The following is a 57671-nucleotide window of genomic DNA, read 5'->3' on the forward strand; positions in this document are numbered from 1 at the left end:
GTTTGTTGGACGAAGTGTATACCAGGGCCCGGACATGAAACGCGCACGTGTTCGAACAGGGTGCACAAAAGAAGGCCCACCAGGCACGATACCTGGTGGGCCCAACCGGAGGAATCCGCTAGCGCGGGTCCGCGGCGGCGTCGACGTGCAGCACGGTCCGGCGCGAACCGGACACCCCGGCCGCCGGCCACTGGGCGGGATCCTCACCGGAGACGACCTCGCCGGCCGCCTCCCGCTTGGCCTCGCCGGTGACCAGCAGCCACACCTCGGAGGCGGTGGCGATGGCCTCACGGGTCAACGACACCCGCTCCGACGGCGGCTTCGGGCACTCACGCACCGCCACCACGGAGGTGCCCGCGGCGGGGGAGAGCTCGGCGGTGTGGGGGAACAGGGAGTTCACGTGCCCCTCCGGCCCCATGCCGAGCAGGTGCAGGTCGAAACCGTCCGGAGCGAAGGCGGCCACGGCCTCACCGTAGGCCTCCGCCGCAGCGTCCAACCCGGACCCGTCGACCGGCTCGTCGTCGCGGGGAACGCCCACGCGGTGGACGTTGGCCTCCGGGACGTCGACGTGGCAGAGCAGTTCGGCGTGCGCCAGGTCGTCGTTGCGCGCCGTGGCACCGGTGGTGCCGGTCGGCACGAAACGCTCGTCGCCGAAGAAGACGTGCACCTTCGCCCAGTCGATCGCGGTGACGGGGAAGGAGTCGGCGGACGCACGGGCGGCGTGGTCGAGGGCGGCGAGCTGGCGCAGCACCGCACCGCCGGCGCCACCGCCGGTCAGCACGATCCTGGCGAAACCGTCCTCGCTCACCCCACCGTCGCGCTGGACGCCGGCGACGAGATCCACGATGTCGCGGGCCACGCCGGCGGCCAGGGCGTCGCCGTCCTGCCAGCCGACGACCTCGAGGTTCCTGCCGCCGCTCACCGGGTGCTCTCCTGCGCGGAGAAGGGGATCGAGGCGGTCATGCCGTCACGCGGGGTCCGCACACGCGGCAGCCCGTGCAGGGCCTGGCCGAAGGCACGGTCGGGCTCCAGGTGACGCAGTTCCTCGGCGAGGCAGTCGCCGACCTGACGCCGCGCCAGGTTCACCAGGGTGTCCGTGCCCACGCCGGTGCTCACCCGCACCGAGCGGTGGTTGACGACGGCGAGCTCCACCGACCCGTTGGAGCAGGTGATCACCGTGCGCTGAATCGGGGACATCGGCTTGCCCTCGTCGTCGAGGGGGACCGCCGGCGAGCCGTCGGCGCACCGGGTCACCGGCACGTTGAGACGGTCGGCCAGCCACCCGGCGGCGATGTCCACCGCCGGGTCGTCCGCCGGTCCGGAGACCTCCGCGGACAGGAAGGTGTCGCCGACCCGCTGATCCAGCGCACTGGACAGCAGCCCGCGCCACGGGGTGATACGGCTCCACACCAGGTCGGAGTCACCGAGGGAGTAGCCGATGCGTCGGCGGAAGATCGCCTCGGCACCGCGTCCCGCCGCCGCGTCGGCGAAGCTGTCGGTGATCCGTCGGGTCGCCAGTGCGCCGAGGGAGTCGGCCGCCGGGTTGCGCGGAGAGGTGAACGGCCACCAGACGACCACCGGGGTGTCCGGCAGCAGCAGGGGCATCACCGCGTGGTCGGCGTGGTCGGCCAGTTCCCCGTGCAGGCGCATCAGGATCATCTCCGAGGCGCCCGCGGTACCGCCCAGGTGGATCGCCGCGTCCATGCTGACCTCGTCGGTCGAGCGGTCGTGCACGACGAAGATCACCCGGGCCGGGTGCTCACGTGAGGCGTCCACGGTGGCGTTGACCACCGTGTCCAGGTCCTCCTCGGAGCGCACCGACACGATCAGCGTGAGCACGCGGCCGGTGGCGATCTCGCCCCGGTCCTCACGCAGCTGGTGCAGCCGGTCGGTCAACTCGTGTGTGGTGGTGGTTCCCAGGTCGACGACCGCGGCGTGGTCGCCGGCGTCGGTGAACGTCTTCCATGGCATCAGGGACGCCTCCAATTCCTGCCGTGTCGGGACAGCATCCGGTCGGCCCCCGAAGGGCCCCAGGTGCCCGGGTCGTAGTCTTCGGGGCGTCCGGCGTCGGCCCAGTAGTTGAGCACCGGGTCCAGGATCCGCCAGGACTCCTCGACCTCCTCGTTGGTGGGGAAGAGGCTCGCCTCGTCCAGCAGGGCGTCGAGGATCAGCCGCTCGTAGGCCTCCGGCGACTGCTCGGTGAACGCCTCCGAGTAGGAGAAGTCCATGTTCACGTCGCGCACGTCCATCGCCGAGCCCGGCACCTTCGAGCCAAAGCGCAGCAGCACACCTTCGTCGGGCTGCACGCGGATCACGAGCACGTTGGACTGCTGTGCCTCGGTCTGCTCCGGGCTGAACGACTGGTGCGGGGCGTCCTTGAACACCAGGGCGATCTCGGTCACCCGACGGCCCAGACGCTTGCCGGTACGCAGGTAGAACGGCACACCGGCCCACCGCCGAGAGTTGATCTCGAAGGTCGCCGCCGCATAGGTCTCCGTCGTCGAGGACGGGTCGAAACCCTCCTCGTCGCGCAGTCCGGGGACGTGCTCGGAACCCTGCCACCCGGAGGTGTACTGGCCACGCGCGGTCGTCTGCGCGAAGGGCCCCACCGGGCGGGTGGCCTTGAGCACCTTGAGCTTCTCGGCCTTGAGCTCGTCGGGGGAGAAGGTCACCGGCTCGTCCATCGCCACCAGGGCCAGCAGCTGGAGCAGGTGGTTCTGCATCACGTCGCGGGCGGCACCGATGCCGTCGTAGTAGCCGGCACGCCCGCCCAGGCCGATGTCCTCGGCCATGGTGACCTGCACGTGATCGATGTAGCCGGAGCTGAACAGCGGCTCGAACATCTGGTTGGCGAAACGCAGCACCAGGATGTTCTGGACGGTCTCCTTGCCGAGGTAGTGGTCGATGCGGAACACCGAGGACTCCGGGAAGACGGAGTTCACGATCCGGTTGAGCTCGGTCGCGGACTCCTCGTCGTGGCCGAAGGGCTTTTCGATGACCACGCGCTTCCACCCGTCGGTCGAGTCGGCGAGACCCGAACGCTCCAGCTGGTTGCACACCTCGGAGAAGTACTGCGGCGGGACGGAGAGGTAGTAGGCCCAGTTTCCGCCGGTGCCACGCTCCTCGTCCATCTTCTTCGTCATCGCGGCGAGGTCGTCGAAGGCGGAGTCGGTGACGAAGTCGCCCTTGACGAACTGGATGCCTGCGGCGAGCTGCTCCCACACGGCCTGACGCCAGGGGGTACGCACCCGCTCGCGGACGGCGTCGAGCACCTCGGCCTCGAACTCCTCCTTCGTCCAGTCACGACGCCCGTAACCGATCAGGCTGAAGCCGGCCGGCAGCAGGCCCCGGTTGGCGAGGTCGTACACGGCGGGCAGGAGCTTACGGCGGGCCAGGTCGCCGGTGACCCCGAAGATCACCAGGCCGCTGGGCCCGGCGATCCGCGGGACGCGCCGGTCGGCGGCGTCGCGCAGCGGATTCTCCCACTGTGGTGACTCGGAGCTCACAGACGCTCCCCGATGGTGTCGAGAAGCTCCTGCCAGGAGCTGACGAACTTGTCGACGCCCTCGTGCTCCAGGACGAGGAAGACGTCCTTGAGGTCCACGCCGAGGTCCTCGAGGGCGGCGAAGATCTCGCGGGAGTCCTCGCCGGTGCCGCTGAGCGTGTCACCGGAGACCGTGGCGTGGTCCAGGGTGGCGTTGAGGGTGTCCTCCGGCATGGTGTTCACCGTGTCCGGTCCGACGAGGCCGGAGACGTACAGGGTGTCGGGGTAGTCGGGGTTCTTCACGCCGGTGGACGCCCACAGCGGACGCTGCGGGTGCGCGCCGGCGGCCTCGAGCTGCTGCCAGCGCGAGTCCTGGCGCAGCTCGGACTCGAAGGCCTCGTAGGCCAGGCGGGCGTTGGCGAGACCGGCCTTGCCGCGCACGGCCAGGGCCGCGGCGGTGCCGATCTCGTCGAGGCGACGGTCGATCTCGGTGTCCACGCGGGAGACGAAGAAGCTGGCCACCGAGTGGATCTTCGAGATGTCCTGGCCGTTGGCCTGGGCCTGGGCGATTCCCTCGACGAAGGCGGCGATGACCTGGCGGTAGCGCTCCACGCTGAAGATCAGGGTCACGTTCACGCTGATGCCGTCGGCGAGCACCTCGGTGATCGCCGGCAGGCACGCCTCGGTGGCGGGGATCTTGATCATCACGTTCTCGCGTGCGACGTCCATGTACAGCTGGCGTGCCTGCGCCACCGTGCCCTCGCGGTCGTCGGCGAGACCCGGGTCGACCTCGATGGAGACCCGGCCGTCGACGCCGTCGGAGGACTCGTAGACCTCGGAGAAGACGTCGCAGGCGTTGCGGACGTCCTGCACGGCCATGGAGAACACGGCGGCGGAGACGTCCGAGCCGGCGGCCTTGAGCTCGGCGACCTGGGCGTCGTAGGCGGTGCCGACGGACATGGCCTTGGCGAAGATCGCCGGGTTGGTGGTGACCCCGACGATGCCGGAGTCGGCGATGAGCTCGGCGAGGTTACCGGTGTCGAGACGGTCGCGGGACAGGTCGTCCAGCCACACGGAGGTTCCGGCGGCGGCGAGTTCGGTGACGTGGTTCACGGGTGATCAACCAACTTTCTACGAAATGGGTGCGTGGTTCTCTGGGGGTGTTAGAGGATGTCGCGGGCGGCGGTGGCGACCGCCTCAGCGGTGATGCCGAACTCGCGGTAGAGGGTCTTGTAGTCGGCGGAGGCGCCGAAGTGCTCCAGCGAGACGTTGCGTCCGGCGAAACCGGTGTAGCCCTTCCACGGCATCGCGATGCCCGCCTCGACGGACACGCGCGCCGTGACCCCGGACGGCAGGACGGACTCGCGGTACTCGGCGTCCTGCTGCTCGAACCACTCCATGCAGGGCACGGAGACGACGCGGGTGCCGATGCCCTCGGACTCCAGCGCGGCGGCCGCCTCGACGGCCAGCTGCACCTCGGAGCCCGAGCCCATCAGGATCACCTGCGGGGTCTCGGTGGACGACTCGACGAGCACGTAGGCACCGCGGGCGACACCCTCGGCGGCCTTCTCCTTCGAGCCCTCCAGCACCGGCACACCCTGACGGGTGAGGATCAGTGCCTTCGGAGCGGCCGGGGCCTTGAGTGCTGCGGACCACGCCTGGGCGGTCTCGTTGGCGTCCGCGGGACGGATCACCGAGAGGTTCGGGATGGCGCGCAGCGCGGCGAGGTGCTCGACGGGCTGGTGGGTCGGGCCGTCCTCGCCGAGGCCGATGGAGTCGTGCGTCCACACGTGGTAGACGTCGCTGCTCATCAGCGCGCCGAGGCGCACCGCGCCACGGGCGTAGTCGGAGAACTGCAGGAACGTCGCGCCGTAGGGACGCGTCGCGCCGTGCAGGGCGATGCCGTTGAGGATCGCGGCCATGCCGTGCTCGCGGATGCCGAAGTGCAGGTTACGGCCGTAGGGGGTCGCCGACCAGGCGTCGGTGGAGATGGACTCCGGGCCCACGCTCTTGTCGCCCTTGATGATGGTGTTGGTGGAGCCGGCGAGGTCGGCGGAGCCGCCCCACAGCTCCGGCAGCGTGGCGCCGAGGGCCTGCAGCGCGGCCTCGGAGGCCTTGCGGGTGGCCAGGTTGTCGCCGTCGTCCCAGGTGGGAAGCTCGGCGTCGAAACCCTCCGGGAGCTCGCGGGCGGCGATGCGCGCGTGCAGCGCGGCGGCCTCCGGGTTGCTCTGCGCCCAGGCGTCGAAGCCGTCCTGCCAGGAGGTGTGCGCCTCGCGGCCACGCTCCACGAGACCGCGGGCGTGCGCCAGGACCTCGTCCTCCACCGGGAAGTCGACGTCGGTGGGGAAGCCGAGGGCCTTCTTCACCCCGGCGATCTCCTCGCCGCCGAGGGCGGCGCCGTGGGCGGCACCGGTGTTCATCTTCGTCGGCGCCGGGTAGCCGATCACCGAACGCACGCGCACGAACGTCGGACGCACCGTGTCGGCCTTGGCCTCCTCGACGGCGACGAGGATGCCCGTCACGTCCTCCGCGTTGACCTCCAGGGTCTGCCAGCCGTAGGCCTCGTAGCGGGCCACGACGTCCTCGCCGAAGGCGATGTCGGTGTTGTCCTCGATGGAGATGCTGTTGTCGTCCCAGAAGACCACCAGGTTGCCCAGCTGCTGGGTGCCGGCGAAGGACGACGCCTCGGACGTCACGCCCTCCTGCAGGTCACCGTCGGAGGCGATGACGTAGATGTGGTGGTCGAACGGGGAGGTCCCCTCCGCCGCGGACGGGTCGAACAGACCGCGCTCACGGCGCGACGCCACGGCCATGCCCACGGCGGACGCCAGGCCCTGGCCGAGCGGGCCGGTGGTGATCTCCACACCGTCGGTGTGGCCGACCTCCGGGTGTCCCGGGGTCTTCGAGCCCCAGGTGCGCAGCGCCTTGAGGTCGTCGAGCTCCAGGCCGAAACCGCCGAGGTACAGCTGGATGTACTGCGTCAGCGAGCTGTGGCCGGCCGACAGGACGAAGCGGTCGCGCCCGGCCCAGTTGTGGTCGGACGGATCGTGGCGCAGGACGCGCTGGTACAGCGTGTACGCCAGGGGGGCGAGGGACATCGCGGTGCCCGGGTGGCCGGATCCGCAGTTCTCCACGGCGTCGGCCGCGAAGACGCGGACCGTGTCCACCGCACGGGTGTCCAACTCCGACCAGTCGTCCGGGTACTTCCGGACCGTACGGGCTTCGAGGTCCTTGGGGAGTGTCACGCTGGGTAGCCTTCCTGTCGTCGGGGGACATAAAGAGGACACGGGCGCGGTGACCACAGCTGGTCGCAGGACGCGGCCCGTGTAACCCCGACCAGTGTAGTGGGCGGAGGTCGACCGTGTCACTGGCGGATCACCGGCAGGCCCGGAGGCGACAGCGGTTTTCGGTCCCACCACCGGCTCGGGTAACCTGTCCGTTTGGCAGATCCGTGTGTCCCGACAACCAGGAACACACGGTGACGATGGCGTTTATGGAGGCGGACTGACCGGTGGACAAGATCAAGGCGTATATCTCGCTGACGAAACCCCGGGTCATCGAGCTGCTGCTTGTCGCCGCCATCCCGTCCATGCTCCAGGCGCAGCGCGGTGAGGTGAACCTCGGCCTGATCCTGCTGACACTGGTCGGCGGGTGGATGGGCGCCGCCGCGGCGAACACCTTCAACATGGTCGCCGACTACGACATCGACCAGAAGATGCGTCGCACGCACCGTAGGCCGCTGGCCAAGCACACGGTGAACAAGACCGAGGCCCGCATCTTCGCCTGGGCGCTGACCGTAGGCAGTGTGCTGTGGCTCGGCCTGCTGTGCCACTCGTGGCTGGCCGCCGGATTCATCCTGCTGACCATCTGGTTCTACATCTTCGTGTACACCAAGTGGCTCAAGCGTCGGACCTGGCAGAACGTGATCTGGGGCGGGGCGGCCGGCTGTATGCCGGTGATGGTCGGCTGGGCCACCGTGACCGAGGCCAACGGCGGTTCCTTCAACGCCGGCTGGGCGTCCTGGGGCCAGGCGCTGCTGCTGTTCCTGATCATCTTCTTCTGGACGCCGCCGCACACCTGGGCGCTGGGCATGCGCTACCGCGAGGACTACGAGGCCGCCGGCGTGCCGATGATGCCCGTCGTCAAGCCCCCGCTCGAGGTCACCCGCCAGATCCTCTGGTACACGTGGGCGACGGTGATCACATCGCTGCTGCTCGTCCCGGCGACCGGCTGGGTCTACGCCGTGGTGGCGCTGCTCAGCGGTGCGTGGTTCATCCTGCGCGCCCACGGGCTGCACAACGGGGTGAAGAAGGGCGTGAAGGTCAAGCCGATGAACCTCTTCTTCCTGTCGAACAACTATCTCTCGGTGCTCTTCGTGGGTCTGTCGGTGGACGCCGTCCTCGGCCTGGAGACCGTCAGCGAGATGCTCGGCCGCTAAGGGCCCCAACTCCAGCGTCCAACCCCACAGATCGGTCAGAGACCACCCTGTGGGGTTGTTCTCTGCCCGGCGCAATCACTGCATTCCGGTCCGGTCACTGGCAGTGACCGGACCGGAATGCAGTGATTGCGCCGTGGTGTGGGCACGAGCTACGTCGGGCTACTCGGAATCAGCGGACGCAGACCGGCCGTGGAGTACCGGTCACGGACACACATCTTGACCATCGACCGGGAGGGGACGGGGAGGGACACGAGAGAGGGCTGGAGGGCCCCGGCAACGAGCACCCCCCCCCCAGGTCGGTAGCACCGACCTGGGGGGATTGCCACGTGCCCGTGGGGAGTGTGGATGGGCGGGGACCACCGCCGGACGCTACGAGGCGTCCACTGTGTCCGCGGCGTCCTCGGTGTCGTAGTCGCGGTCCGCGGCGTCCTCGCCACGGCGGAAGCGCATCGCCCACAGCAGGCCCGTGGCGGCGGTCACGACCGCGGAGCCGAGGACGTGCGGCGGCACCGTCCAGCGCGGCACACCGAGGTTGTACTGCACCACGCCGACCACGCCCTGGATCACGATCCCCAGGATCAGCACCAGGGCGGCGGTCTTGATCCGACGGTCCACGTGCACGGCCAGCAGGCCGGCGAGCAGGCCGATGGTGATGCCCATGTACAGGTACATCGCGTGGGCGTGCATGTTGGCGATCTCGAACAGGGCGATCTGCAGTCGGTCGCCCTCCATGATCGCCTCGTCGCCGGCGTGCGGGCCGGAGCTGGTGGTCATCGTGCCGGTGACCAGTGTGATCGCCAGGCCGAGCGCCGAACCCCAGGTGGCCCACCGCAACGGCCGCGGCATGGTGGCGCGACGCGGGGCGTCGTCGTCCTCACCGATCTTGACGAGCATCACCGCAGCGAAGAAGACCAGCACCATCGAGGGCAGGAAGTGGGCCATCACGATCCACCACGCCAGGTCCAGGTGCACGGTGATGCCGCCGATGACCGCCTGGGCGATGATGCCGATGCCCTGCAGGAAGGCGATGTGCAGGATCGAGTTGCGACGGGCCGCCCGCAGGACCGTCAGGAAGGCCACCAGGGCGGCGACGATGAGAACGAAGGTCAGCATCCGGTTGCCGAACTCGATGGCCTGGTGGATCGCCGGGGTCGTCCCGGACTCCGGCACCAGCGAGCCGGGGTGGCACTGCGGCCAGGTGGGGCAGCCCAGACCCGAGCCGGTGACGCGCACCAGCGAACCGGTGAAGGTGATGCCGCCCTGGCAGACCATGAGGATGATCGCGTACAGGCGCTGGCGTTTCACCGTGGGCACCGGCGACCACGCGCACAGGGCGAGGATCGCGGCGTAGAAGCGCAGGAAGCCCCGGTTCACCGGGTTGGAGGTGTGTTGCACACGGTCGCGCATCGCCACCAGTGTGGTGTCCCTCACCCGGGGCACGACCCCGGGGTCCGTGCTGGTTGTCGGGCTGCCGTCCTGGGGTTTCTGCGAGACCTTCACGGTGTGCCAGTCTATCGCTACAGGGCGCGACGGCCGTAATCTGAACGGCTCAGTCGTCGGCTCAGTCGTCGTCCATGGTGAAGGAGAAGAACCGCACGGCCAGTGCGCCGCCCACCACACCCCAGGCGGCAAGGACGAGCAGGGCGGGCAGGTTCATCGTGCCGGCGGAGGCGTCCACCAGCCCGTCGGTCAGCGCCACGGACGGCAGGACGCGCAGTCCGGCGTGCACCGGGCCGGGCAGGTCGGTGTCCATCGCCGCGACGACGGCGGCCCCCATGAGCACGAACCAGATCGTGTTGCCGAGTGCGAGCACCAGTTCGGAGCTCAGCGTCCCGCCGAGCAGCAGTCCCAGGGCGGTGAAGGTGGCCACGCCCACGAGGATGAACAGGGCCGCGGGCAGGGCGCCGGCCGCGCTCGGCGACCAGCCCAGCAGCAGCGCCACGGCGGTGAGGACGACGAGCTGCACGAGCACCGCGGCGCCCACGGCCATGATCTTGCCCGCGATCAGGACGCGGCGCGGAACGCCGCACGCGCCGATGCGTTTCAGCGCCCCGTAGCGTCGGTCGAAGGCCACGGCGATGGCCTGTCCGGTGAACCCGGCGCTCATCAGCGCGATGCCCACGGTCATCGGGTACACGTTCTGCACCGCGTCGTCCAGCGGGACCACGGGGATCAGGCTCAGGGCCACGAGCAGGCCCAGCGGGATCACCAGCGACAGCAGCTGCTGTTCGCCGTGGCGCAGGAAGAGCAGCGTCTCGATGCGGGCCTGGGCCAGCAGCATCCGCCCGGTCGGCGCCTGGTGCGGGTCGGGCGTGAACTGGCCGGGGGCGAAACGCCCGGAGGTCTGACGGGACCGGATCATGCGCGGATCTCCCTTCCGGTGATGTCGAGGAACACGCTCTCCAGGCTGCGCTGGTCGACCTCCAGGGAGGTCACGAGCACGTCCTGGCGGGCTGCCTCGGCGGTGATCTCGGCGACGAGCGCGGGGGTCACCGTCGCGGACACGGAGATCCGCGCGGGCCGGGTCACCGAGACGGTGGCGCCGGACGGTGCGAGCCGTTCGGCCAGGGCCGCCACGTCCAGCTCGCGGTCGGTGCACACGGTGACGCGCGGGTCGGAGGTGCTGGTGAGCTCGCTGATCGTGCCCTGGGCCACCGCCTTGCCGTGGTCGATGATGACCACGTGGTCGGCGAGCGCCTCGGCCTCGTCCATGAGGTGGGTGGTGAGCACCACCGACACCCCGTCGCCGCGCAGCGCGGTGATCAGGTCCCACACCGCCAGGCGCGACTGGGCGTCCAGCCCCGCGGTCGGTTCGTCGAGGAAGACCAGCTCGGGACGTCCCACCAGGGCCAGCGCCAGCGAGAGGCGCTGCTGCTGGCCGCCGGACAGGCGGCGGTAGCTGGACTTCTCGTGGCCGGTCAGGCCCACGGTCTCGAGCAGCCAGGCCGGGTCGAGGGGGTCGGCGGAGTAGGACGCCGCGAGGTCGAGCATCTCGCCGACGCGGATGCCCGGGTACGCCCCGCCGCCCTGCAGCATCACGCCGATGCGTCCGCGCAGCCGGTCGGTGTCGCGCGAGGGGTCGGTGCCGAGCACCTCGACGGTGCCCTCGTCGGGGGCCAGGAAGCCCTCGCACATCTCCACCGTCGTCGTCTTGCCCGCCCCGTTGGGGCCCAGCAGGGCAAGGACCTCGGCCTGCCCGACGGTGAGGTCCAGGCCGTCCACCGCGGTGACGTCCCCGTACCTCTTGACGACCCCGCGTAAACGGAGTGCAGCCCGGCTGCCCGCGTCCTTCCCTGCGCTAACCACGGTGCCAGAGTCTATCCGTTGCGCTGACGGCGTTGGTAAAGCAGCCAGCCCACCACCATGAACACCACCGAGAACAGCGCCGACATCAGGTACATCACCGCCACCGTCGCCGGCGGCAGGTTCAGCCCGCGCGGCAGGATGAAGTAGCTCAGGATCGCCGAGTAGGCCACCACGGCCACCCGGAACGTGCCGCGGTTGGCCCACGCCGCCAGCGGCATCACCGCCCACAGCACGTACCAGGGGTGCACCACGGGGAAGAAGACGACGAGGAAGAAGGTCGCCACGCCCAGCCCGCCGACGGGGTGCACGCGTCCGCGGAAGGACGCCCACAGCATGCGCACCACCCAGAACCCGCCGATCATCAACCCGATCAGCCGGGCGGTGGACAGGGCGGCGTCGGTGTGGTCGCCCAGCCCCAGCCACATGCCGCTGTTCGCGGTGAGCAGGCCGATGTCGGTGGTCACCGACATCCAGCTGATCACCTCGGTCGCCCCGCCCTGCACGGTGATCCAGCCGAAGCCGAGCCCGGAGGCCAGCGACACGGCGACGACCACCACGCCCGTGCCGACGGCGTAGATCGCCGCGGCGGCGAAGAGGTCGCGGAAGCGTCCCCCGAGGTAGCGGGCCAGTGCCACGCCGACGAAGCCGAGGGCGAGGAAGGCGGTGACCTTGACCATGCCCGCCGCACTGATCAGCACGATGCCGGACGCACCCCACAGCCACCGGCGCACGGCCGGCACCGGGCCGGCGTCCACCGCGCGCAGGCCGCACTCCACGCCGGCGAGCAGCATGCCCATCATCACCGACTCGTTGTGCACCCCGGCGACCAGGTGCAGGTAGACCAGCGGGTTGAGGATGCCCAGCCACAACGCCGCCTGCGGGTGCACACCGCAGCGGCGCGCCAGACGCACCACCGCCCACGCCGCCACGAACACGCCGACCACGGAGATCAGCCGGTGGGCGATCACCCCGAGGGCGATGACGTCGCCGGTGAGCTTCGAGATCACCGCCGCCATTCCCACGGCGACCGGGCCGTAGGGGGCGGGGGAGTGCGACCACTCGAAGGGCACGGAGCGGGCCAGGTCGTTGTCCACGCCGAGCAGGTCCACCGGCCCGGCGGAGTAGGGGTCCATCCCCTGGGCTGCGATGGATCCCTGGGCCAGGTAGGAGTAGATGTCCTGGGTGAACATCGGTGCGGTGGCCAGCAACGGCAGCACCCACAGCACGCCGATGCGCACCAGCGACGCCGTCGGCAGCAACGGCACGTCGGCGTCCCGCCGTGGCACGCAGTAGCGCCAGAGCAGCAGCCACCCCACGATCAGCAGACTGATGCCCACGAAGACCGCAACGGTGGTGGTGTGCAGCATGCGGGAGAGGAATCCGCTGATCGGCAACGACCACAGGGTGTTGCCGACCACGGGCAGCGCCCCGGCACCCACGCCGCCGACGGCGATCAATACCGAGCCGATGATGCCGGTGAACACGCCGAGCCGCAGGCGCAGCAGTTCACCGCCGGTGAAACGGCGGACGGGGGCCGCCGGGCTGGTGGTGTGCAGGGTGGCACTGCGCGAGCCGGCGGTGCCGATGTTCGGCAGCAGGCCGAACATCCGGGTCAGGCCACGTCCCCCCGCCTGCCGCCGCTCCGGGGACTCCTGTGCCGGGTCGTCGGTCACAGGGCTCTCGGAGGGGGGTGGCTGAGTCACACCGGCATTCTACGGGTCGGGCCGCGTGGACCGTGGCAGACACCCTGCCGTTGCGAAAATAGGACTGTCGGTAGAGCAGAGAAACAACAGGTCAGCCTGCCCTTATTAGACAACGGGAATGATTTACGCGACACTCGTGTTGTCTAATCATGACCCGCTGCCACAACTGTCGTCGAGGAGGGAACAGCTCATGAGCGAACGGGACACCCGTCGTGAAGTTCTGGCGCAGATCCTCCGGAACGGTCCGGTCAGCGCCACCGACATCAGCGACGCGCTCGGACTGAGCGCCGCCGGTGTGCGACGGCACCTGGACAACATCGTCTCGGACGGTCTCGCGGAGACCGTGGAGGCCCCGCGGTCGGCCAACGGCCGCACGCGCGGCCGCCCGGCCAGGCAGTACCGCCTGACCGACGCGGGACGCGGACGTTTCGGCCATGATTACGACACACTCGCGCTCCTGGCCCTGCGGGCCCTCCGGGAGACCGGAGGGGACGACGCGGTCGCGGCGTTCGCCGACCAGCGCATGCAGGAACTGTTCGGGTCGGTGGAGGACGACGAGTCCGGGGACGCCCCCGGGGCCGTGGTGGACCGCGCCGGACGCATCGCCGAGGCGTTGACGGACCGCGGTTACGCCGCGACGGTCAACGAGGCCGCGACCGGCGTGCAGATCTGCCGCCACCACTGTCCGATCCAGGACGTCGCCCACGAGTTCCCCGAACTCTGCGCGGCGGAGCACCGGGTGGTCACCGAACTCCTCGGCCACCACACCCAACCACTGGCGACCATCGCCGACGGCAACGGAATATGCACGACCCACATCCCGCTGACCACAATCCACCCTTCATCCACGAAGGAGAGCTGACATGACTCAAGCTGCACAACTACCTGACAACAAGCCCCAGAATGCGCCCCAGAACGCACCGCAGACCGATGACGAGATCATCGACTCGATCGGTGCCTACGGCTACGGCTGGCACGACTCGGACGCCGCGGGTGCCGCGGCCGAGCGTGGCCTGTCCGAGGCCGTGGTGAGGGACATCTCCGCCAAGAAGAACGAGCCCGAGTGGATGCTCGAACGTCGTCTCAAGGCGCTGAGCACCTTCGACCGCAAGCCGATGCCGACCTGGGGTGCCGACCTCGGCGGGATCGACTTCGACAACATCAAGTACTTCGTGCGTTCCACGGAGAAGCAGGCCCAGACCTGGGAGGACCTGCCGGACGACATCAAGGAGACCTACGACAAGCTGGGTATCCCCGAGGCGGAGAAGCAGCGTCTGGTCGCCGGTGTGGCCGCGCAGTACGAGTCGGAGGTCGTCTACCACCAGATCCGAGAGGACCTGGAGAGCCAGGGCGTGATCTTCCTGGACACCGACTCCGCCCTCAAGGAGTACCCGGAGCTGTTCAAGGAGCACTTCGGCACCGTCATCCCCGCCGGTGACAACAAGTTCTCCGCCCTGAACACCGCCGTGTGGTCCGGTGGCTCGTTCATCTACGTGCCCAAGGGCGTGCACGTCGACATCCCGCTGCAGGCCTACTTCCGGATCAACACCGAGAACATGGGCCAGTTCGAGCGCACGCTGATCATCGTCGACGAGGACGCCTACGTCCACTACGTCGAGGGTTGCACCGCGCCGATCTACAAGTCGGACTCCCTGCACTCCGCGGTCGTGGAGATCGTGGTGAAGAAGGGCGGTCGTTGCCGCTACACGACCATCCAGAACTGGTCGAACAACGTCTACAACCTGGTCACCAAGCGCACCCGTGCCGAGGAGGGCGCCACCATGGAGTGGGTCGACGGCAACATCGGCTCCAAGGTGACCATGAAGTACCCCGCGGTGTGGATGACCGGTCCGCACGCCAAGGGTGAGGTGCTCTCCGTGGCCTTCGCCGGCGAGAACCAGGTGCAGGACACGGGCGCGAAGATGGTGCACATGGCGCCGTACACCTCCAGCAACATCGTCTCGAAGTCGGTGGCGCGTTCCGGTGGCCGTGCCGCCTACCGCGGTCTGGTGCAGATCAACAAGGAGGCGCACCACTCCAAGGCGAACGTGGAGTGCGACGCCCTGCTGGTCGACTCGATCTCGCGGTCGGACACATACCCCTACAACGACATCCGCAACGACCACGTGACCCTCGGCCACGAGGCGACGGTCTCGCAGGTGTCCGAGGACCAGCTGTTCTACCTCATGAGCCGCGGGCTCGAGGAGGACGAGGCGATGGCGATGATCGTGCGCGGCTTCGTCGAGCCGATCGCCAAGGAACTCCCGATGGAGTACGCCCTGGAGCTCAACCGACTGATCGAACTGCAGATGGAAGGATCCGTGGGTTAACCGATGACCACACCTGTCACCACCCCTGAAGACAACGCCGTCACCCCGGCGAACAGCATGCCGACGAAGGGCGACCGCTACCAGTCGGCCGACCCGGCGTCGTTCCCCGTGCCGCACGGCAAGGACGAGGACTGGCGGTTCACGCCGCTGCGTCGTCTGCGTGGCCTGGAGGACACCTCGGCGGGCAAGGCCGCACCGGCGGCCCGCACGAAGATCTCCGTGGACACCGGCGACCAGGACGGCGTGAGCTACTCCGAGCTCGCCATGGACGACGAGCGCACCGGACGCGCCGGCCTGCCGGTCGACCGTCCCGCGGCGGAGGCCTGGGTCAACAGCCCGGTCGCCGACCACGTGCTGGTCGCCAAGGACACCGTCCTGGCCGAGCCGGTCACCGTGACCGTCACCGGTTCCGGTGACGAGGTGACCACCTACGGCACCACCGTCATCGAGCTGGAGCCCCACGCCGAGGCGATCGTGGTGCTGCGGTACCAGGGCGAGGGTGCGCACTCCGACAACCTGGAGTTCGTCGTCGGCGACGGCGCCCGCCTGACCACCGTGGTGTGGGAGGACTGGGGCCGCACCGCGGTGCACCTGTCCAACTCGCACATCCTCGTCGGACGCGACGCGACGGTGCGCCACACCGTGGCGACCTTCGGCGGCGACGTCGTCCGCTCCGTGCCGCACGTGCGGTTCACCGGCCCCGGCGGCGACGCCGAGCTGCTGGGCGTGTCCTTCGCCGACGCCGGCCAGTACTTCGAGCAGCGCCTGCTGGTCGACCATAGCGAGCCGAACTGCCGCTCCAACGTGCTCTACAAGTCCGCGCTGCAGGGCGAGACCGGGCGCCACGGGTCCGAGGCCCGCACCGTGTGGATCGGTGACGTGCTGATCCGTCCGGAGGCGACCGGCACGGACACCTACGAGACGAACAAGAACCTGGTGCTCACCGAGGGTGCGCGTGCCGACGCGGTGCCGAACCTGGAGATCCAGACGGGCGAGATCGTCGGTGCCGGCCACGCCGCCACCGTCGGACGCTTCGACGACGAGCACATGTTCTACCTGATGTCGCGCGGCATCCCGGACGACGAGGCCCGCCGTCTGATCATCCGCGGCTTCTTCACCGACGTCATCCGTCGCGTCCCCGTCGACGGCGTCCGCGAGAACCTCGAGGACGTCGTCGAGCAGGAACTCGCCAACACGGTCCTCTGATCCACCCCACACCCCGGTAAGGAACTAGAAAGAACAATGAGCACTCTCGAGATCAAGAACCTGCACGCACAGGTCGTCCCCCAGGACGAGAACGAGGATCCCAAGCCGATCCTCCACGGTGTGAACCTCACCGTGAACTCCGGCGAGACCCACGCCATCATGGGCCCGAACGGCTCCGGCAAGTCCACGCTGTCCTACGCCATCGCCGGTCACCCGCGTTACGAGATCACCGAGGGCGAGGTGCTGCTCGACGGGGAGAACCTGCTGGACATGGACGTCTCCGAGCGCGCCCGCGCCGGCCTGTTCCTCGCCATGCAGTACCCGGTCGAGGTCCCCGGTGTGTCGATGGCCAACTTCCTGCGCTCCTCGGCCACCGCTGTGCGCGGCGAGGCCCCGAAGCTGCGCCAGTGGGTCAAGGAGGCGCGCACCGCCATGGACGAGCTGGAGATCGACCCGGCGTTCTCCGAGCGTTCGGTCAACGAGGGTTTCTCCGGCGGCGAGAAGAAGCGCCACGAGATCCTGCAGCTCTCCCTGCTCAAGCCGAAGTTCGCCATCCTCGACGAGACCGACTCCGGCCTCGACGTGGACGCGCTGCGCACCGTCTCCGAGGGCATCAACCGGTACAAGGAGCGTGAGGACGGTGGCCTGATCATGATCACCCACTACCAGCGCATCCTGAACTACGTGAAGCCCGACTTCGTGCACGTCTTCGCCAAGGGACGCGTCGTGGAGTCCGGCGGCCCCGAGCTCGCCCAGGAGCTCGAGGAGCACGGCTACGAGCGATTCACCGCAAAGGCCTGATATCGAATGACCCCACTGGACACCGCCGCCATCAGGGCGGACTTCCCGATCCTGTCGCGCACGGTGCGGGACGGTCGTCCACTCGTGTACCTGGACTCCGGTGCGACTGCGCAGCGGCCGCTGCAGGTCCTCGACGCCGAGCGGACCTTCCTCACCGAGCACAACGCACCGGTGCACCGTGGCGCCTACGAGATCGCCGAGGAGGCGACGGACTCCTACGAGTCCGCGCGCGACGCCGTGGCGTCCTTCGTCGGTGCCGCAGGCCACGAGATCGCGTTCACCAAGAACGCCACCGAGGCGCTCAACGAGGTCGCCTACGTCCTGGGCGACCCGCGTGCCGGTGACCTGTGCGTGGGCGCGGACGACGAGATCGTGATCTCCGAGCTCGAGCACCACGCGAACCTGGTGCCGTGGCAGGAGCTCGCCCAGCGCACGGGCGCCACGTTGCGCTGGTACACCGCGACCGCCGACGGGCGCATCGACCTCGACAGCCTCGAGCTCTCGGAGCGCACGAAGGTCGTCGCCCTGTCCCACCAGTCGAACGTGACCGGTGCGCAGCTCGACGTCGACGAGGTCGTGCGGCGTGCCCGCGCCGTCGGCGCACTGGTGGTGCTGGACGCCTGCCAGTCGGTGCCGCACATGCCGGTGGACTTCCACGCGTTGGACGTGGACTTCGCCGCGTTCTCCGGGCACAAGATGCTCGGACCCAACGGTGTGGGCGTGCTCTACGGCAAGGCGGAGCTGCTGGAGGCGCTGCCGCCCTTCCTCACCGGCGGCTCGATGATCGAGATCGTCACGATGGAGAAGACCACCTTCGCCGAGGTCCCGCAGCGTTTCGAGGCCGGAACCCAGATGACCTCCCAGGTCGTGGGCCTGGGTGCGGCGGTGCGGTACCTGGAGCAGGTGGGCATGGACAACGTCGCCGCCCACGAGCACGCGATCACCGGCTACGCGCTGGAGCGTCTGTCCTCGGTGGAGGGTCTGCGGATCGTGGGCCCGGCGGAGAACGTGGACCGTGGTTCGGCGGTGAGTTTCGTCGTCGACGGGATCCACCCGCACGACCTGGGCCAGGTGCTCGACGACAACGGCGTGTGCATCCGGGTCGGCCACCACTGCGCGTGGCCGGCGCACCGCGCGCTCGGCGTGCAGGCCACCGCGCGGGCGAGCTTCTACCTGTACAACACCACCGGGGAGGTCGACGCCCTGGTCGACGCCATCGGTACCGCCCAGCGGTTCTTCGGCACGCTCGAGGACCGGGGCAGTGAAGAGAACGTGGACGAGAACGTGAGGCAGCCGCAGTGAAACTGGAGCAGATGTACCAGGAGGTCATCCTGGACCACTACAAGCACCCGCAGCACGCGGGGCTGCGCGCCCCCTTCAACGCCGAGGTCCACCACGTGAACACCTCGTGCGGCGACGAGGTGACCCTTCGGGTCACCCTGTCGGAGGACCTGGGCACCGTCGCCGACATCTCCTACGACGCGACCGGCTGCTCGATCAGCCAGGCGGCGACCTCGGTGATGGCCGAGGAGCTCACCGGGCTGAGCGTGCCGGACGCGATGGCGAAGCTGGCGGAGTTCGAGCACATGGTCACCTCGCGTGGCACGGTCGAGGGCGACGAGGACGTGATCGGCGACGGCGTGGCCTTCGCCGGGGTGTCCAAGTACCCCGCCCGTGTGAAATGTGCACTGCTCGGCTGGAAGGCCTTCGAGGCCGCCACGAGCGAGTCAACCAACAAGCAGTACGAGTAGTAAGGACGCACCATGAGTGACGACACCACCACCGAACCCACCTCCCCGCAGATGGACCCGAACCCGCTGGACGCCGTCCCGGAGCCTCCGAAGGACATCCCGCAGGAGGACGTGATGCTCTCCGACCAGATCGAGGAGGCGATGCTCGACGTGATCGACCCCGAGCTGGGCATCAACGTCGTGGACCTCGGGCTGGTCTACCAGGTGTGGGTCGAGCACACCGACGTCGGCACCGAGGCGGTCATCAACATGACCCTGACCTCGCCGGCGTGTCCGCTGACCGACATGCTGGAGGACCAGGCGAACACCGCCGTGGTCGACGGGATCGAGAAGGTCTCCGCCCTGCGCATCAACTGGGTCTGGTCGCCGCCGTGGGGCCCGCACATGATCAACGCCGACGGCCGCGAGCAGCTGCGCTACCTCGGCTTCAGCGTCTAACTTCAGCGTCTGGCAACCCGCCGCAACGCGGCGGGGGTGTTGCGCAGGAACGGCAGGACGCGGCGGGGGTGGCGTGCCAGGGCGAGCATCGCCAGCGCGACGCGTCCCGCGTCCTGCCCGGCGAGGTAGGACGCCTGCCGGTGGGTGGGGAGCCCGAAGAAAGCGTCGAAGAAGCTGCGTAGCGTGGGGGCGTCGGCGAGCACGAGGAGTTCGGCGCCGAAGCCACGCAGCCGGTGGGCCCATGCGGCCGACAGGCGTTCCCGCCGGGGAAGTGCACCGTGGCTGAGCAGGTGCAGCATGCGGTCGGCAGTGGCCGCCGAGGCCGCCACGGAGTAGCCGGTGGCGGGGTGGGTCAGCCCACCGGACGCCCCGAACACGGCCACCCCGTCACGCACCCCGGAGTACCAGCCGCGGACACGCCGGTCGGTGGGGAAGTGCACGGTCTCCGTGAGCGTGTGGCCCCCCGGCAAGCCACCCAGGCGCTGCTCCAGGCGCCGTTGCAGCACCTCCAGCGTCTCCCGCGTCGCCGCCCTGGTCACCAGGACGGTCTCCTCGTACAGGGTGCCGCCGGCGACGGGCTGGACGTAGAGGAAGCTCGGCGGCCCGGCGTCCTGCGGCCCCGGGACGGCCGCCGGACGCCAGTCCATGAACACCGACGGGGCGTCCTGCAGCTCAGGGACCACCACCCCGTAGGCGACCTGGCGGATGGCCCCGGGACGGTCGACCACACCACGGCAGTCGACGACCACGTCGACGCCCAGCTCCCGGGGATCCGGAGCATCGACCTTGCGTCGGTGCAGGCGGATGCCGGGGTGGTGCAGGCGCCGCGTCGTGGCGCCGCAGTCGACGATGGCGTAGGTGCGCCCGTGCAGGCGACGGGAGTGGGCGGTGTGCACCTGCGGCTCCGGCACGACCGCCGAGAAGACCAGGGCCTCGCGGGCCCACGACGGCAGGTCCTCCAGGAACATTCCGTAGGTGTTGCGCCAGCGTGGCAGCGTCTCCCCGGCGTCCGGCCCCGTCCCGCACGCCGGGTCGTAGCCGTCGACGGTCCAGCCCAGACATGCCGCGCGGTGGGCGAGCAGGGCACCGGCAGGACCGAGGCCGACGACGGCGATGTGCACGGGGACTCCTGTACTGGATCGGTTCACTGGGCTGGGGGAGATATGCGGGGACCACCCGGGACCACCCCCGTCGACATGGGCTTTGCACAGCCTCGCCTCACATCAACAATAGTTATGCTCACTAGGCGGGATGCAGGTCGACGAATGTGCGGTGCGCCGGACGGGACGTCCGGCATTCTACCCCCGGCTATAAGCCGAGGGGTAAGTATCATTCACGAAACACTATTCAAACAGGATCGAAAAGTTTATATTGATATCTGTCCAACAGGCCCCGGCCGAGCGGACCGGACGTCTGGGGTCATCCCGTTCGCCGGAAGATTCAGCGGAAGTGGCGGGTGGGACGCCCTCGGACCTCGAACCTGAGGACCGACGCGGCTCTCTCCTCTCGGGGGGAGAAGGAGAGCGCGGCGCCCACCTCCACGACTGCTGACAGGCGGTGTTAGGATGTACCGTTGTGATTGTTACTCAGGACCTCGAGGTGCGCGTGGGGGCACGCACCCTCCTCAATGCCCCCGGCCAACAGCTTCGCGTGCAGCCGGGCGACCGTATCGGCCTCGTCGGCCGCAACGGTGCCGGCAAGACCACGTCGATGCGCATCCTCGCCGGCGAGGGCGAGCCCTACGGCGGCACGGTGACCCGCGCCGGCGAGATCGGATACCTCCCGCAGGACTCCAAGGAGGGCGACATCAACCAGTCCGCCCGCGACCGGGTGCTCTCCGCGCGTGGACTCGACGAGCTGCGTTCCTCGATGGACCGTCAGCAGGAGCTCATGGAGACCGGGACCGACTCCCAGCGCGACGCCGCCATCCTCAAGTACAGCCGGCTGGAGGAGCGCTACTCCGCGCTCGGCGGCTACGAGGCCGACTCCGAGGCCGCCCGGATCTGTGACGGCCTCGGGCTGCCGCAGCGCGTGCTCGACCAGCAGCTCAAGACCCTGTCCGGCGGACAGCGTCGCCGTGTGGAGCTCGCGCAGATCCTCTTCGCCGCCACCTCCGGCTCCGGCCGATCGGCGACCACCCTGCTGCTCGACGAGCCCACCAACCACCTCGACGCCGACTCCATCACCTGGCTGCGCGACTTCCTGCAGCGCCACGAGGGTGGACTGGTCATGATCTCCCACGACGTGGACCTGCTGGCCGCGGTGGTCAACAAGGTCTGGTTCCTCGACGCCGTGCGTGGCGAGGCCGACGTCTACAACATGACGTGGAAGAAGTACCTCGACGCCCGCGCCACCGACGAGGCCCGTCGTCGTCGCGAGAAGGCCAACGCCGAGAAGAAGGCCGGCGCACTGCGCCAGCAGGCCGCGAAGCTGGGTGCGAAGGCCACCAAGGCCGCCGCTGCCAAGCAGATGATCGCCCGTGCCGACCGGATGATCGACGACCTCGACGAGGTCCGTCAGGACGACAAGTACGCCAGCATCTCCTTCCCGGAGCCCGCCCCCTGCGGCAAGACCCCGATGAACGCCACGGGTCTGACGAAGATGTACGGCTCCCTGGAGGTCTTCGCCGGTGTGGACCTGGCGGTGGACCGCGGTTCCCGCGTGGTCGTCCTCGGCTTCAACGGTGCCGGCAAGACGACGCTGCTCAAGCTGTTGGCCGGGGTGGAGCGCACCGACGGCGAGGGCGGCATCGTGTCCGGCTACGGGCTGAAGGTCGGTTACTTCGCCCAGGAGCACGACACCATCGACCCGGACGCCAGCGTGTGGGACAACGCCATCAGCGCCTGCCCCGAAGCCGGCGAGCAGGACCTACGTGGCCTGCTCGGCGCGTTCATGTTCTCCGGCGAGCAGCTCAACCAGCCGGCCGGCACGCTCTCCGGCGGTGAGAAGACCCGCCTGGCCCTGGCCACGCTGGTCAGCTCGCGTGCGAACGTGCTGCTGCTCGACGAGCCGACGAACAACCTCGACCCCCAGTCCCGCGAGCAGGTGCTCAACGCCCTGCGCACCTACACCGGCGCGGTCATCCTGGTCACCCACGACCCGGGCGCGGTCCGTGCCCTGGAACCGGAGCGCGTGATCGTGCTGCCCGACGGCGACGAGGACCTCTGGTCGGATGCCTACATGGATATCGTGGAGCTGGCCTAGCTAGACCCCAGTTGGGCCGTGCCCGTTCCGGCCCAGACGACCTGATGTCATCTGTGTCATGCCCCAGGGCCGATTTCGGCCGTTTCCTGCCCTGAGGCATGGCTCAGATGACATTGGCGTCTTCAGGGACTCCCAGGGCACCCCATGCCTCCCCAGAACCCGCGGACGCGCCGCCTCAGGCGGGCTGCTGCTGCGTGGCGCAGTGGATGCCGCCGCCACCGGCGGCGATGGCGTCGATGTTGAGCTGGACGACCTCACGCTCGGGGAACAACCGACGCAGCAGGTCACGTGCGGCGGTGTCGGTGTCCTCGGCGCCGAACTCCGGCACGATGACGGCGCCGTTGCACAGGTAGAAGTTGATGTAGCCGGCGGCGACGTCCTCGCTGTCGTACTCCTCGCGCACGCTCGACGGGCTTTCCAGCACCTCCACCTGCAGTTCGCGTCCGGCGGCGTCGGTCGCCCCGCGCAGGATGTCCAGGTGGGTGCGCGTCACGTCGTAGTCGAAGGAGTCTGGGTCGGTCTCCAGGCCGGCCACGACGACGCCGGGCCGGGCGAAGCGGGCGTAGAAGTCGGTGTGCCCGTCGGTGATGTCCATGCCGGCGATGCCGGGCAGCCAGATGACGGTCGTCACGCCGAGCAGTCGCTCGAGCTCCTCCTCGACGTCCTGTTTGGACCAGCCGGGGTTGCGGTTGTCGTTGAGCACGCAGCTCTCGGTGATGATCGCGGTGCCTTCGCCGTCGACCTCCAGTGCGCCGCCCTCCAGGACGAGGTCGGTGCGCAGGTGTTCCACCCCGGCCTCGCCGGTGACGAATCCGGCGACCTCGCGGTCGCTGCGGTGCTCCTGCTTGTCGCCCCAGCCGTTGAAGTTGAAGTCCACTCCGGCACTGACCTCCCCGCCGTCGACCGGGCGCACGAACACCGGGCCGGTGTCACGGACCCAGAGGTCGTCCAGCTCGCAGGCGACGAGGTCCACGCCGGCGGTTCCGGTGAGTTCCCGGGCCAGGTCCATCTCGTGCTCGGGCACGAGCAGGGAGACGGGTTCGAAGGCGGCGATGGCGGTGGCGATGCCGGCGAGGTCGCGTTTCACCCCGGGGGCGAGGTCCCGGCCCCAGATGTCCTTCTCGGCGACGAAGGCCATCCAGGTGCGGGCGTGGCGGTCACCTTCGTCGGGCATGAGCCAGCGACGGGTGTCGTCCGGGTCGACGACGCTCGAGGAGCCGGAGGAGTCGGAGGCACCAGAAGAGTCAGAGGAGCCCAGCCCGCACGAGGCGAGCAGGGCACCTCCGAGCGCAGTGATGGAGGACTGGAGGAAGATCCGGCGGCGCACGATGGGTGTCCCTTAGGGTCGAAGGATGTGGTCAGGGTACTGACCTGCATAAGCCTAGCGCGGGGCACGGATACGGCCGAAACCGTCCGCAGCAGCTTTCGCAGCCGATACCATCGCGGAATGAGGATCACGGACAACACCCAGGGCCCCGGGCGCGCACGGCAGGACGCCATCTACCGCGCGGGCATCGCAGGCCTGCGCCCACAGGTCCCGACGGACGCCGCGGGGCTGGATCGCGCGGCACGGCGCCGGATGTCGCGCAGGGCGTGGGCGTACGTCAACGGCGGGGCGGGGGAGAACCGCACCGCGGTAAACAACCGGCAGGCCTTCGACAGCTACCGGATCGCGCCACGTATGGCACACGGAATCAAGGAACGTGACTTGTCGACGACGTTGTTCGGCAGGACGCACGCCTCGCCGCTGCTGCTGGCGCCAGTGGGCGCCGGCGCGCTCGTCCACCGCGACGCCGACCTGCGCGTCGCCCGCGCCGCCGGCGCCGCGGGCGTCCCCTACGTGGTCAGCAACCAGGGGTCCTCGCCGCTGGAGGACACCGCCGCCGCCTGGAGATCATCGAGCGGGTCAAGTGAAATTCCTGGACACTGGTTCCAGCTGTACTGGTCGACGGACGAGGAGCTCGTCGACAGTCTCATCGCCCGTGCCGAGGCCAGCGGTGCCGGTGCACTGGTGGTCACCCTCGACACCACGGTGCTCGGCTGGCGTCCGCAGGACCTGAACCTGGGGTCGTTGCCGTTCTCCCGCGGGATGGGCATCAGCCAGTACACCTCGGACAGCCGCTTCCTTGGCATCGTGCGCGACCGGCTGGAACGCGGACTGGCCGGCGGGACCGGCGGGGTGCGCGTCACCCCGGCCGCCGCGGCGTCCTTGCTGTCCATCGCACGCCACCACCCGGGCTCCACGCTGCGCAACCTCGTCGCACCGGAGCCGCGCGCGGCGGTGGAGACCTTCCTCGACGTCTACTCCAACCCGGGGCTGGACTGGGACCTGCTGGCGACGCTGAAGGACCGCACATCGTTGCCGGTGGTGTTTCAAGGGCGTCCTGCACCCGGACGACGCCGAGCGTGCCTTCGAGGTCGGTGCGGACGCCGTCGTGGTGTCCAACCACGGGGGACGCCAGGTCGACGGTTCCGTCGCCTCGCTCGACGCACTCGTGGAGATCAGGCAACGGGTCGGCGACGACCGTACCGTCCTGCTCGACTCCGGGGTACGCACGGGACGCGACGTCGCCGTGGCCCTCGCCCTCGGCGCGGACGCCGTCCTGCTGGGCCGTCCCCACCTCTACGGGCTTGCCGTGGCGGGGCAGCGCGGTGTGCGGGAGGTCGTGGACAACGTGCTGGCCGAACTGGACCTGACCATGGCACTGACCGGTGCCCGCGACGTCGCAGGACTACGGGAGCTGGAGCTGCGGCGTGTCTAGGGCTGGTTCCCGGACGCTCAGCGCACCCCGGCGGCGCGCAGCGCGGCCCCGATCTGGTTGAGCGAGAGGTTCGTGGTGACCGTGGAGGAGGCCGCGACGGTGTCGTGGTCGCCGGCGAGGTAACGCACCACCGTCCAGCCGTTGGAGTACTCCGGTTCGAAGACGTCCACCGGGTTCGGCGCGCTGACCAGGTCGTGCGGCGTGCCGGCGTGGTCGGCGAGGGCCTGGAAGGGTGCGGTGGTCACGGTGAAGACCGGTGAGCCGTCGGTGGGGTGGACCTCCAAGAGCGCCCGGAACCAGTACCGGTTGTCCTGGTTGGCGCCCTGGCTGTTCGCCCGCCCGTGGGTGACCAGGCGGTCGACCCACACCGCGCCGACGCGGGCCGGGGCGAAGCGAAGCCACCCGTTGCGCCATGCCGCGGCCAGCGCGAGCAGGCGTCGCCGACGACTGCGTGCGGTGACCAGCGACAGTCCCGCCAGTCCTGCACCCAGCAGGATCAGCACCACGCCCACACCCGTGCCCGAGACCGAGCCGGCGCCGAGCAGCAGCACGCCCACCAGGACCACCGCCACCGCGCAGGCCACCAGCACCAGCTGGGCCGTGGCCAGACCGAACAGGCGGGCCCCGGCGACCGGCATCGTGCCGTTGGCCGACAGCGCGTCGGTCACGGCCTCGTAGTCGGACGGGAAGGGGCAGGCGGTGCCGAAGCGTCCTGCACCGTAGCCGTCCTCGACGAGCCCGCCGGGGTCGGCGATGGTCGTGGCGCTACGCGCGTGGGTGAAGATCCGGGGCACGTCGACGGTCACCGCCTCTCAGTTACGGAAGCCGTGGACGGGGGCGGGGATGTAGCCGCCGCGGGAGATGAACTCCGCGGCGTCCACCGTGCTGACCGGCATGACGGGCGCGTGGCCCAGCAGGCCGCCGAAGTCGACGTCGTCGCCGGGGGAAGAGCCCACCGCAGGCACGACGCGGACGGCCGTGGTCTTGTGGTTCATCACGCCGATGGCCGCCTCGTCGGCGATCATGCCGGCGATGGAGGACGCCGGGGTGTCGCCCGGGATGGCGATCATGTCCAGACCCACCGAACAGATGGCGGTCATCGCCTCGAGCTTCTCGATGGTCAGGTTCCCGGCACGCACCGCGTCGATCATGCCGGCGTCCTCGGAGACCGGGATGAAGGAGCCGGAGAGCCCGCCGACGCGCGAGCAGGCCATCATGCCGCCCTTCTTCACCGCGTCGTTGAGCAGGGCGAGAGCGGCGGTGGTGCCGTGCCCGCCGACCTGACCCAGGCCCATGTGCTCCAGGATGTGGGCGACGGAGTCACCGATGTCGGCCGTCGGGGCCAGCGAGAGGTCCACGATGCCGAAGGGCACGCCCAGACGCTCCGCGGCCATCGTGCCCACGAGCTGGCCGGTGCGGGTCACCTTGAACGCCGCGCGCTTGATCTCCTCGGCGATCTCGTCGAGCCGGGCCTCCGGGCCCAGGGCGGCGACCGCGCGGTCCACGACGCCGGGGCCGGAGACGCCGACGCTGATCACGCAGTCCGGCTCCTCGATGCCGTGGAAGGCACCGGCCATGAAGGGGTTGTCGCCTACCGAGTTGGCGAAGACGACGAGCTTGGCGCAGGCGATCGAACTGCGGTCGGCGGTGGCCTCGGCGCAGTCCTTGACGACCTGGCCCATCTCACGCACCGCGTTCATGTTGATGCCCGCGCGTGAGGACGCGATGTTGACCGACGAGCAGACGACGTCCGTCTCGCTCAGCGCCTCCGGGATGGAGCGGATCAGCCGCTTGTCGCCGGAGGAACCGCCCTTCTCCACGAGGGCGGAGTAGCCGCCGATGAAGTTCACGCCCACGGCGACCGCGGCACGGTCGAGCGCGCGGGCGATGTCCACCGGGTCACAGCCGGGCACCGCGGAGGACACCAGGGCCACCGGGGTGACCGAGATGCGCTTGTTCACGATCGGGATGCCGAGCTCCTCCTCGATGCCGGAACACACCGGGACGAGGTGCTCGGCACGCGAGGTCACCAGGTCGTAGACCGCCTCACAGGTGGCCTCCGGCGTCGCCCGGACGGCGGGCAGGAGGTTGATCCCCATGGTCACCGTGCGGATGTCGAGACGGTAGCGCTGGATCATCTCGATGGTCTCGAGGATCGAGGACGAGGGCAGGAATGCAGTCATGGTGTCCCGGAACCTCAGATCTCGTGCATCGCGTCGAAGATGGCCTGGGACTGGATCGTGATGACCAGCTTCTCCCGCTGTTCCACCTCGCTCATCCGCGCGTTGACCTCGGTGACCGACAGGTCCTCGGGGAGTTCGACGTGCAGGATCATCGTGAACCAGTCGTCCATGATGGTCTGGGAGACGTTGCGGATGTTGATCTGCAGGTCAGCACATGCGGTAGACACGGCTGCGATGATTCCGGTGTGGTCTCGCCCGGTAACGGTCATGATCGCGATCATGAGACACCATGCTACTTGCCGGACGCGACGAGGCACCCACCGGGCCAGGGGGTCTGGCCGGTGGGTGCCTCGGGCGCATTCACGCACGCACACTCACGCGCTGTCGCGGACCTCCGCGGAACGCAGGGACTGCTCGACGATGTCGAGCGCCTCCGGGAGGAGCCCGCTCTCGCGGTCGGACACCAGGTGCGCCATCACGCCCTCGAGTACGAGCTCCAGGAGCTGCAGCGTGGTGGCCGTGGAGATGTCGGTGCGCAGCCGACCGGACTCCCGTTGCTCCTCGAGGCGTTCGGTGACCGCCCCTCGCAGCGCGTTCTGGTCGGCCTCCCACACGCCCCGGAGTTCGTCGTCGAGCCGGATCCGTCGGGTGATCTCCACCCGCAGGCCCCACCACTCGGCGAGTTCGGGGTCCTCCAGGAGGTACCTGATCAGGCCGATCATTCCCCGGTTTCCGGCGAGGTCGGTCATGCGCACCATGTCGCGGTGGGCGACCTCACGGAAGAGGGTCTCCTTGTTGCGGAAGTGGTGGAAGATGGCTCCCCGGGACTTCCCGGTCTCCTTCTCCAGGCGTGACACCGTCGCCCCGTCGTAACCGTAGGTCACGAAGCAGGTCCTGGCTGCGCGGAGGATGTCGGTGCGCCGTTCTGAGAGATCAGTTTCACTGACCTTGGGCATGGACGGGCACCCCTCTCCGGTACACGTCCGCCCGCCTCACGGAGTCCGCGGGGCGGGCGGGGATGGACTACGGGACTAGCCGGACTAGCTGTTTTCCATCATGTTGCGCAGGACGAACTGCAGGATGCCGCCGTTGCGGTAGTACGCGGCCTCACCGGGGGTGTCGATACGGGTGACGGCGTCGAACTCGACGACGTTGCCGTCCTCCTTGGTGGCGGTCACGTGGACGGAGTCCGGGGTGGTGCCCTCGTTCAGGGCCTCGATGCCGGCCAGGTCGAAGGTCTCGGTGCCGTCCAGGCCCAGGGACTTCCAGGACTCGCCCTCCGGGAACTGCAGCGGGATGACACCCATGCCGACCAGGTTGGAGCGGTGGATGCGCTCGAAGCTCTCGGCGATGACGGCCTTGACGCCCAGCAGCAGGGTGCCCTTGGCGGCCCAGTCACGCGAGGAACCGGTGCCGTACTCCTTGCCGCCGAGGACGACCAGCGGGGTCTCCTGCTCGCGGTAGTTGACGGAGGCGTCGTAGATGAACGACTGCGGGCCACCCTCCTGGGTGAAGTCGCGGGTGTAGCCGCCGGTCACGCCGTCGAGCAGCTGGTTCTGCAGACGGATGTTGGCGAAGGTACCGCGGACCATGACCTCGTGGTTGCCACGACGGGCACCCAGCGAGTTGTAGTCCTTGCGCTCGACGCCCTTGGAGTCCAGGTACTGGGCTGCCGGGGTGCCGGGCTTGATGGAGGACGCCGGGGAGATGTGGTCGGTGGTGACCGAGTCGCCCAGCAGCGCCAGGACGCGGGCGCCGCTGACGTCGGAGACGGGGCCCGGGGTGGGCTCCATGCCGTCGAAGTACGGTGCCTTGCGGATGTACGAGGAGGCGTCGTCCCAGGCGAAGGTCTTGCCCTCCGGCACGGGCAGGGACTGCCAGCGCTCGTCGCCCTTGAAGACGTCGGCGTAGTCCTCGGAGTAGAGCTCCTTGGTGATCGAGGACTTGATGACCGACTCGATCTCCTCGGTGGCCGGCCAGATGTCGCGCAGGAAGACGTCGTTGCCGTCGTTGTCCTGGCCCAGCGGCTGGGTCTCGAAGTCGAAGTCCATGGTGCCGGCGATGGCGTAGGCGATCACGAGGATCGGGGACGCCAGGTAGTTCATCTTGATGTCGGGGGAGATACGTCCCTCGAAGTTACGGTTACCGGACAGCACGGCGGTGGCGGCGAGGTCGGCCTCGTTGATGCCCTCGGAGATGGCCTCCGGCAGGGGACCGGAGTTACCGATGCAGGTGGTGCAGCCGTAACCCACGAGGTAGAAGCCCATGGCCTCGAGGTCCTTCCACAGGTCGGCCTTCTCGAAGTAGCCGGTGACGACCTGGGAGCCGGGGGCGATGGAGGTCTTGACCCACGGTGCGGAGTGCAGGCCGAGTGCCGCGGCCTTGCGGGCCAGCAGGCCGGCGCCGACCATGACGGAGGGGTTCGAGGTGTTGGTGCAGGACGTGATCGACGCGATGCCGACCATGCCGTGGTCCAGGACCATGTCCTTGCCGTCGTAGTTGATCTCGATCGGGTTGGACGGACGGCCCTCGTTGCCGGTGGCTGCGGACGGCAGGTTGCCCTTGGCGTCCGCGGCGGTGGCCGGGTTGCCGGTGTGGCCGCCGACGTTGCCGCCTTCGGCGACGAAGTTCTGGGCGTCGGCGTTGCCGGAGTTGCTGTCGGCGTAGTTGTGCAGGTCCTTACGGAACTGTGCCTTGGAGTCGGAGAGCTCGATGCGGTCCTGGGGACGCTTCGGGCCGGCGATGGAGGGCACGACGGTGGAGAGGTCGAGCTCGAGGTACTCGGAGTACTCGGCGTCGTTCTCCGGGTCGAGCCACATGCCCTGCTCCTTGGCGTAGGCCTCGACGCGGTCCAGGGTCTCCTGGTCGCGACCGGTCAGCGCCAGGTAGTCGACGGTCTCCTTGTCGATGGGGAACATCGCGGCGGTGGAGCCGAACTCCGGGGACATGTTGCCGATGGTGGCACGGTTGGCGAGCGGCAGCTCGGCGACACCCTTGCCGTAGAACTCGACGAACTTGCCGACCACGCCGTGCTGGCGCAGCATGTCGGTGATGGTCAGCACCACGTCGGTGGCGGTGACGCCCACGGGGATCTCACCGGAGAGCTTGAAGCCGACGACGCGGGGGATGAGCATGGAGATCGGCTGGCCGAGCATCGCCGCCTCGGCCTCGATGCCGCCGACGCCCCAGCCCAGGATGCCCAGGCCGTTCTCCATCGTGGTGTGGGAGTCGGTACCGACACAGGTGTCGGGGTAGGCCATGCCGTCCTTGTCGAAGATCGACCGGGCCAGGTACTCGATGTTGACCTGGTGGACGATGCCGGTTCCGGGAGGCACGACGCGGAAGTTGTCGAAGGCGCCGGTGGCCCAACGCAGGAGCTTGTAACGCTCCTCGTTGCGCTGGTACTCGATGGCCACGTTCTGCTCGAGGGCGTTCTCGTCACCGAACGCCTCGATGATGACCGAGTGGTCGATGACCATCTCGGCCGGGTTCAGCGGGTTGACCTGGTCGGCGTCGCCGCCGAGGGCCACGACCGCGTCGCGGATGGTGGCGAGGTCGACCACGCAGGCCACACCGGTGAAGTCCTGCATGACCACACGTGCCGGGGTGAACTGGATCTCGATGCTCGGGTCGGCGGACGGGTCCCAGTTGGCGATGGCCTGGATGTGCTCACTGGTGACGTTCGCGCCGTCCTCGTTGCGGAGAAGGTTCTCTCCGAGGACCTTCAGCGAGTAGGGCAGCTTCTCCATACCCGGGACCGCGCTCAGGCGGTACATCTTGTAGGACCGGTCACCGACCTCCAGAGTCCCCTCTGCTCCAAAAGAATTCTTGCTGTCAGTCACGGCAGTACTCCTGAATCTCTTCTCGTTATCGTCGTCAGTTGTGTTGACGTTCGTCTGACGTCATCCCGCGGCGCGGACCTCACGGACCTCGTCTGGACCTGGTCCCCGGCACCGGGCACGATGGTGCCGTCGCGGACTACCACCATTGTGTCAGCAGTTGTCGCGGATTCCGTCGGAACTACTATAACAGTACGACCGTAATGCTACATAACCGCAGGACGTAGAGATTTATGCGTCCCAACCCCGCGTGTCGGCACCCCCGGACGGCGGGGTCAGGTGCTAGAAATCTATACAGTCAGATAACAAACCCACCCACCTCCAGCGAAATGAGCACGCCGTGGACTTCGAGAACGTCGACCTGCAGGCGGTCCTCGACGACATCGCCGAGACCGGGTACTCGACCTCCCAGGCGGGGGAGCAGCCGTCCGCCTCGGACCTGGCCGGCTACCGGGACCTCGCCGACGACGGCGTGGGGGTCGTGGTCGTCGACACCGACGCACTCCAGTCCACGGACCTGCGCAATCTGGCGCAGACCGTGAAGGACTCCGGCGAGGCGGGCGCGGAGGCGTCGACGGTCGTCGTCAGCGCCCCGAACAACACCCAGGTCGTCAGCGACGTGATGTCGCGCTACCAGATCGAGTCGACCCAGGGCGAGCTCCACGGCTCGACGGGACCGCAGGACGTGGCCGCGTTCCTGTCTTCCGCCGAGGACGCCCAGCCGGCGTTCTCCTGGATCTACGTCCTGGCCGTCGCGGGCGTCCTGCTCGCGGTCGCAGCCACCGCCGTGTTCGCCCGCATCACCTACCGCCGCTGAGCGGAAGCCCGGAGAGCGCCCCCGTGGCGCCCAGACAGTTCTGCAGTTAGAAGCTAGCGCGAGCCATCATAAATAGGGGCGGGGAGCCGCGCGAATACACTAGTCAAGGCACTGGGATTGTCTATGCTCAAGTCAAGGTTCAGAGTTTGAGTTGACCTCGGGGGATCATTGCAACGGGACACGCCGAAGCCACCATCTTTGTGACAAAGATCACATTTAAGGAACTGGCCTCTGTGGCTGCAGGTCAAGGCATTCAGCGTGACAAGTGTGCCTGCTGATTCTTATGTGGTTAGTGGGATTCGGGTTTCGCATGGGTCCGGAGTGGCTTACGGTTCAGTTGTCGTCAATTGGTAACGATCCGATATCGGAACGAGACCTGTTCGTGACATTTCCGGCGGTGATCAACCGGGCCGCCGGAACCTGGGCCCGGGCCCTGGACCACCTCGCGGGGAAGCGCGGTGGACAGGTGGCCGAGACAGGCTGACGTCAAGAACGACGACTTGACCGTAATGACCGGTACGCCATTGCAAGGAGAGACTCACCGTGGCACTTAGGCTGAACACCCGCGGCACCGTCCGCAGGTCGACCGTCCGGTCCACTCGGGCGCTGCTGTCCTTCGCGGTGGCCGCAGGACTCGCTGTCCCCGCCGCCACTGCCGTCGCCGCCCCGTCCGACAGCTCATCGAGCGCTGAAGACCAGACCGCCGAGGCCTACCTCGCCGACCTCGTTGGCACCGTCTCCTCGACAGAGGGTGAGGTGTCTTCACTGGAACTCGAGCTCGGTGGGCTCCGTGAGTCGGTGAACAAGGCTCGCGTCGACGTGGACCGGAGCCAGCGCGCCGCCCAGGAGGCACAGGACAACGTCACCGAGGCGCGTAGCCGTCTCGACGGATCCGACTCCGAGGTCAAGGACGCGCAGTCCACCCTCGACGAGCTGGCCCGCTCCGCATACACCCGCGGCGGCGACTCGGCCCCGATCGCACTGGCCTCCGGGTCGGACGCGACGGGCGACACGATCGACCGCGCGACCTACATGCGGATGGCCGCCGAGAAGCAGCAGGCCGACATCGACAAGCTCGACCTCGCGCGCACCCAGGCCGCCAACGAGGAGTCCTCGTTGCGCGTCTCCCGCGATGACGCCGACGGTCTCGTCACCGCGGCCCGTGACGCACACTCCGCCGCGGAGAAGGCGTTCACCGACGCACAGTCGACGATCTCCGCGAAGTCCGCGGAACTCGAGCGCGTCAAGAACACCCTGTCCGATGCGCAGTCGCGTCTGGCTGCCGCGAAGAAGGCCGTGGACAAGGTCTCCGAGAACGCCGCCGCCAGCTCCTTCGACAAGCGCCGCGCCGCCGAGGCGGCCGCCGACGGTATCGAGTCGACGCCCGCCGTCGACACGAAGGTCGACGTCGACGACGGCAACGGTGAGAGCGACGAGGTCGCCGGTCCGACCGCTGACGAGGCGACCGACGAGGCGACCGACGAAGTCACCGAGGACACCACGGACGAGGCCACCGGTGAGGACGCGGTGACCGAGGAGCCGCTCGACGACCAGCTCGTCGACGACACCGAGGCCGACGAGGCCGACGACGCCGCCGACACCGGTGAGGTGCCCGAGGTCGACGAGATCCCGGGGAGCTTCGACGGCAGCACCGAGGGTGACGCCTTGAGGCAGGCCGCGATCGACGGACTCGTCGGCGCGGCGGGCGATGCCGCGTACGCCGGCATCAGCTCCCACCTCTCCGGCGACCCCGACGGGGCTCTCGAGGCTGCGACGAACGCCGGCCGTGAGTCGGCCGCCAACGCCTACGCAAACCTGCCTGAAGGTACCGAAGGCACCGAGGGCGTCGAGGGTGTCGAGGGCACCGAAGGCGAGGAGGGCGTCCTGCCGGAGGTCAACCCCGGTGAGGGTGAGGAGCCTGCGGAGCCGGACTCCTCCGGTACCAGCGAGGAGCAGATCGAGCGCGTCATCGAGCGCGGCATGGGCCAGCTGGGCGTGACCTACGCCTGGGGCGGCGGCAACGCCGACGGTCCCACCATGGGTGTGCGTGACGGTGGCGTCGCCGACTCCCACGGCGACTACTCCAAGGTCGGTTTCGACTGCTCCGGTCTGATGGTCTACTCCTTCGCCGCGGCCGGCATCCAGCTGGAGAAGTACTCGGGCTACCAGTACACCTCCGGAAACCAGGTCCCGGTCGGCGACGCCAAGCGTGGCGACATGCTCTTCTGGGGTGTGGGCGGCAGCTCCCACGTGGCCCTGTACCTGGGCGACGGGACGATGCTCGAGGCACCGCAGTCCGGCGACGTGGTCAAGGTCTCGCCGGTCCGTTGGGACGGGATCGAGCCGATGGCCGTGCGCATGATCGAGTAGCGCACCCGGGGCCACGGCGGCCCCGTCACACCGACATCACCGCAGGAGTTCACGCATCGCGTGGTCGACTGCGGTGATTCTCGCTGTGCGCACCGCCCCGGACAGCGGCAGCAGCTGCGGGTCGAGTTCGGCGCCGTGGTCGGTCGCGCGGGTGACCTCGATGACGGAGGCGACGACGTCGGCACGGGCCATGAGCTTCTCCGCCCGCGGCGAGACCCCGGGCGGCAGTCCGGGCAGACCGAAGAAGTCGGTCAGGGCGCCGACCGCCAGGCGCGGGGAGTGGTGACGGATCCCGGTCGTGCCGGACGCCTCGACGAGTGCGGCCGCGGCCTCCGTGGCCTCGCGCAGCCGGGTGTCCGCCTCGCCGGGGCCGTAGAACTCGCCGGCGCGCACGCGGCCTTCGCACCGGTACCACACCCACTGCACCAGCGAGTTGTCCACGACCGTGGGCACGACGACATGGGTGACCAGCGGGTCGGCGTCGGCGACGCTGATACCGGCACCGGCGCGTGACACCGCGGCCGCCCCGCGGCTTCCCGCGGGCAGGGCCGGCGGGTCGCCGGGACCGGCGAGGACGAGTCCGACGAGGGGACGCGAGGACAGCTCGACGGGGACGTCACGGGTGACCTCGCGCACGGCGTGCAGCAGGTCGACCAGGCCGGTGGCACGGTCGTCGAAGCGTCCGGCGAAGGGGTCGTCGCCGCCGGGGTCGACGGTCAGGGAGTGCGCCGGGCCCTGGACGTCCTGGAACGCGTCGATGACGTCGTCGGCGGAGACGAGGCCGTGCAGCCACCATCCCAGCCAGACGGTGGTGTTCTGCACCGGGGACCACAGTTGTTCGCGCAGCGGGGTGGCCCGCCTCGTGCCGGTGGCGTCACCGGCGGGGTTTCTTGACGACATTGCACCTAGCCTAGAGTTGGAGCCCATGAGCTTCAACGACAGGTACGGCCGTGACATCCTCGGGGGTTCCGGAGACGGGCAGGGGGCGGCCGGGGGGCACCGTTCCCGCCAGGCCCCGCCGGCACCGGAAATGCCCGCGAAGCCGGGCACCGTCGTCGAGGTCGCCGACGGGGGCTGGGTCGGCGCCGTCGTCGGTTTCGAGAAGACCTACGACGGGCAGTTCGTCCGGCTGGAGGACCGGCACGGCCGCGACCGTCTGTTCAAGTTGCGTCCCGGGGGCTTCCTCGTCGACGGTCGGCCGGTCACCCTCACCCGCTACGTGGCCCCGTCGCAGACGCCGCAGGACCAGCAGCGCTCGAACTCCGGGTCGCGCAGGGTCAGGGACGTGCGCGCCAAGGTCGCGGCCCCCTCGCGGATCTGGGTGGAGGGGTTGCACGACGCCGCCATCGTCGAGCAGGTGTGGGGCCACGACCTGCGCGTGGAGGGGGTCGTGGTGGAATTCATCGAGGGACTCGACAACCTGCCCGCCATGCTCGAGGAGTTCCGCCCGGGCCCCGGCAGGCGGGTCGGAGTGCTCGCCGACCACCTGGTGGAGGGGTCGAAGGAGACCCGGCTGACCCAGGGTCTCGGACCGGACGTGATGGTGACCGGACACCCGTACATCGACATCTGGGAGGCGGTGAAACCGGCGACCGTCGGCATCCGGGCCTGGCCGAAGGTTCCCTACGGGGAGGACTGGAAGACCGGCGTGTGCCAGCGGCTGGGGTGGGGCACGCCGACCGAGGGGTGGCGGCACGTGTACTCCAAGGTGCGGACGTTCCGGGATCTCGACGCCACCCTCATCGGGGCCGTCGAACGTCTCGTGGACTTCGTCACGGAACCCGGGAACCCCGCGAACTGATATTCTGCGGGCATGGGCCCGATTATCTGGTTGATTGCAGCGGCCGTCCTCGCGGTCGGCGAATTCCTGGTCATGGACTTCACGTTGCTGATGCTCGCGGTCGCCGCCCTGACCACCGCCGGGGTCGCCGTCGTGGACATCCCGGTGTGGGCGGAGGTCGGTGTCTTCGGGGCCACCTCCGCGGCCACGCTGCTGCTGTTGCGCCCGGTGCTTCGGCGCCGCTACATCGCGCAGGGCGAGGTCCGGGAGTTCACCACCAAGGAGCTCGAGGGGCAGCCGGCGCAGGTCCTGACCGACGTCACCTCCGAGAACTCGTCGGGCCAGGTGCGCATCGCCGGCGAGATCTGGTCAGCCCGGGCGGCACACCCCGGGTCCTCATTCAGTGAAGGGGACCGTGTGCAGGTCGTCTCCATTGACGGCACCACAGCCGTGGTGTGGAAAGGAGTGTGACCCGTGGAGATGATCTCGATCCTTCTGATCCTCCTCGTCATCCTCGTCGCAGTAGCCCTGTTCAAGTCCGTGGCCTTGATCCCACAGGGGGAGGCTGCGGTCATCGAGCGACTCGGCCGCTACACCAGGACGGTGTCCGGCGGGCTGACGATCCTCGTGCCGTTCATCGACCGGGTCCGCGACCGGGTGGACACCCGTGAGCAGGTCGTGTCGTTCCCTCCCCAGGCCGTGATCACCCAGGACAACCTGACCGTGGCCATCGACATCGTCGTGACCTTCCAGATCAACGACGCCGCGCGGGCGATCTACGGTGTCAACGACTACATCATCGGCGTCGAGCAGATCTCCGTGGCCACGCTGCGTGACGTCGTCGGCGGCATGACGCTGGAGGAGACGCTGACCTCCCGTGACGTGATCAACCGTCGGCTGCGCGGCGAGCTGGACGCCGCCACCACCCGCTGGGGCCTGCGCATCAGCCGCGTGGAGCTCAAGGCCATCGACCCGCCGCCCTCCATCCAGCAGTCCATGGAGATGCAGATGAAGGCGGACCGTGAGAAGCGTGCGATGATCCTCACCGCCGAGGGCCAGCGCGAGTCGGACATCAAGACCGCCGAGGGTAAGAAGCAGGCCCGGATCCTCGGTGCCGAGGGTGACAAGCACGCCCAGATCCTCTCCGCAGAGGCCGAGCGACAGGCTCGCATGCTGCTGGCCGAGGGTGAGCGTGCCGCGAAGTACCTCGAGGCGCAGGGCCAGGCGAAGGCGATCCAGAAGGTCACCGCCGCCATCAAGTCCTCCCAGGTCACCCCGGAGGTGCTGTCCTACCAGTACCTGGAGAAGCTCCCGGAGATGGCGCAGGGCGACGCGAACAAGGTGTGGATGCTGCCGATGCAGTTCGGCGACTCCCTGGAGCAGTTCGCGAAGGCCTTCGCGAACAAGGACGAGGACGGCACCTTCCGCTACGAGCCGACCCCGGTCGACGAGTCCTTCCGCGACGTCGCCAACGAGACGACCTCGGAGAACTGGTTCAACACCGAGTCCGCCCCCGAGATCGCCAAGGCCGTGGCCGAGGCCAATGCGGTGGCCAACCGCTCGGTCGACGAACCGACCGACGTGCCCACCCCGTCACCTGCGTCCCCGTCCGCCACCTCCTCATCCGCCTCCTCCGCGGCGACCGAGGAGGCGGCGGCGATCACCCGAGGGGAAGAGTCTCCGTCCTGGCCAACATATGGACAGCCAGAAGCCAACCAGCCTGCTCAGCCTGCCACCCCGCAGCAGAAAGACGCTGAGACATAGCCTGTTTCGAGATGCCCAGCATCTCCGCCGCCTCACTCTGCAGGTGGCCCTGCCGGACCAGAGCCGTCGCCTCCCGCCCTTCGGCGGTGCGGCGGTTCAGTACGTGGGAGACCAGGGTGAACGCCGCGGCGATGTCCCCGGCCACGTCCGCGCCACGCCCCACCGCCTGCACGCCACCGGGACCGGCCTGCTCGACCCTCGCACGGATCATGCCGGCACGCCGGGAACCCCGCACCGCCCGGCCGGACGCCGCCACGAGCTGGTCGCGCAGCACGGCGTCCGACGCGTCCTCCCGCCCGTCCGCCTCTCCGTCCCCGCCGACCACGGCGCCGATCCCGATGGCGAAGTCGCCGGCCTGGATGAGGTTCATCACGACGCCCGAGGCACTGTCCGCGTCGTCGGCGAGGACGGCGAGTTCACCGGGCCCCAGGACCCGGACGTCGACGACGTTGTGGGCGTTGCCCAGGGCGTCGGCGACCTGTCGGACGTAGTCGGCCCGCCGGAGTGACGTTCCGCGGTATGTGGCGTGGACGGAGTACATGCCCGCCACCCTACATGTGTGTCTACTGTCAGGGCTTGACCGGCCCGGTCCCCGCCGCCGCGAGTTCGGCCCGCACGCCGCGCAACGCACCGGCGGTGAGCGCCAGGCCCACCACGGCGAGCACCACGCTGAGCAGCAGGAACCACGGTTCACCACCGCCGGCCAGCGTGTCCGCGGAGACTACGAGGGCGACGGTGAGCGGGGCGGAGCCCACCACGGTCGCCAGCACACAGGACACCAGCGGGATGCGGCTCAGCCCGCAGGCGTAGTTCAGCAGGCTGAAGGGGACCAGGGGGACCATGCGCAGCCCGAGGACCGCGAGCCAGCCACGGGCCTCCAGGGCCCGCTGCAGGGCGTGCACGCGCGGCATGGTCTCGGCACGACGCACGGCCGGGCCGCCGATCCAGCGTACGAGGAGCAGCGACAGCGTCACCGACAGGGCCATGCCGGTGAGTGCCAGCACACTGCCGACGAGGGGGCCGAAGAGCACGCCGGCGGACACCGTCCAGATGGTGCGGGGGACAGGCAGCTGGGTGGCGCCGACCATCAGGGCCAGGAAGGTCACCCACGCGACGCTCCCGCTGTTCTCCACGGTGGTGCGCACGGAGTCGAGGTCCGGGGTGGGCAGGAGCACGGCCGCGACCACGACGGCGATCCCCAGAGCCACGAGCCCGGCGAAGGGGAGCAGGTGGTCTCTGGACATGTCGGGTACGCCTTCGCGAGGGTCAGTTGAAACGACGAAGAGGCCCACCGTAGTGGGCCTCTTCTGTGGTGTCCGGAGGGGGACTTGAACCCCCACGTCCGTTAATAGGACACTAGCACCTCAAGCTAGCGCGTCTGCCATTCCGCCACCCGGACATGGATGCGGACGCCGAACACGGTCGCGGCTGATATCCAACCCTGTGTCCGTCGCACTCCGGTAACTATAACGAGTCGGTGCCGCGGTGACAAATCTGTGCCGAATGCCCAGGCCGGCGCGTATATCGGGGCACAGGTCGGGCCACCACAGGCTATGACTTCAGAGTCTTACTGCGGGGTACGAAACACTGCGGCATACTGGTTGCCATGAGTGACAAGACCCACCACCAGCCCACCTACCTCGACGACCGGTTCCCCGCCGCGGACCCCTACGCCCCGCTGACCGACCTGCCGCGCCTGGAGGTCTCCAGCGCGGACTTCGGTGACGGTGACCGTCTGCCCGGCGACCAGCTCGGCGGGAGCGACGTCTCCCCGCAGCTGTCGTGGTCGGGGGCTCCGGAGGGTACGCAGTCCTACGCGGTGACCTGCTTCGACCCGGACGCGCCGACGACGTCGGGCTACTGGCACTGGGCGGTGTTCAACATCCCGGCCTCGGTCACCTCGTTGGACGCCGGCACGGGCGACGCCGAGCTGGCCGGCCTGCCGGACGGGGCGATGGCGCTGCGCGGCGACTCGGGCAGCCGCGGCTACTACGGTGCGATGCCCCCGGCCGGGCACGGTCCGCACCGCTACATCTTCGCCGTGCACGCCCTCCCGCAGTTCCTGGAGATCAACGACCGCTCCACCCCGACGATCCTCGGATTCAACCTGAACTTCACGGCCACCGCCCGCGGCCTGCTCTGGGGCTGGGCCGAGAACTAGACGACCGACCGCCCCCGGGCAGTTCGGCTAGTCCTTCCAGGGAAGTTCGGCACCGACGGCCTCGGAGAGGTTCGTCAGACCGTGCTGCCGCACCTGGTGGGCGATACCGAGGTGGATGTCCCGGATCCAGTCGGGGCCGCCGTAGATGAAGCCGGTGTAGCCCTGCAGCAGGGTCGCCCCGGCGCCGATGCGTTCCCACGCCTGCTCCGGTGTCTCGATGCCGCCGACGCCGATCAGGACGAGACGGTCGCCGGCGCGCTGCCGGATACGCCGCAGCACCTCGAGCGCCCGGTCTGCCACCGGGGCGCCGGAGATCCCGCCGGCACCGAGCGCCTTCACGTCGGAGGCGCCGGTGGCGAGGTTGTCCCGGCTGATGGTCGTGTTCGTGGCGATCAGACCGGTGAGGCCGAACTCCAGGGCCATGTCGGTGACCGCGTCCACGTCCTCGTCGGTGAGGTCGGGGGCGATCTTCACGAACAGGGGCCGGTCGCTGGCCTGGCGCACGGACTCCACGATCGGCCGCAGGCTCTCCACGGCCTGCAGGTCGCGCAGCCCGGGGGTGTTGGGCGAGGAGACGTTGATCACCAGGTAGTCGGCGACGTCGTCGACGGCGCGGGCGGACTCGAAGTAGTCGCCGGGGGCGCACTCCACGGGCGTGTTCTTCGTCTTGCCGAGGTTCACCCCCACCGGTTCGGGGGAGACCCGGGTTCCCAGGCGCTTGGCCGCGGCCAGTGCACCGTCGTTGTTGAAGCCCATCCGGTTGAGCAGCGCCCGGTCGGCCGGGAGGCGGAACAGGCGGGGGGTCGGGTTGCCCGGCTGGTGCACCGCGGTGACGGTGCCGACCTCTGCCGAACCGAATCCGAGCGGGCCCCACACGTCGACCTCGGTGGCGTTCTTGTCGAAGCCGGCGGCCAGCCCCAGCGGGCGGGGGAAGCGGACCCCGGCGACGGTCTGCGCGAGCACCGGGTCGGTGACCACGAGGCAGCGGCGCAGTGCCGCGCGCGCCGCGGCGGACCGGGCGGCCACGGACAGTGCGGACGTCATCAGCCCGTGGATGCGTTCGGCCCGCAGCGTGAACAGCACGCGCAGTGAGGAGTCGTAGACGGCCCCGCGGAAGGCACGGAAGGTGGTCATGAGTCTGGTGTCCTCTCGGGAGGGTTAGCTGGGGAGGTCGTCGGCGGGGATGAGTTCACGGGTCCCGTCGGCGGCGACGAGCAGCAGGTCGCCGCTGCCGTCGTCGATGATGTGGCGCACGTCCGAGGTCGTCGGCACCTTGCCGACCTCCTCCGGTGTGCCGGTCGACAGGTCGTAGCCGGTCAGCGTGTTGTCGCCGGTGGTGGACACCCACATGACCTCACGCTCGGAGTCCCACAGCACCGCCCACGCGCCCTCACCGGTGGGCACCGCCTGGGTGTGCCGGATGACGTCGGTGAGGGTGTAGACCAGTGCCTGTCCGCGACGGGCGTCGGAGGCGACGAGCACCCCGTCGGGCTGCGTGCCGGCGGAGACCGTCCCCACGCCCTGGCCGATGCGCAGCGCGGCCACGCGCGACTCGCCGGCGATGTCGATGTCGGTGACGCTGGTCTGCTGCGCGTCGATGAGCGCGGCGCGCCACTCCGCGTCCTCGTTGTCGGCGTCGTCCTCGTTGTCGGCGTTGCGGGTGTTGCCGACCAGCTGCATGTCGCTGCCGGTGGCGGTCATGTCCTCGGAGCTGGTCTCCTCGCCGTCGGCGTCGAACCAGTGGACGTCGCTGTCGGACTCCACGGTCAACGCCACCTTGCCGTCGGGGTGCACCGCGGCGGCGGTCACCTCGCCGGGGGCCTCGAGACTGCGCACCTCCTGGCCTTCGGCGTCGAGGATGCGCACGGTCGTCCCACAGCCCAGCACGACGCCGTCGACCGCACCGGTCACCGTGGTGCACGTGTCGTCGACGTCCACCGACGGTGCGGAGCCGGACGCCACGTCCTCCAGCGGGCCGATCACCAGCCGCCCCTGCTCCAGCGCGGCGACCGGGGCGGGGGAGTCTTCGGTGACGGACGTCCCCACGCCGGCGCGGACCAGGCCCAGCAGGGCCTCGCCGGAGTCGAGCGTGCCCGTCACGTCGGAGGCGTCGGTGTCGGGGGACTCCAGCGGCTTGGCGGCGACGCCGACCACGGTCTCCCCGTCACCGTCGTCGGAACCGTCGGTCCCGATCATCTGCTCGGCGCACCCCGACAACGTCACCAGCGGCACCATGGCCAGGGCCGCGACGGTCAGGGGCTTGGCCGGGCTCATCCGCGGCTGTGTCAACAGGCTTCTCACGCCAATCACGCTACTACACGCGGTGCGGGACTCCGGCCTGTGTCGGGGCGGGGGGCTGTCGCGAAGTGACGGCGAGGTGATGGCGGGGTCGCGGCAGGGTACTCTCGTCAGCCATGGAGTTTTCCTCACATCTCGCCTCCGACGCCGGCGACGTCGTCACCACCACCGACATGGGGTGGTTGCAGACCATCATCCTCTCGATCGTCCAGGGGCTCACCGAGTTCCTGCCGGTGTCCTCCTCAGGGCACATGCGCATCGTCTCCCAGCTGATCTGGGGGGAGGACGCGGGCGCGTCCTTCACCGCCGTGATCCAGCTGGGTACCGAGCTGGCGGTGCTGGTGTTCTTCGCCAAGGACATCTGGATGATCCTGTCGGCCTGGTTCGCCGGTGTCTTCGACCCGGCCAAGCGCGACAACCAGAACTACCGCATGGGCTGGATGGTCATCGCCGCGACGATCCCGGTCGGTCTGATCGGCTTCCTCGCCAAGGACCTCATCCGCGACAACCTGCGCAACCTGTGGATCACCGCGATCGTGCTGATCCTGTTCTCCTTCGTCTTCATCTGGGCGGAGAAGGTCGGCACCCACCAGCGCAGCTACGACAAGCTCACCATGAAGGACGCCCTGCTCATGGGCTTCGCCCAGTGCCTGGCGCTGATCCCCGGGGTGTCGCGCTCCGGTGCGACGGTGTCCGCCGGCCTGTTCCTCAACCTCGACCGTGAGGTCGCCACCCGCTTCTCCTTCCTGCTGGCCATCCCCGCCGTCCTGGCGTCCGGCCTGTTCAGCCTGCCGGACGCCTTCGACCCCGCCGCCGGGCAGGCCGCCAGCGCGCCCCAGCTGGTCGTGGGCACCGCCATCGCCTTCGTCCTGGGTTACGTCTCGATCGCCTGGTTGCTGAAGTTCGTCGCCAACCACTCCTTCGCCTGGTTCGCCCTGTGGCGCATCCCGGTGGGTGTGATCGTGCTGATCCTGCTGGCCACCGGCATGATCAACGCCTGATCCACGCACCGGCCCCACCGGTGGCGTACCGCCGGGCCCGGGGTGACTAGACTCAGGCCCCATGCGTTCCTGGCCCACCCCCGACGTCCCCGTCCTCGCCGGTGACGGTGTCCCGCTCACTCTCCACGACACCGCCGCCGACCACGTCCTGCCGGTCGACACCGGCACCCTGACACCGGCCGGCGAGGTCGGTGTCTACGTCTGCGGGATCACCCCGTACGACTCCACCCACCTCGGCCACGCGGCCACCTACGTGACCTTCGACCTGGCGATCCGCCAGCTGCTCGACAACGGTCACGGCGTGCACTACGTGCAGAACATCACCGACGTCGACGACCCGCTGTTCGAGCGGGCCGAGCGCGACGGGGTGGACTGGCGCGAGCTCGGCGACAGCCAGATCGACCTCTTCCGCTCGGACATGGCGGCGCTCTCCGTCGTCCCGCCGCGAGACTACGTCGGCGCGATGGAGTCGGTCGACGAGGTCATCGACATGGTCGAGCGCCTGGTCACCGCCGGTGCCGCCTACCGTCTCGACGACGATTTCCCCGACGTCTACGTCGACCACACCTTCACCGAACAGTTCGGCTACGAGTCGCGCTACGACTCCGAGACGATGGCCCGCTTCTTCGGCGAGCGTGGCGGAGACCCGGAGCGTCCCGGCAAGCGGCACCCGATGGACGCGCTGGTCTGGCGCGCCCACCGCGACGGCGAGCCCGCCTGGGACTCGCCCTTCGGCGCCGGACGACCCGGCTGGCACGTGGAGTGCTCCGCCATCGCCACCAACCGCCTGGGCTCCTCGTTCGCCGTCCAGGGCGGCGGCAGTGACCTGCGCTTCCCGCACCACGAGTTCTCCGCGGCCCACGCCGAGGCCGCGCACGGCGTGGAGCGCATGGCCGGGCACTACGTGCACACCGGCATGATCGGTCTGGACGGCACGAAGATGAGCAAGTCGCTGGGCAACCTGGTGTTCGTCTCCCGCCTGACCGCGCAGGGCCACGACCCGGCGGCCATCCGCCTGGGCCTCTACGAGGAGCACTACCGCCGCGACCGCGACTGGTCGGACGCGGTGCTCGCCCGCGCCGAGCGGCGCCTGGCGCACTGGCGCACGGCGGCGGACGCCGCGGTGGACGCCGGGACCGTCACCGCGGTGCGCGCCGCGCTGGCCGACGACCTGGACACCCCGGGCGTCCTGCGTCTCCTCGACTCCTGGTGTGTCGCCTGGGGCGATGCCGGGAGTGACGGGGCACCGGAACCGGACGCACCGACGCTGCGCACCGTGTGCGCGGCCCTGCTGGGGGTGGCACTGTGAACGAGTTCGTCGCCGCGACCGACGCGGCCCGTCAGGAGTTCATCGGGAACCTGCGGTCCATGGCCACCGGCAGCTACCTGCGCGAGGAGGACCGGGAGTTCTGGGAGGCTCCGTTCCCGGAGTCCGTGGTGGACGAGTCCGCCGAGATCCTGCACCGCCTGGTCGCCGGCGTGCGCGCCGACCCGACCGGGGAGGTCGTGCTGCAGGTCATCTCCGCGCACGACGCACTGCGTGCCCTCAGCGACCGGCACGCCGGCGCGGTCTACGAGGACGAGGAGGTCGAGGACTTCCGTGCGCTGGTGACCGTGCTGTGCGAGGAGGTCGGGGCGGACTCCCACGAGGTGCTCGACGACCTCGACAGCATCATCGAGCAGGAGTAGCCGGGGGAGCTACATCACCCGGCCGGCTGCAGCAGCAGCGACTGGCTGGTCGAGCCGAGGGGACCACGGGCGTCGTGGAGGCGTCCGATGGTCAGCCCGACCCCGTCGGGTCCCAGGTTGGCCTCGGCCTGCACCCCGGTCCACCCGTCGCCGGCCCACCCCTGCCCGGGCAGGCGGTGCAGCGACACGGTGAGGTCGGTGTTCATGAACTGCCACTCACGCGGGTCGAGGACGCGGTCGACGCCGTTGGTGGCGTCCGCCACGGCCATCAGGGAGGTCCAGGGGGAGTCGGGGACACCGGCGACGACGGGGATCGTGCTGCGTATCCAGGCCTGGCGTCCGGAGCCGTACATCTCGATGGTGTCGATGTACGGGCTCGCCCAGGCCTCGAGGAACTCCGTGGCGTCGGCGCACCGGTCACGGGGGAGCATCTCCGCGGCGCTGGGCACCTGCGGGTTCTCCACGGCGGTGGTGTCGGTGGTCCTGATCCACCAGGCGCTGCCGCGCACGACCTCGCGGCCGGAGGTGTCGGTGACGACGGCCTCCAGGTAACTGATCCGCCGGCCCGGGCGCACGACCCTGGCGGTGGTGCGCAACCGTGCCACCGGCACGGCGCCGAGCAGTTCGGTGGTGACGCGCACGAGGCGCCCTCCCTGCGGTGCGGCCTTTTCGAGGACGTGGGTGACCAGGGCGGACGGGGGAGCGCCGTGCTGCAGGTCCGGGCCCCAGGGGCTCACGGTGTGCGCGGTGGCGACGTAGTCGGTCCAGGTGGCCCCGAGGTCGTCGGTGGTCACGGCCGCGGGCTCGAAGTAGGCGTCGGTGGAGTGGGCGGGGGTGGAGATGTCTGGGGTGACGGAGGTCATGGTGGGCGATTGTATCGGCCGGTCGTCCCGGCGGGCATGATGGGAAGCATGAAGGCGATTCTCTGGGACATGGACGGCACACTCGTCGACACCGAACCGCTGTGGGGTGAGGCGACGTACGCGATGGCCGCGGCGATGGGCCGTGAACTGACCCCGGAGGTCCGGGCCACGACGGTGGGCGGCACCGCGGACGGGACGGTGCGCCTGGTGGCGCGGTGGGCGGGGCTGGAGCCCACCGACGACGAGGTCGACGGGTGGATCACCTGGCTCTACGACCACGTCTCCGCCCTCTTCGCCGAGGGGCTGGAACTGCGTCCGGGCGTCGGCGGGCTGCTCGCCGAGGGCCACCGGGCCGGTCTGCCGATGATGGTGGTCACGAACACCTTCCGTTCGCTGACGGACCAGGCCCTGGGCTCGATCGGCCACGAGTTCTTCGTCGACTCGGTGTGCGGCGACGAGGTGGCCACGGGCAAACCCGACCCGACGCCCTACCTGTTGGCCGCCGACCGGCTCGGCCTGGCCCCCGACGACTGCCTGGTGATGGAGGACTCCACCAACGGCATGACCTCCGCGGTCGCCGCGGGGTGCCGGGTCGTGGGACTTCCCGCGGACGGGGCTGTGGTGCCGGACGGTGCGGTGCCGGTGGCGGTGCTGCGTGGCGGGGAGCCGAATCTCGGGGGACTGGTCATCGACGACCTGCGCGGCTTCTGGGAACAGCTCGGTCGCGCCCGGGTGGGGTGAGCGGTCGGGGTGACCGCGTCGGCGCGCGGGTGCTGGTCTGTGACAGAATGAGTGCCGTGAAGAACTTCGACTCCCTGTTTGAGGAACTGTCCCAGCGTGCCGCGGATCGTCCCGCCGGCTCCGGAACCGTGGAGGCACTCGACGCTGGGGTGCATTTCCAGGGCAAGAAGATCGTCGAGGAGGCCGGTGAGGTCTGGCTCGCCGCGGAGTACCAGTCCGACGACGAGCTCTCCGAGGAGATCTCCCAGCTGATCTACTGGCTGCAGGTCGTGATGGTCGGCCGCGGCCTGAACCCTGCCGACATCTACAAGTTCCTCTGAGAGGCGGCGGCGTGAGCAATCCAGAGAACAACCAGCCCGACCTGCTGCGGGTCGCGGTCCCCAACAAGGGGTCGCTGTCGGAGACCGCCACGGAGATCCTCTCCGAGGCCGGTTACCCGGGCCGTGGCGACTCCAAGTCCTTGACCGTGGTCGACGCCGACAACGGCGTCGAGTTCTACTTCCTGCGCCCCAAGGACATCGCGATCTACGTGGCCAGCGGCCACCTGGACATGGGCATCACCGGCCGGGACCTGGCCGCGGACACCCGTGAGGAGACCGAGGAGCTCCTCGAGCTCGGCTTCGGCGACTCGACCTTCCGCTACGCCGCGCCCGCCGACCAGGAGTGGACGGTGGAGGGGCTGCAGGGCCGTCGCATCGCGACGTCCTACCCCAACCTCGTGCGCCGCGACCTGCAGTCCCGCGGCATCGACGCCACCGTCGTGCGTCTGGACGGCGCGGTGGAGATCTCGATCCGCCTCGGCGTGGCGGACGCCATCGCCGACGTCGTCTCCACCGGCCGTACCCTGAGCCAGCAGGGGCTGCGTCCCTTCGGCGACCCGGTGATCAGCTCGACGGCGGTGGTCGTGGGGCGTCGCGGTGCCCCCGTCGACGACCGGCAGCGGGTGCTGCTCAAGCGCATCGAGGGGATCCTGCACGCACGCAACTACGTGATGCTGGACTACAACTGCTCCCGGGACATCCTCGACCGGGCCGCGGCGGTCACGCCCGGCCTGTCGGCGCCCACGGTCGCCCCGTTGGCCCAGGACAACTGGGTGGCGGTGCGTGCCATGGTGCCGCGCAAGGACGCCAACACCCTGATGGACAATCTCTCGGCGCTGGGTGCCGAGGCGATCCTCGCCAGCGACATCCGCATCGCACGAATCTGATCTGACCCTCCAACCCCCCTTTCCCGAAAGGCCACGACCTCCCATGACCGTCCCCGAGTACCGGCCCGAGTCTTCGCCGGTCACGTCCTCGACTCAGCTGATCACGGCTGCTGAGACCCATTCCCTCAGCGCCCATGCCGCGGACACCTTCCGCACCGAGGAGGACCTGCTCGGCACCATGCAGGTGCCCGAGCACGCCTACTACGGCGTGCACGCACTGCGTGCGGTGGACAACTTCCAGATCTCCCGGACCACGTTGAACCAGCTGCCGGAGTTCATCCGCGGCATGGTGCAGGTCAAGAAGGCGGCGGCGCTGGCCAACCAGCGGCTGCACACCCTGCCGACGGAGAAGGCCGAGGCGATCGTCTGGGCCTGCGACCGGATCCTGCTCGACCACCGCTGCATGGACCAGTTCCCGATCGACGTCTACCAGGGCGGTGCGGGCACGTCGACGAACATGAACGTCAACGAGGTCGTCGCCAACCTGGCGTTGGAGTACCTGGGCAAGCCCAAGGGCAGCTACGACGTGATCAACCCCAACGACGACGTCAACATGGGCCAGTCCACCAACGACGCCTACCCGACGGGGTTCCGGCTGGGCATCCACACCGCCTTCCAGGACCTGATCCGCCACCTCAGCGCGCTGGAGCGCGCCTTCTCGAACAAGGGTGACGAGTTCCGCGACGTGATCACCATGGGCCGCACCCAGCTGCAGGACGCCGTGCCGGTGAGCCTGGGCGACGAGCTCACCGCCTTCGCCCAGAACCTGTCGGAGGAGCAGGCCCAGCTCGACCGGGCCGCCGGCTTCATGCTGGAGGTCAACCTCGGTGGTACGGCGATCGGCACGGGCGTCAACGCGCACACCGGTTACCGCGCCGAGGTCATCGAGGCGCTGCGTGAGGTCACCGACCTGGACATCGTCTCCGCCAACGACCTGCTCGAGGCCACCAGCGACACCGGCGCGTACGTCAACGCCAGCTCCGTGGTCAAGCGTGTGGCGATGAAGCTGTCGAAGATCTGCAACGACCTCCGCCTGCTGTCCTCGGGTCCGCGTGCCGGGCTCAACGAGATCAACCTGCCGGAGCGTCAGGCGGGGTCGTCGATCATGCCGGCGAAGGTGAACCCGGTGATCCCGGAGGTCGTCAACCAGATCTGCTTCAAGGTCTTCGGCAACGACGTGACCATCTCGATGGCCGCGGAGGCCGGCCAGCTGCAGCTCAACGTGATGGAGCCGGTGATCGCGCAGTCCCTGTTCGAGTCGATCCGTCTGCTCGCCCGCGCCTGCACCACGCTGCGCACGCTGTGCGTGGTGGGCATCACCGCCAACGAGGACGTGTGCCGCTCCTACGTCGAGCACTCCATCGGTATCGTCACCTACCTCAACCCGCTGATCGGCCACCACAACGGTGACCTGGTCGGCAAGGAGTGCGCACGCACGGGCAAGTCGGTGCGTGAGGTCGTGCTGGAGCGCGAGCTGCTGGACGCCGAGACGCTCGACCAGATGCTCAGCAAGGAGAACCTGCTGCACCCGGTGTGGCGCGGCACGCTCTACGACAACTGAGCCCCGACACCCGCCACGGCACCCTGCCACGGCACCGGGGGTGTTCCCCGGGTGTCCCCACGCGGGGGGTGAATCCCGCACGGCCGCCCACGAGGTTAGTTTTCATGACTAACATCATGGGCGTGACATACCCCGCTGACAGCACCAGCACCACCGACACCACCACACTCAGCTACCGCACCATCCTGGGGGAAGTTCCCTGGTCACTGCGTGATATCGCCGTCGTCCGGGACAAGGGGAGACCGGACGACTCCGCCCGTGCCTGGGCACTCAGTCTGCCCCACGGACTCGCCGACGGCAGGATGGTCGACGGCCCCGCCGCCGCACACCCCCCGAACGCGGGGTTCCAGAAGATCTTCGTCGTCGACCCGGGCGAGACCCACCGCCACCACCTGGCCCGCGTCTTCGGCATCCGCTCCGGCCAGGACGCCCTCGACGCCGTCGCCGACCGGCTCTCCGCGGCAGGGGACCCGGCCTACAGTTCACAGCACGGCGTCCTCGCCGACCTGTGCGCCACCGCATGGTCCGAGCGTCCGGCGGCCCACACGGTCCTGGGGCCGGTGGACGCCGACCACCACCACGTGGTCGTGCCGTTCCTGCAGCCCGAGGCGTACCAGGCCCTTCCCCCGACCCCGCCGGAGGACATCTGTGCCTGGGACATCTCGGTCGCCGTACACCTGCTGTGGCTGGCCCACGGCGGGGGACTGCTCACCGAAGAGCAGTGCGATGCACCCCTGGGCCGCGCCCTGGCGATGGCGCGGGACGCCTACGGCAGCTGGACGGACTACGCCGACGGTGTGGTCGTCGGCCGGGCGGTGTCCGACGGGCGCCTGGACGACTCCTGCCACCGCTTCGTCCACGACACCGCCGTGGCGCTGAACCACCCGGACTCGCCGTGGTTCCGCCTGGACCTGCAGGGGTAGCCTGGCGGGCATGCTCCCTGACCTCGTGACCCCGGTCCACCGGTCCGCACTGCGCTCGATCGCCCGGGTCGTCGACGAGACCGCCACACCCACCCCGCCGGACGAGGCGCTGCAGGCGCTCACCGCGCAGCTGCGCGCCACCCCGGCGCTGGTGCTCACCGGCGCCGGGGTGTCCACCGACTCCGGGGTGCCGGACTACCGGGGCCCGTCCGGGTCGTTGACCCGCCACCGTCCGATGACCTACCAGGAGTTCCGGCACGACCCGGACGCCTCGCACCGCTACTGGGCACGCTCCTTCGTCGGCTGGCGCCGCATGGCCGCCGCACGGCCCAACCTCACCCACTACGCCCTCGTCGAGCTTGAGCAGGCGGGTCTGGTCACCGGGGTGGTCACCCAGAACGTCGACGGGTTGCACGCCGCGGCCGGCTCGCACAACCTGCTCAGCCTGCACGGGGATCTGGCGCGGGTGATCTGCCTGGACTGCGGGCACCTCGAGGACCGTCCGTCGTTGGACGCCCGGCTGGAGGAACTCAACCCCGGCTACGCCGAGAGCATCCGGTTGGACGCCTCGCAGGTCAACCCGGACGGCGACGTGAGCCTCGACGAGGCCCACGTCCGCGAGTTCCGCATGGCCGGGTGCCGGCGGTGCGGCAGCATCCTGCTCAAACCGGACGTCGTCTACTTCGGTGAGCCGGTGCCGGCCGAACGAAAGCACCGCGCGGACTCCATGCTGGACACGGCGTCCAGCCTGCTGGTCGTCGGCTCGTCGCTGGCGGTGATGAGCGGGTACCGCCTGGCGTTGGACGCCGCACGCCAGGGCAAGACGGTCGCGGTGGTCAACGGCGGGCCGGGGCGCGCCGACCGCCGCGCCGACGTGCTCTGGCGCACCCCGGTGGCCCCGGCGTTCCTCTCGTTGCTGGACGCCCTCGACCTCTCCTGAGCGCTCAGGCGAACTCCTCAGGCGAACTCCTCGGGCACCCCGGGGTACTCCGGCGGTGTCCCGCCGAAGGCGGGGCAGATGGGCTTGAAGGAGCACCAGCCGCAGAGCTTCGAGGTCTTCGGCGCGAAGTTCCCGCTACGCGCGTCGGCCCCGATACTCGACCAGATGTCACCGAGGTCGCGTTCCACGTAGTTGAGTTCCGCCGGGGTGGGGGAGAGCACCATGTCGTCCTGCACCTTCAGGTACATCAGACGCAGCTGCTCGGGGATGTGGCCGAACAGGCGCCACCACACCAGGGCGTAGAAACGCATCTGGAACACCGCCTGCGCGGAGAACCGGGGGATGGGCTTCTTGCCGGTCTTGTAGTCGACCACCCGGACCTGGCCGGTGGGTGCCACGTCGACACGGTCGATGAACCCGCGCACAGGCACCCCGTTGGGCAGCGTGGTGTCCACGAACTTCTCCACGGACTCGGCGTCGAAACCGCCCGGGTTCTCCATCTGGAAGTACCCCTTGACCAGGGAACGGGCCTCCACCAGGAAGTCCATGGTGGTGTCCTCGGGCACGAGCTCGTCGAGCTGCGGGTCCTTGGCCTTCATCTCCGTCCAGTGCGGGGAGAGCATCTTCACCGCCGCCGGGTAGGTGCGTTCCTCGCGCGGCATGCCGTGCAGGTCCTCGAGCACGGCGTGCACGAGTGTGCCCTTGACCTGGGCGACGGTGCTCGGTTCGGGCAGTCGGTCGATGGCCCGCAGCCGGTAGAGCAGCGGGCACTGGCGGTAGTCGCCGACACGCGACGGGGACAGGGCGAGGGGACGGCGGCTCACAGGTGTTCCAGCATCTTTCCGGGATTGAGGATCGTGGTCGGGTCAAGGGCGCTCTTGACCGCGCGGTGCAGGGCGCGGTTGCCGGCGTCGAGCTCGGTGGGCAGCCAGGTTGCCTTCAGCGCACCGACGCCGTGCTCGCCGGTGATGGTGCCGCCGAGTTCCAGGCCCAGGGCCATGATGCGGTCGAAGGCGGTGGTCGCCGCGGCGACGGAGGTCTCGTCGGCGAGGTCGTGGAACACCGAGGGGTGGACGTTGCCGTCGCCGGCGTGGGCGACCAGGCCCACGGTGGTGCCGGTGTCGTCACGGATGGCCTCCACCCCGGCGCAGAAGTCCGCCAGGCGGCTGCGCGGGACGCACACGTCGTCGATCATCTGCCCGCCGCCGTGGGTGGAGGCGTAGCGTTCATTGGCGACCTGCACCGCCCGCCGGGCGGCGACGAGCAGGTCGGAGTCGACCGGGTTGTCGGCGAAGGCGACGTCGACGGCCCCGTGGGCCTCGGCGACGGCGGCGAAGGCGCGGGTGTCGTCGGCGGCGGTGGTGGCGTCGGACTGCATGAGCAGCACCGCGCCCACGGAAGCGTCCAACCCGAAGTCACCGACCTCGCCGAGCAGCCCGATGGTCATGCCGTCCATCATCTCCAGCATCGACGGGGACGCCCCGGTCGCCATGTAGGCGGCCACGGTCTGCACCGCGGCGGCGACGCTGGGGAAGGTCGCCAGCGCGCTCAGCGGATCGGCCCCTAAGGGAACGACCTTCAGCGTGGCCTCCACGATCACCCCGAGGGTCCCCTCGGACCCGGTGAGCAGGGACACCAGGTCCAGGCCCGCCACGCCCTTGACGGTGCGCTGGCCCAGCCGGGTGAGGGTGCCGTCGGCGAGCACCACGGAGATCTCACGGACGTACTGGCGGGTCACGCCGTACTTCACGCAGCACATGCCGCCGGCGTTGGTGGCGATGTTGCCGCCGACCGAGGAGATCGCCACCGACCCGGGGTCCGGCGGGTAGGCGAGACCGCGGGGACGCAGCGCGTCCTTGAGGTCCTTGTTGATGATGCCGGGTTCCACGGTGACGGTCATGTTCGCCTCGTCGACCTCCAGCACGCGGTCCATGGACGCCACGGACAGCAGGATGCAGCCGTCCACCGCGCACGCACCACCGGACAGCCCGGAGCGCGCACCCTGCGGCACCACCGGGACGCCGTGGGCGTGGGCGAAACGCATCGTGGCGACCACGTCGTCGACGCACCCGGCGCGCACGAGGGCCCGTGCCGCGCCGTCGGCGCGGTGCGCGGACTGGTCGGTGGAGTAGGACGCCAGGACGTCGGCGTCGGTGCTCAGCGAGCCGCTGAGCCGGCCGCGCAGCTCGGCGAGAGCAGTATCGAGACCAGTAGCAGTTTCCGTCACAGGTGCTCCAGCATCTTGCCGGGGTTCAGGATCCCGGTCGGGTCCACGGCGGCCTTGATGTCGCGGTGCAGGCGTCGGCTGCCCTCGTCGAGTTCGGTGGCGAGCCAGTGGCTCTTCAGGTTGCCGACACCGTGCTCGCCGGTGATGGTGCCGCCGAGTTCCAGGCCCAGGGCCATGATGCGGTCGAAGGCGTCCTGCGCGGCGGCCACGGAGGCCTCGTCGGAGGTGTCGAAGAAGACCGAGGGGTGCATGTTGCCGTCGCCGGCGTGGCCGATCACGGTGACCTGGGCGCCGGTGGCGGTGCGCACGTCCTCGATACCGTCACAGAACTCCGCCATGCGGGAGCGCGGCACGCAGACGTCGTCGAGGAGCTGTCCGCCGCCGTGGGCGCGGGCGTAGTGCTCCCAGGCGGGCTGGGCGGAGCGCCGGGCGGCGACGAGGAGTTCGGAGTCCACGGCGTTGTCGGCGAAGGCCACGTCGATCGCCCCGTGCTCACCGGCGACGGCGGCGAAGGCCTCGGTGTCGTCGGCGGCGGTGGTGGCGTCCGACTGCATGATCAGCACCGCGCCGACCGAGGCGTCGAGTCCGAAGTCGCCGAGGTCGTTGACCATGGCGATGGTCGCGGCGTCCATCATCTCCAGCAGCGACGGCGCAGCACCGGTCGCCATGTAGGCCGAGACGGCCTCGGCGGCGGCGCGCACGGTGGGGAAGGTGGCCAGCGCACTCAGCGGGTCCGCCCCCAGGGGCACGACCTTCAAAGTGGCCTCCACGATCACCCCGAGGGTTCCCTCGGAGCCGGTGAACAGGCTGGCGAGGTCGAGACCGGCCACGCCCTTGACGGTGCGGTGTCCCAGGCGGGTCACCGTCCCGTCGGCGAGCACCACGGTAAGTTCACGGACGTACTCGCGGGTCACGCCGTACTTCACGCAGCACATGCCGCCGGCGTTGGTCGAGATATTGCCGCCGATGGAGCACATCGCGTAGCTGCCGGGATCCGGCGGGTACGCCAGCCCACGCGGGCGCAGCGCGTCCTTCAGGTCCTTGTTGATGATGCCGGGCTGCACGGTGACGGTCATGTTCGCCTCGTCAACCTCCAGCACGTGGGTCATCGACGCCAGGGAGAGCAGGATGCCACCGTCGACGGCGTTGGCCGCCCCGGAGATCCCCGAGCGTGCGCCCTGCGGCACCACGGGGACGCCGTGGGCGTGGGCGAAGCGCATCGTGGCGACCACGTCGTCGACGTCCACCGCGCGCACCAGGGCCAGCGGTGTGCCGACCGGGCTGTACAGCGCCTCGTCGGAGGAGTGGGCGGCGAGCACGTCGGGGTCCGTGCTGAGGGAGCCGGTCAGCTGGGCGGCGAGTTCGGCGGTGTCGGGGAAGCTCATTCCCGTCACTGTAGTAGGCGGTGTTCCACCGGTGTTCCGTCGGTGCTCGCCCGCCGTCGCGGTTACCGTGGTGTGCATGCACAGCAACGCACTCTCCGGATCGACGTCCCCGTACCTCCTCGCCCACGCCGACAACCCGGTGCACTGGCGACCCTGGGGTGAGCAGGCCTTCGCCGAGGCCCGGGAGCGCGACGTGCCGGTGCTCGTGTCCGTCGGCTACGCCACCTGCCACTGGTGTCACGTGATGGCCGAGGAGTCCTTCAGCGACCCGCGGATCGCCCGGACCATCAACGAGACGATGGTGGCGGTGAAGGTCGACCGCGAGCAGCACCCGGACGTGGACGCCTACTACATGCAGGCCACGGTGGCGCTCAGCGGCCAGGGCGGGTGGCCCATGACCGTGTTCACCGACCCGGACGGACGCCCGTTCTTCGCCGACACCTACTTCCCGCCGGAACCGCGGCAGGGCCGCCCGTCGTTCTCCCAGGTACTCGACGCGGTCACCCGCACGTGGACGACCGAGCGGGGCCGGGTCGACGAGATCAGCGCCCGGCTCAACGAGGCGATCGGCGGCAGCGAGGAAGAGAGTGACGCGTCCTCGACCGCCTCCTGGGCCGCGCAGGACGCCACGACGCAGCTGCCGACCCGCATCGTGCAGCGCATGCGCGCCGCCGAGCACCCCACCGGCGGCTTCGGCGGGGCGCCGAAGTTCCCGCCGGCCGGCGCACTGCTGGGCCTGGTGCGCTGGGCCGAGCGCACCGGATCGCCGGACGCCGCCACCGAGGTGCTCGACATCGTGGGACGTACCGTCGCCGCGATGCTGCGCGGGGGCCTCTTCGACGCGGTGGACGGCGGGTTCCACCGTTACTGCGTGGACGGTGACTGGACGGTGCCGCACTTCGAGAAGACCCTCTACGACAACGCCCTGCTGCTGCGCGCCCTGTCCGCCTACCTGGTGCGGCGTCCCGACGACGCCCTGGCCGCCGAGGCCTGCGAGCTGACCCGCGGCTTCCTTCGCCGTGACCTGCCTGCCGATGCAACAGACCTGCTCGCCAGCGGGCTGGACGCCGACACCGTCGTCGACGGCGCCCGCGTGGAGGGCTACACGTACACCTGGGCACCCGGCGAACTCGAGGCCGTCGGGCTGACCGGTGAGGGTGACGTGGACGGGCGGGTGGTGCTCACCCGGCGCGAGGGGCTGCCCCTGGACCCGGAGGTGCGCGAGGAGTTGCACCGGACGCGCGCCGGGCGGCCGCGTCCTGCGGTGGACGGCAAGGTCGTCACCGCGTGGAACGCGATGGCCGCCGTCGCGCTCACCGAGGCCGGTGATCCGGAGGCCGGGGCACGCACCACCCTGGCGCTGTGGCACCACGCCGTGGACACCGGAACGGGCGACGGCGACAGCACCGTTCGCGGCGTCCTGCGGTGTGCCGGCACCCCGCACGCCCCGGGCACGTTGGAGGACGGGGCGTGGCTGCTGCTGGCGCTCGTGCGGCTCTGGGAGCACCAGGGGCCGACCTACCGGGGGATGGACGTGGCGGGGTCGGTCTCCGAACTGATCCGTCACCTGCAGGTGACCTTCCACCGCGGTGCGGGCACCTGGTACGACGCGGCGACGCCCGTGGCGTCCACCGGGGTGCGTCCCCGCGACCCCTACGACGGGGCCACGCCCTCGGCGGTGGCGGTGCTGGCCGAGGCGTTGAGCTTCGCCGGGGCGCTGGCGACGGCGATGGACGACGCGGACGTGCGCAGCATGGGCTCGCGCTGGGCGGCGGAGGCCCGGCGCATCCTCGACGCCCACCGCGGGGTCGTCGAGGGCCACCTCGCGCAGGCCGGCGGCTGGTTGTGCGCCCTGGAGTGCCACCTGGCCGGGCCGGTGCAGGCCACGGTGCGCGGCGCGTCCGGCACGCAGGTCGCCGCACTGCGCACCCGGCTGGGGACGTCCTGCCTGGTGCTGGACGTCGCCCACGGTGCGCGCCTCGTCGGCGGGGTGCCTGGCGGCGAGTCTGACGGCACCGCCGCGGTGGCGCAGGTGTGCCGGGCGGGGGTGTGCGGGCTCCCCGAGGCGCTGTGAGTAGCGCGGCACGGTTGACCCGTTACACTGTCCGGGTCACTGCCACACCAACGTAAAGGGGAACCCCGTGGCCTACTCCGGCCCGTTCCAGCCCGGCGACCGGGTCCAGCTGACCGACGCCAAGCGCCGTCACTACACCATCACCCTGGAGACCGGCGGCAGCTACTTCACCCACAAGGGCGAGATCAGCCACGACGACATCATCGGCTCCGACGAGGGCACCGTGGTGGTCTCCCACGTCGGCGGCGAGTACCTGTGCTTCCGGCACCTGCTGGTGGACCACGTGCTGTCCATGCCGCGTGGTGCCGCGGTGATCTACCCCAAGGACGCCGCCCAGATCCTCGTGGAGGGCGACATCTTCCCCGGCGCGAAGGTCCTGGAGGCCGGGGCCGGCTCCGGTGCGCTGTCGATGACCCTGCTGCGCG

At 69.6% G+C, this 57671-nt stretch carries 51 protein-coding genes, 1 tRNA gene and 1 pseudogene (1 of these 53 running past the window's edge); 27 read left to right on the forward strand and 26 right to left on the reverse strand.

The genetic code is table 11. The features are described 5' to 3' along the window. Positions 1-118 precede the first annotated feature (118 nt). The 5 genes from pgl to tkt are packed head-to-tail and all read right to left on the reverse strand — an operon-like array spanning position 119 to position 6729. A complete protein-coding gene (gene pgl / locus ACT3S3_RS10650; RefSeq protein ID WP_301443287.1) occupies positions 119-922 on the reverse strand; it encodes a 6-phosphogluconolactonase in 804 nt (267 codons plus the stop codon). Beyond that, positions 919-1971 carry a glucose-6-phosphate dehydrogenase assembly protein OpcA gene (locus tag ACT3S3_RS10655; RefSeq protein WP_301443286.1) on the reverse strand — a complete coding sequence of 351 codons (1053 nt, stop codon included), beginning with the start codon at positions 1969-1971 and terminating at the stop codon, positions 919-921. Before ACT3S3_RS10655 ends, pgl begins: the two co-directional genes overlap by 4 nt. Continuing rightward, positions 1971-3506: a glucose-6-phosphate dehydrogenase gene (zwf, locus tag ACT3S3_RS10660; RefSeq protein WP_301443285.1), complete on the reverse strand. Its 1536-nt coding sequence runs from the start codon at positions 3504-3506 to the stop codon at positions 1971-1973. The genes ACT3S3_RS10655 and zwf overlap by 1 nt, the downstream gene beginning before the upstream one ends. Then, positions 3503-4597, reverse strand: a complete 1095-nt coding sequence (gene tal, locus ACT3S3_RS10665; RefSeq protein ID WP_301443284.1) for a transaldolase — start codon at positions 4595-4597, stop codon at positions 3503-3505. Before tal ends, zwf begins: the two co-directional genes overlap by 4 nt. Positions 4598-4647: 50 nt before the next feature. After that, positions 4648-6729 carry a transketolase gene (gene tkt / locus ACT3S3_RS10670; RefSeq protein WP_444626756.1) on the reverse strand — a complete coding sequence of 694 codons (2082 nt, stop codon included), beginning with the start codon at positions 6727-6729 and terminating at the stop codon, positions 4648-4650. 266 nt (positions 6730-6995) lie between these two features. On the opposite strand from tkt, the gene ACT3S3_RS10675 reads away from it, so the two are divergent. Continuing rightward, a complete protein-coding gene (locus ACT3S3_RS10675; RefSeq protein ID WP_301443282.1) occupies positions 6996-7922 on the forward strand; it encodes a heme o synthase in 927 nt (308 codons plus the stop codon). 369 nt (positions 7923-8291) lie between these two features. Here ACT3S3_RS10675 and ACT3S3_RS10680 read toward each other — a convergent pair whose 3' ends face one another. From ACT3S3_RS10680 to mptB, 4 genes are all read right to left on the reverse strand, one after another. Beyond that, on the reverse strand, positions 8292-9329 hold the full coding sequence (locus ACT3S3_RS10680) for a COX15/CtaA family protein (protein ID WP_301443554.1): 1038 nt from the start codon (positions 9327-9329) through the stop codon (positions 8292-8294). A gap of 154 nt (positions 9330-9483) precedes the next feature. Continuing rightward, positions 9484-10284, reverse strand: a complete 801-nt coding sequence (locus ACT3S3_RS10685) for an ABC transporter permease (RefSeq protein ID WP_301443552.1) — start codon at positions 10282-10284, stop codon at positions 9484-9486. After that, entirely contained in the window at positions 10281-11228 is a 948-nt protein-coding gene (locus tag ACT3S3_RS10690) for an ABC transporter ATP-binding protein (protein WP_301443551.1), read from the reverse strand. The genes ACT3S3_RS10685 and ACT3S3_RS10690 overlap by 4 nt, the downstream gene beginning before the upstream one ends. 11 nt (positions 11229-11239) lie before the next feature. Beyond that, positions 11240-12931: a polyprenol phosphomannose-dependent alpha 1,6 mannosyltransferase MptB gene (gene mptB, locus ACT3S3_RS10695; RefSeq protein WP_444626757.1), complete on the reverse strand. Its 1692-nt coding sequence runs from the start codon at positions 12929-12931 to the stop codon at positions 11240-11242. A 190-nt stretch (positions 12932-13121) separates the two neighbouring features. Here mptB and ACT3S3_RS10700 point away from each other — a divergent pair, with 190 nt between their 5' ends. Genes ACT3S3_RS10700 through ACT3S3_RS10730 form a run of 7 tightly spaced genes read left to right on the forward strand, consistent with a single transcriptional unit; the run spans position 13122 to position 19457 of the window. Beyond that, the gene (locus tag ACT3S3_RS10700; protein WP_301443550.1) at positions 13122-13793 is read left to right on the forward strand and encodes a helix-turn-helix transcriptional regulator; all 672 of its coding nucleotides are present in this window, start codon (positions 13122-13124) and stop codon (positions 13791-13793) included. Position 13794: 1 nt separating this feature from the next. After that, positions 13795-15261: a Fe-S cluster assembly protein SufB gene (sufB, locus tag ACT3S3_RS10705; RefSeq protein WP_441579381.1), complete on the forward strand. Its 1467-nt coding sequence runs from the start codon at positions 13795-13797 to the stop codon at positions 15259-15261. Positions 15262-15264: 3 nt separating this feature from the next. Then, a complete protein-coding gene (gene sufD / locus ACT3S3_RS10710; protein WP_301442675.1) occupies positions 15265-16467 on the forward strand; it encodes a Fe-S cluster assembly protein SufD in 1203 nt (400 codons plus the stop codon). Between the two features lie 36 nt (positions 16468-16503). Next, a complete protein-coding gene (gene sufC / locus ACT3S3_RS10715; protein ID WP_444626759.1) occupies positions 16504-17268 on the forward strand; it encodes a Fe-S cluster assembly ATPase SufC in 765 nt (254 codons plus the stop codon). Between the two features lie 6 nt (positions 17269-17274). Then, positions 17275-18570: a cysteine desulfurase gene (locus tag ACT3S3_RS10720; RefSeq protein ID WP_301442673.1), complete on the forward strand. Its 1296-nt coding sequence runs from the start codon at positions 17275-17277 to the stop codon at positions 18568-18570. After that, positions 18567-19019: a Fe-S cluster assembly sulfur transfer protein SufU gene (gene sufU, locus ACT3S3_RS10725; protein ID WP_301442672.1), complete on the forward strand. Its 453-nt coding sequence runs from the start codon at positions 18567-18569 to the stop codon at positions 19017-19019. Before ACT3S3_RS10720 ends, sufU begins: the two co-directional genes overlap by 4 nt. 12 nt (positions 19020-19031) lie before the next feature. Continuing rightward, positions 19032-19457 carry a metal-sulfur cluster assembly factor gene (locus tag ACT3S3_RS10730; protein WP_301442671.1) on the forward strand — a complete coding sequence of 142 codons (426 nt, stop codon included), beginning with the start codon at positions 19032-19034 and terminating at the stop codon, positions 19455-19457. A gap of 2 nt (positions 19458-19459) precedes the next feature. Here ACT3S3_RS10730 and ACT3S3_RS10735 read toward each other — a convergent pair whose 3' ends face one another. Beyond that, entirely contained in the window at positions 19460-20578 is a 1119-nt protein-coding gene (locus ACT3S3_RS10735; protein ID WP_301442670.1) for a lycopene cyclase family protein, read from the reverse strand. Between the two features lie 454 nt (positions 20579-21032). Between ACT3S3_RS10735 and ACT3S3_RS10740 the strand changes: the two genes are divergently transcribed. After that, entirely contained in the window at positions 21033-22661 is a 1629-nt protein-coding gene (locus ACT3S3_RS10740) for an ABC-F family ATP-binding cassette domain-containing protein (RefSeq protein ID WP_301442669.1), read from the forward strand. Between the two features lie 175 nt (positions 22662-22836). Here the strand turns inward: ACT3S3_RS10740 and ACT3S3_RS10745 are convergent, their stop codons facing one another. Beyond that, positions 22837-23991: an agmatine deiminase family protein gene (locus tag ACT3S3_RS10745; RefSeq protein ID WP_441588204.1), complete on the reverse strand. Its 1155-nt coding sequence runs from the start codon at positions 23989-23991 to the stop codon at positions 22837-22839. Between the two features lie 117 nt (positions 23992-24108). Between ACT3S3_RS10745 and ACT3S3_RS10750 the strand changes: the two are divergent. Next, positions 24109-25423, forward strand: a pseudogene (locus ACT3S3_RS10750) (alpha-hydroxy-acid oxidizing protein). A gap of 17 nt (positions 25424-25440) precedes the next feature. Here the strand turns inward: ACT3S3_RS10750 and ACT3S3_RS10755 are convergent. The 5 genes from ACT3S3_RS10755 to acnA form a co-directional block, all read right to left on the reverse strand. Beyond that, entirely contained in the window at positions 25441-26229 is a 789-nt protein-coding gene (locus ACT3S3_RS10755; RefSeq protein ID WP_301442667.1) for a hypothetical protein, read from the reverse strand. A gap of 6 nt (positions 26230-26235) precedes the next feature. Beyond that, a complete protein-coding gene (locus tag ACT3S3_RS10760) occupies positions 26236-27606 on the reverse strand; it encodes a PFL family protein (protein WP_301442666.1) in 1371 nt (456 codons plus the stop codon). Between the two features lie 14 nt (positions 27607-27620). Beyond that, entirely contained in the window at positions 27621-27887 is a 267-nt protein-coding gene (locus ACT3S3_RS10765) for an ACT domain-containing protein (protein WP_301442665.1), read from the reverse strand. Positions 27888-27980: 93 nt separating this feature from the next. After that, entirely contained in the window at positions 27981-28562 is a 582-nt protein-coding gene (locus ACT3S3_RS10770; protein ID WP_301442664.1) for a TetR/AcrR family transcriptional regulator, read from the reverse strand. A gap of 84 nt (positions 28563-28646) precedes the next feature. Beyond that, on the reverse strand, positions 28647-31448 hold the full coding sequence (acnA, locus tag ACT3S3_RS10775; protein ID WP_441579648.1) for an aconitate hydratase AcnA: 2802 nt from the start codon (positions 31446-31448) through the stop codon (positions 28647-28649). A gap of 337 nt (positions 31449-31785) precedes the next feature. Between acnA and ACT3S3_RS10780 the strand changes: the two genes are divergently transcribed. After that, entirely contained in the window at positions 31786-32262 is a 477-nt protein-coding gene (locus ACT3S3_RS10780) for an Rv1476 family membrane protein (protein WP_301443783.1), read from the forward strand. A gap of 543 nt (positions 32263-32805) precedes the next feature. Further along, a complete protein-coding gene (locus ACT3S3_RS10785) occupies positions 32806-34632 on the forward strand; it encodes a DIP1281 family NlpC/P60 protein (protein WP_444626760.1) in 1827 nt (608 codons plus the stop codon). Between the two features lie 36 nt (positions 34633-34668). Here ACT3S3_RS10785 and ACT3S3_RS10790 read toward each other — a convergent pair whose 3' ends face one another. Continuing rightward, a complete protein-coding gene (locus ACT3S3_RS10790) occupies positions 34669-35532 on the reverse strand; it encodes a hypothetical protein (protein ID WP_301444201.1) in 864 nt (287 codons plus the stop codon). 25 nt (positions 35533-35557) lie between these two features. On the opposite strand from ACT3S3_RS10790, the gene ACT3S3_RS10795 reads away from it, so the two are divergent. Genes ACT3S3_RS10795 through ACT3S3_RS10805 form a run of 3 tightly spaced genes read left to right on the forward strand, consistent with a single transcriptional unit; the run spans position 35558 to position 38176 of the window. Beyond that, on the forward strand, positions 35558-36433 hold the full coding sequence (locus ACT3S3_RS10795) for a DUF3097 domain-containing protein (protein WP_441579423.1): 876 nt from the start codon (positions 35558-35560) through the stop codon (positions 36431-36433). Between the two features lie 12 nt (positions 36434-36445). Continuing rightward, entirely contained in the window at positions 36446-36883 is a 438-nt protein-coding gene (locus ACT3S3_RS10800; protein WP_301442560.1) for an NfeD family protein, read from the forward strand. Between the two features lie 9 nt (positions 36884-36892). Next, entirely contained in the window at positions 36893-38176 is a 1284-nt protein-coding gene (locus tag ACT3S3_RS10805; RefSeq protein WP_301442561.1) for an SPFH domain-containing protein, read from the forward strand. On the opposite strand, the gene ACT3S3_RS10810 is transcribed toward ACT3S3_RS10805, so the two are convergent. The 3 genes from ACT3S3_RS10810 to ACT3S3_RS10820 all read right to left on the reverse strand — a co-directional run bounded on the left by ACT3S3_RS10810 (position 38073) and on the right by ACT3S3_RS10820 (position 39575). Next, the gene (locus tag ACT3S3_RS10810; protein WP_301442562.1) at positions 38073-38717 is read right to left on the reverse strand and encodes a DNA-binding protein; all 645 of its coding nucleotides are present in this window, start codon (positions 38715-38717) and stop codon (positions 38073-38075) included. The genes ACT3S3_RS10805 and ACT3S3_RS10810 overlap by 104 nt on opposite strands. 28 nt (positions 38718-38745) lie before the next feature. After that, complete coding sequence (locus ACT3S3_RS10815; protein ID WP_301442563.1) at positions 38746-39420, reverse strand: TVP38/TMEM64 family protein; 675 nt, start codon at positions 39418-39420, stop codon at positions 38746-38748. Between the two features lie 66 nt (positions 39421-39486). Beyond that, positions 39487-39575 (reverse strand) — tRNA-Leu (locus ACT3S3_RS10820). Between the two features lie 207 nt (positions 39576-39782). Here ACT3S3_RS10820 and ACT3S3_RS10825 point away from each other — a divergent pair. Beyond that, positions 39783-40337 carry a YbhB/YbcL family Raf kinase inhibitor-like protein gene (locus tag ACT3S3_RS10825; RefSeq protein WP_301442564.1) on the forward strand — a complete coding sequence of 185 codons (555 nt, stop codon included), beginning with the start codon at positions 39783-39785 and terminating at the stop codon, positions 40335-40337. Between the two features lie 27 nt (positions 40338-40364). Here the strand turns inward: ACT3S3_RS10825 and ACT3S3_RS10830 are convergent, their stop codons facing one another. Next, a complete protein-coding gene (locus ACT3S3_RS10830; protein ID WP_301442565.1) occupies positions 40365-41471 on the reverse strand; it encodes a quinone-dependent dihydroorotate dehydrogenase in 1107 nt (368 codons plus the stop codon). A gap of 24 nt (positions 41472-41495) precedes the next feature. Beyond that, the gene (locus ACT3S3_RS10835; protein ID WP_444626762.1) at positions 41496-42638 is read right to left on the reverse strand and encodes a hypothetical protein; all 1143 of its coding nucleotides are present in this window, start codon (positions 42636-42638) and stop codon (positions 41496-41498) included. 170 nt (positions 42639-42808) lie between these two features. Here ACT3S3_RS10835 and ACT3S3_RS10840 point away from each other — a divergent pair, with 170 nt between their 5' ends. The 3 genes from ACT3S3_RS10840 (at position 42809) to ACT3S3_RS10850 (ending at position 45325) form a co-directional block, all read left to right on the forward strand. Then, positions 42809-43636, forward strand: a complete 828-nt coding sequence (locus ACT3S3_RS10840; protein ID WP_301442575.1) for an undecaprenyl-diphosphate phosphatase — start codon at positions 42809-42811, stop codon at positions 43634-43636. A gap of 61 nt (positions 43637-43697) precedes the next feature. Next, on the forward strand, positions 43698-44945 hold the full coding sequence (mshC, locus tag ACT3S3_RS10845) for a cysteine--1-D-myo-inosityl 2-amino-2-deoxy-alpha-D-glucopyranoside ligase (protein WP_444626764.1): 1248 nt from the start codon (positions 43698-43700) through the stop codon (positions 44943-44945). Next, positions 44942-45325, forward strand: coding sequence for a hypothetical protein (locus ACT3S3_RS10850; protein ID WP_444626766.1), 384 nt, complete (start codon positions 44942-44944; stop codon positions 45323-45325). Before mshC ends, ACT3S3_RS10850 begins: the two co-directional genes overlap by 4 nt. A 14-nt stretch (positions 45326-45339) precedes the next feature. On the opposite strand, the gene ACT3S3_RS10855 is transcribed toward ACT3S3_RS10850, so the two are convergent. After that, positions 45340-46188: a thioesterase family protein gene (locus ACT3S3_RS10855; protein ID WP_301442569.1), complete on the reverse strand. Its 849-nt coding sequence runs from the start codon at positions 46186-46188 to the stop codon at positions 45340-45342. A gap of 48 nt (positions 46189-46236) precedes the next feature. Here ACT3S3_RS10855 and ACT3S3_RS10860 point away from each other — a divergent pair, with 48 nt between their 5' ends. The 6 genes from ACT3S3_RS10860 to ACT3S3_RS10885 all read left to right on the forward strand — a co-directional run bounded on the left by ACT3S3_RS10860 (position 46237) and on the right by ACT3S3_RS10885 (position 51560). Continuing rightward, on the forward strand, positions 46237-46929 hold the full coding sequence (locus ACT3S3_RS10860) for an HAD family hydrolase (RefSeq protein ID WP_301442570.1): 693 nt from the start codon (positions 46237-46239) through the stop codon (positions 46927-46929). Positions 46930-46985: 56 nt separating this feature from the next. Then, positions 46986-47249, forward strand: coding sequence for a phosphoribosyl-ATP diphosphatase (locus ACT3S3_RS10865; protein WP_301442571.1), 264 nt, complete (start codon positions 46986-46988; stop codon positions 47247-47249). Between the two features lie 41 nt (positions 47250-47290). After that, positions 47291-48136, forward strand: a complete 846-nt coding sequence (gene hisG / locus ACT3S3_RS10870; RefSeq protein ID WP_444626780.1) for an ATP phosphoribosyltransferase — start codon at positions 47291-47293, stop codon at positions 48134-48136. A 43-nt stretch (positions 48137-48179) separates the two neighbouring features. After that, the gene (gene aspA, locus ACT3S3_RS10875; protein ID WP_444626768.1) at positions 48180-49697 is read left to right on the forward strand and encodes an aspartate ammonia-lyase; all 1518 of its coding nucleotides are present in this window, start codon (positions 48180-48182) and stop codon (positions 49695-49697) included. Positions 49698-49819: 122 nt separating this feature from the next. Continuing rightward, the gene (locus tag ACT3S3_RS10880) at positions 49820-50620 is read left to right on the forward strand and encodes a DUF1266 domain-containing protein (protein ID WP_441582038.1); all 801 of its coding nucleotides are present in this window, start codon (positions 49820-49822) and stop codon (positions 50618-50620) included. Positions 50621-50630: 10 nt separating this feature from the next. Next, a complete protein-coding gene (locus tag ACT3S3_RS10885; RefSeq protein ID WP_301442574.1) occupies positions 50631-51560 on the forward strand; it encodes a Sir2 family NAD-dependent protein deacetylase in 930 nt (309 codons plus the stop codon). Between the two features lie 17 nt (positions 51561-51577). Here ACT3S3_RS10885 and ACT3S3_RS10890 read toward each other — a convergent pair whose 3' ends face one another. From ACT3S3_RS10890 to ACT3S3_RS10900, 3 genes are read right to left on the reverse strand one after another with little or no spacing between them, the layout of a single operon-like run. Beyond that, the gene (locus tag ACT3S3_RS10890; RefSeq protein ID WP_301443918.1) at positions 51578-52384 is read right to left on the reverse strand and encodes a RecB family exonuclease; all 807 of its coding nucleotides are present in this window, start codon (positions 52382-52384) and stop codon (positions 51578-51580) included. Continuing rightward, a complete protein-coding gene (locus ACT3S3_RS10895; RefSeq protein WP_444626770.1) occupies positions 52381-53787 on the reverse strand; it encodes an FAD-binding oxidoreductase in 1407 nt (468 codons plus the stop codon). The genes ACT3S3_RS10890 and ACT3S3_RS10895 overlap by 4 nt, the downstream gene beginning before the upstream one ends. Then, positions 53784-55172, reverse strand: coding sequence for an FAD-binding oxidoreductase (locus ACT3S3_RS10900; RefSeq protein WP_444626771.1), 1389 nt, complete (start codon positions 55170-55172; stop codon positions 53784-53786). The genes ACT3S3_RS10895 and ACT3S3_RS10900 overlap by 4 nt, the downstream gene beginning before the upstream one ends. A gap of 76 nt (positions 55173-55248) precedes the next feature. Here ACT3S3_RS10900 and ACT3S3_RS10905 point away from each other — a divergent pair, with 76 nt between their 5' ends. After that, positions 55249-57246, forward strand: coding sequence for a thioredoxin domain-containing protein (locus ACT3S3_RS10905; protein ID WP_441588277.1), 1998 nt, complete (start codon positions 55249-55251; stop codon positions 57244-57246). 67 nt (positions 57247-57313) lie between these two features. Next, a protein-coding gene (locus tag ACT3S3_RS10910; protein WP_301444181.1) for a tRNA (adenine-N1)-methyltransferase crosses the window boundary here: on the forward strand, positions 57314-57671 show its 5' end (the start). Its footprint extends 479 nt past the window's final position; only the first 358 of its 837 coding nucleotides appear in the window; the start codon lies at positions 57314-57316; the stop codon falls past the right edge of the window.

It is taken from the genome of Corynebacterium sp. AOP40-4SA-5, from assembly GCF_052377355.1.
Lineage (GTDB): Bacteria > Actinomycetota > Actinomycetes > Mycobacteriales > Mycobacteriaceae > Corynebacterium.

What these genes read in the sequence shown, in the direction of transcription:
- ACT3S3_RS10655 (WP_301443286.1), bottom strand. Translation starts at nt 1,971, where the DNA reads ATGCCATGGAAGACGTTCACCGACGCCGGCGACCACGCCGCGGTCGTC.
- ACT3S3_RS10680 (WP_301443554.1), bottom strand. Translation starts at nt 9,329, where the DNA reads ATGCGCGACCGTGTGCAACACACCTCCAACCCGGTGAACCGGGGCTTC.
- ACT3S3_RS10685 (WP_301443552.1), bottom strand. Translation starts at nt 10,284, where the DNA reads ATGATCCGGTCCCGTCAGACCTCCGGGCGTTTCGCCCCCGGCCAGTTC.
- ACT3S3_RS10700 (WP_301443550.1), top strand. Translation starts at nt 13,122, where the DNA reads ATGAGCGAACGGGACACCCGTCGTGAAGTTCTGGCGCAGATCCTCCGG.
- sufB (WP_441579381.1), top strand. Translation starts at nt 13,795, where the DNA reads ATGACTCAAGCTGCACAACTACCTGACAACAAGCCCCAGAATGCGCCC.
- sufD (WP_301442675.1), top strand. Translation starts at nt 15,265, where the DNA reads ATGACCACACCTGTCACCACCCCTGAAGACAACGCCGTCACCCCGGCG.
- sufC (WP_444626759.1), top strand. Translation starts at nt 16,504, where the DNA reads ATGAGCACTCTCGAGATCAAGAACCTGCACGCACAGGTCGTCCCCCAG.
- ACT3S3_RS10720 (WP_301442673.1), top strand. Translation starts at nt 17,275, where the DNA reads ATGACCCCACTGGACACCGCCGCCATCAGGGCGGACTTCCCGATCCTG.
- ACT3S3_RS10730 (WP_301442671.1), top strand. Translation starts at nt 19,032, where the DNA reads ATGAGTGACGACACCACCACCGAACCCACCTCCCCGCAGATGGACCCG.
- ACT3S3_RS10760 (WP_301442666.1), bottom strand. Translation starts at nt 27,606, where the DNA reads ATGACTGCATTCCTGCCCTCGTCCTCGATCCTCGAGACCATCGAGATG.
- ACT3S3_RS10765 (WP_301442665.1), bottom strand. Translation starts at nt 27,887, where the DNA reads ATGATCGCGATCATGACCGTTACCGGGCGAGACCACACCGGAATCATC.
- ACT3S3_RS10770 (WP_301442664.1), bottom strand. Translation starts at nt 28,562, where the DNA reads ATGCCCAAGGTCAGTGAAACTGATCTCTCAGAACGGCGCACCGACATC.
- ACT3S3_RS10790 (WP_301444201.1), bottom strand. Translation starts at nt 35,532, where the DNA reads ATGTCGTCAAGAAACCCCGCCGGTGACGCCACCGGCACGAGGCGGGCC.
- ACT3S3_RS10795 (WP_441579423.1), top strand. Translation starts at nt 35,558, where the DNA reads ATGAGCTTCAACGACAGGTACGGCCGTGACATCCTCGGGGGTTCCGGA.
- ACT3S3_RS10800 (WP_301442560.1), top strand. Translation starts at nt 36,446, where the DNA reads ATGGGCCCGATTATCTGGTTGATTGCAGCGGCCGTCCTCGCGGTCGGC.
- ACT3S3_RS10805 (WP_301442561.1), top strand. Translation starts at nt 36,893, where the DNA reads ATGATCTCGATCCTTCTGATCCTCCTCGTCATCCTCGTCGCAGTAGCC.
- ACT3S3_RS10810 (WP_301442562.1), bottom strand. Translation starts at nt 38,717, where the DNA reads ATGTACTCCGTCCACGCCACATACCGCGGAACGTCACTCCGGCGGGCC.
- ACT3S3_RS10815 (WP_301442563.1), bottom strand. Translation starts at nt 39,420, where the DNA reads ATGTCCAGAGACCACCTGCTCCCCTTCGCCGGGCTCGTGGCTCTGGGG.
- ACT3S3_RS10825 (WP_301442564.1), top strand. Translation starts at nt 39,783, where the DNA reads ATGAGTGACAAGACCCACCACCAGCCCACCTACCTCGACGACCGGTTC.
- ACT3S3_RS10830 (WP_301442565.1), bottom strand. Translation starts at nt 41,471, where the DNA reads ATGACCACCTTCCGTGCCTTCCGCGGGGCCGTCTACGACTCCTCACTG.
- ACT3S3_RS10840 (WP_301442575.1), top strand. Translation starts at nt 42,809, where the DNA reads ATGGGGTGGTTGCAGACCATCATCCTCTCGATCGTCCAGGGGCTCACC.
- mshC (WP_444626764.1), top strand. Translation starts at nt 43,698, where the DNA reads ATGCGTTCCTGGCCCACCCCCGACGTCCCCGTCCTCGCCGGTGACGGT.
- ACT3S3_RS10855 (WP_301442569.1), bottom strand. Translation starts at nt 46,188, where the DNA reads ATGACCTCCGTCACCCCAGACATCTCCACCCCCGCCCACTCCACCGAC.
- ACT3S3_RS10860 (WP_301442570.1), top strand. Translation starts at nt 46,237, where the DNA reads ATGAAGGCGATTCTCTGGGACATGGACGGCACACTCGTCGACACCGAA.
- aspA (WP_444626768.1), top strand. Translation starts at nt 48,180, where the DNA reads ATGACCGTCCCCGAGTACCGGCCCGAGTCTTCGCCGGTCACGTCCTCG.
- ACT3S3_RS10885 (WP_301442574.1), top strand. Translation starts at nt 50,631, where the DNA reads ATGCTCCCTGACCTCGTGACCCCGGTCCACCGGTCCGCACTGCGCTCG.
- ACT3S3_RS10900 (WP_444626771.1), bottom strand. Translation starts at nt 55,172, where the DNA reads ATGAGCTTCCCCGACACCGCCGAACTCGCCGCCCAGCTGACCGGCTCC.
- ACT3S3_RS10905 (WP_441588277.1), top strand. Translation starts at nt 55,249, where the DNA reads ATGCACAGCAACGCACTCTCCGGATCGACGTCCCCGTACCTCCTCGCC.